The organism is Actinomyces oris (assembly GCF_001929375.1).
GTDB lineage: Bacteria > Actinomycetota > Actinomycetes > Actinomycetales > Actinomycetaceae > Actinomyces > Actinomyces oris_B.
Window position 1 is genome coordinate 1 of sequence record NZ_MSGO01000013.1, and the last position, 46,660, is coordinate 46,660.

Consider the following 46,660-nt stretch of genomic DNA (forward strand, 5'->3'; position numbering starts at 1 on the left):
GGTGGCGGCACCGCCGTCGTCAGATGCTGTTCAGCAGGCCATCGGCCCACTGATACGTGTCAGGCCTTGGGGGCGTTGACGTCCTCGGGGAGGGCCTTGCGGGCCACCTCCACAAGGGCCTTGAAGCCCGCGGGCTCGTTGACGGCCAGCTCGGCGAGCATGCGGCGGTCGATCTCCACGCCGGCCAGGCCAAGACCCTGGATGAAGCGGTTGTAGGTCAGGCCCTCGGCGCGGGCGGCAGCATTGATGCGCTGGATCCACAGGCGACGGAAGTCGCCCTTACGGGCGCGACGGTCACGGAACGCGTAGACGCCGGAGTGGGTGACCTGCTCCTTGGCCTTGCGGTAGAGGCGCGAGCGCTGGCCGCGGTAGCCCGAGGCCTTCTCGAGAACGGAACGACGCTTCTTCTGGGCGTTAACAGCCCGCTTCACACGTGCCATGGTGAGACTCCTTGGTGGGTTGGGCGGTCAGCGACCGAGCAGCTTCTTGACCTGGCGGACGTCGGCCGGGGCGACCGGCTGGTCCTGGGACAGCTTGCGCTTGCGGCGGGAGGACTTGACCTCCAGCAGGTGGCGCTTGTTGGCCTGCTCGCGCATGAGCTTGCCGCTGCCGGTGACCCGGAAGCGCTTCTTGGCACCGGAGTGCGTCTTGTTCTTCGGCATGGGTAATTTCCTCTTCTCGGTCCCTGGCAGACCAGTGGTCGCCGGGACTGCGGACCCCGCTCACGGTGGCGAGGGGGTGGGTCGGTGGTGTCAGGTGAGTGTCGAGTGCGCCCTCGGGCGCTCTCAGGCGTTCTCGCTGGCAGGTCCCCCGTCCGAGGGCTTGGCGCCCTTGGGTGCTCGGCCCGCGTGCTTCTCGGCACGGCGGGCGGCGCGGGCCTCCTCGCGACGGCGCCGCTGGTCGGACTTGACCTCGGCCTTCTTACGGACCGGAGCCAGGACCATGACCATGTTGCGGCCGTCCTGACGGGGGTGGGACTCGATGGTGCCCAGCTCGGCCATCTCCTCGGCCAGGCCCTGCAGGAGCCTGATCCCGAGCTCGGGCCGGGACTGCTCGCGGCCACGGAAGCGGACGATGCACTTGACCTTGTCCCCGCCCTTGAGGAATCGCTCGACGTGACCGCGCTTGGTGGCGTAGTCGTGCTCATCGATCTTGGGGCGGAACTGGATCTCCTTGAGCTGGGTGTTTGCCTGGTTGCGTCGCGCGTCGCGCGCCTTCATGGCCGACTCGTACTTGAACTTGCCGTAGTCCATGAGCTTGCACACCGGGGGGCGGGCGTCGGGGGCCACCTCGACCAGGTCGAGATCGGCCTCCTCAGCCAGACGCAGGGCGTCCTCCACGCGGACAACGCCGACCTGCTCTCCGCTGGGGCCGACGAGACGCACTTCGGGAACGCGGATCCGTTCGTTGATACGGGGCTCGCTGATGTCGGTTCCTCACTCTGAGTCACGGATGGTTGCGGAACGAGGAAAGGCCCCCGTTCCTGCCGCGCAGGTCGGAGGCCTCGTGATGAGCGCGTTCTCCGCGCGGCCGTGGCCGAGCAGGGACCGCGAAGGGCTTGTCACCCTCGCATGAACCCGATTCCCGAAAGGAACCCAGGTGGGATCGCTCCGCTTGCGCACCGGGGCGAACCCCGGGTGGTCAGTGAGAAATGCTACCAGCACACGGGCTCACTCTCCCACTGCACCCTCGCCCTATTGGCGTGAATCCTCCCACGTATGAGGCGGATTCTGAGGCGAGGCAGGCCGTCAGGAGGCCCGGCGGTTCGTGCGGGCTCCCCACACGACGGCGACGATGCCGGCGGCGGCCTGGATCCCGAGCAGCGCCGCCCCGGCCCAGGCCCAGCCGCTCACCAGGGCCAGGGCGACCACGATTGCCAGCCCCTTCCAGGCGGCCGCAGCCCCGAGGGCCGCCATGGCCGGGACCAGGCTCAGCAGGGACCACGTGCTCATGAGAACGGCCGGCACCAGCAGGTGCCCCATGCGCACTACCCAGGACGCCACCGGCCAGGAGGCGTCAGGACCGCCGTCGAACCAGGCCTGGCGCGCAGGCTCGGCAACGACCAGGGTCGCGATCCAGCCTCCGATGAGATAGCCGACGGCGCGCAGGGGGTCGCCGACGGCCCCGGACAGGAGCGGCAGCACCGCGACGGCCAGCCCGGCCCCCATCTGAAGCAGGCGCCGGCGCTGGCGGCGCAGCAGGAGCCAGTCCGCCTGAGCCACTCCTATCAGCACCCCGAGGGGGCGGGGCAGTCGGCTCCCGATCCACGCCGCCCACAGCGGTGAAGGTCTCACGGGCCGGGTGGGATCCGGGGAGAGCAGCCGTCCCAGGACCCTGGTGTCCAGCGACAGCAGTGAGACGTGCGCGCCGAAGGACCGCGCGACAACGGCCAGCAGTGCGGCATCATGCACCTGCCCCAGGCTGCCCCTGGCCCGCCTCCATTCCATGACGGCCAGGGCGGCCAGCACCCCGGCCAGGAGGGCGACCGCCGTGTTCCCGAGCAGGGAGCGCGGGAAGGGAAGCGCCGCACCGGCCAGGCATGCAGCGACCCCCGCCAGGATGAGACGGCGCCGCAGCGGATCGACACCGCGGCCAAGGATCTGGGCCTTGATGAGCTCGGTGAGCACCAGGCAGGTCCCGGCCGACATCAGGACCGGCCACGCCGCGGCGGCGCCCCACAGCCGCCTCCGGCCGCCAACGCCGGGAGCACGCCCGCCGTGGCTCCCACGGTGGCCGCGATGAGGTACTCGACGCGGGCCACCGGCGCCAGGAGACTGGCCCGGTCCCCGGGTATGGGCAGCCACCAGGCGGCCTCGTGAGGGCGCAGGAAGAGCGGGCCGAGCCGGCCGAGTGAACCGACGCCGACCGCCGCCAGCAGCATGAGCAGCGCCAGGACCTGCCACCCGAGATCGAGACCCGCTGTTGCGAAGCCGCCGAGCGCACCGGTCCCAACTGAGCCAGGCTGGGCCACGACCAGCCGGCGCAGGTAGGGGGCCAGGATCGTCCCGGCGATGATGATCGTCAGGAGCGTGGAGTAGACGTCCCCCACGAGCGCCCAGACACCGCGGCGGTGCCGTCGGGTACGGCGCCTCACCCAGCTGCGCAGCGCAGCCCCGTCAGGAAACACCGTCTTGTCCGGGGTCGTGGACAGGGGCTGCTCCTCCCGGCCGCCCGGCAGCATCACCTCAGCCCCTCCTCAATGGCGCGCACGCCGTCATCCACACTGAGCACTCGGGTGTCGCGTCCGACGAGGAGCACGTCGGTGGCCGCCTCCTCAACGATCTCCGGGTCGTGGGAGACCATGAGCACTCCCCCACCGGCCTCACGCTCCTCGACGAGCATGTCGGCCAGGAGCAGGCGGGTCACCCGGTCCAGGCGCTGCTCGGGCTCGTCGAGGACCAGCAGCCTGCGGGGCCGGACCAGGACCGATGCCAGTGCCAGTCGGCGCCGTTGTCCCGAGGAGAGCTCCTCGGGCAGGTGCCCCGCGAGCCGTCGCAGCTCCAGGTCCTCCAGCAGGTCCCTGACCCGGTCGTCGGCCTCGACGACGCCGTGCCCGAAGCAGACCATCCGCAGGTGCTCGGCGACGGTCAGGGTGGGGAAGAAGGACTCCTGCCCCAGGTCCGTGGCGAGGGCGGCGCGCTGGGCGCCTGAGCGGGGGTCCGGGACGTGTCCGGGTACGTGGACCCGCCCCGCCAGCGGGCGCAGCAGCCCGCAGCAGGTACGCAGGATCGTCGACTTGCCGGCCCCGTTGACTCCGACCAGGGCCAGCACCTGGCCGAAGCAGGTCGAAGGTCGCCGGGGCGCAGACCGGCTGGTCGCTGTATCCGACACTGAGGTCGCGGGCGCTCACCAGTGGCTCTCGGCTCGCCACCGGGGGCAGGGTGCCACCGGTGAAATCATGCCGGTTACCGGGCATTGGTTCAGGGCCCGACTGAGATGCGGCTGAGGTGGTCGACATCGCGCTCATCGGTACTATTCCAGCACACGTTTTCTCAGTGGCCTGGTCGAATCGGAGGGCTTACGCTCGGCAGTCATGGATTGGAACAGCGTGAGGACCCCGGACCCGAATGACGCATCCGACGGCGATTCCACTCTCTCCCGTGAGGCCGGAACCGACTGGAGCACCACGAGGGATCCGGGCCCCGGCCGGGTGACGGTCTCGACCCGGGATCTCGCCCAGATCCGTGCGATCACAGAGGCCTGCGCCCGGATCGCCCAGAGAGACGAACGCCCCCAGGACGCCCAGGCCCTGCGCGCGGTCGTTGCCCGCTTCGACCAGGTGGCCGGGCCGTTGGAGGACCACTACGGACAGGTCGGGCAGTGGGAGGCCCTGATCCTGGGGCGCCCCTGAGACCGGGTTCCGGCTGCTCGGATCAGGCGGGAAGCGGGCACAGCTCCACGGTGTCGATGAGGTCGCCCCAGGCCGGGTTGACCATGACGTGCTGGCAGCCCTCCAGGCTCCGGGCCACGGCGGCGCGACCGCCTGCGGCGTCGATGCGGATGAAGACCCGCAGCTCGGCTCCCTCACCGGGTCCGAAGGCCACGCCGGTGACGCCGTCGACCTCCTGGAGCTGGGCGCGCACCTCGGCCTGAACCGGCTCGTTGCGCCATGAGGGCACCCATGCCTCTCCCCCGCTCAGGGCCACGACGGCGGGGCGCGGCAGGCGCAGGTCCCGGCTACCGGGGTCGAGCACCCACAGATGGTCGGTGGTCAGGCAGGCGACCTGGGCCGCTCGCTGGGGCGAGACGGGCACGGGGCGCACGTCACTGCGCCACCGGCTCATCGCCTCGGCGCTGGTGAACACCGGCAGGGCGATGTGCCCGTCGGGCAGGCTCACCGCCAGGGTCGCCGCGTCCTGGCAGGCGTCGGCGGTATGCACCTCGTGAGCCGGAGCCTGCGGTGCACCATCGCCCGACGGGCCCTGCGGCAGGCTCACGGACTGCGCTCGGCTCCCCTCCGGGCGTCCGGGAAGGGCGTGGGCGGCCACGGGAACGATCAGCCGGCCACCGACGAGGACCGCCCACAGCTCATCGAGGTACTGATGACGCGGCAGGTCCACGGCCTCCAGCGCCTTGCGCACCTCCGGACTGATCGAGCCGTCGTCGTCGGCGAAGGGGGCCGGCGCTGCCAGAAGACGCTCCAGCTTGGCCCTCGCGGCCATGGCAGCAGCCACCTGGGGCGCCGCCTCGGGCCGCGGACTCGGCAGCGGGTGATCCGAAGACGTGCTCATAGCACTCACCGTAGCGCGTCCGAGTCCTGGGGATTACTCCCCAGAACCTTCCGGACCAATCACTCACCTTCGAGAACTCGGCTCGATAACCTGTTGCGGTGGTATCGCTCTACTCGTTGAAGTACTGGTACACCCGCCGGTTGGGGGTCATCATCCAGGCGTCAGTGCGCCGTGGCATCTCCCCGGACGTGTGGACCGCCGTCGGCGTCATCGCCGCCGCGCTGGGCTGCGGGGCACTGGTCATGGGCTGGTGGCTTCTGGCATTCATCCTGCTGGCCGCCCGGCTCGGGGGCGCGAACCTGGACGGTGCAGTGGCTAGGGCGCGAGGCGTATCGAGACCTTTCGGCTTCGTCCTCAACGAGATCGGGGACCGGCTCTCCGACCTGTTCATCATGGCCGGCCTGGTGGGCCTCGCCCTGCGCACCGGTTCATCGACCACCACGGTCTACCTGACCCTGATCGCTCTGGCGGCGGCAACGCTACCGACCTTCATCTCCCTGGCCGCCGCCGGTGCTGGCGCCGCGAGGCTCAACGGTGGTCCGTTCGGTAAGACCGAGCGGTGCCTGGCGGCGGTCGTGGCGGCTGCCCTCCCCCAGTACCTGGCGATCATCGCCTGGATCATCATCATGGGCTCTGCGGTGACGGCCTGCGTACGGCTGGCGCGCACCGCCACCGCGCTCGCCGGACGCACCGGCCCGGCCATGGCCGACACCATGGCCCCGCCGCCACCGCAGGACATCAGCCGTATAGGCCGCAGTGTCCGTGAGGACGAGGCCGCCCCGGGGGCCCAGTCGTGACCACCGGGATCAGCGCCTGGGCGGGTCATGAGGCGGACGGCGGAGTGATCGACTGGATCGTGGGCGGCAGCCGCTCGTGGACCGTGACCGTTCCCGGGCCGGGGTGGGTCCTCACGGGTCGAGCAGTGTTCCTCGCGGCCACGGCCGTGGCGATCCTGCTCCTGGCCGGTATCGGTGTGGCTCTGTCCCGTAAGGCGGAGCTGCACCGCCGCTGGACCACGTGGGCCATCATCATCCCGGCGGTCGGTATCCCTATCTGGGTCGGACGGGGGACGACGGCGCTGCTCGCCACCGCCCTCGGGCTGCAGTCGGTTCGTGAGCTCTCCCGGCTCACTCGGCTGCCCAGGGCGGAGACCCTGATGCTGGCGTCACTGGCGGTGATCTATCCGTTGGCCGCCTGGCTGCGACCGGACCTCATGGCGCTCGCTCCGCTCACGGTGCTCGTGTGCGCCGTGCCCGCCGTCCTGTCCGGCGACGTCGAGCACGGTCTGAGAAGGGCGACGATCGCCGGTTTCGCCTCGATCTGGATTCCCTGGTCCCTGGCGCACCTCGTGGTGCTGTGGCACGACGCGTTCCTCATCGCCTTCGCGGCCGCGGCCGCCGATGTGGCCGCGTGGGCCGGCGGGACCTTCCTGCGCCCAATGGCCTGGGCGCGACGTCCACTGTCCCCCTTGTCCCCGAACAAGACGCTCGGTGGACTGGCGGGGGCCGTCATCGGGGCCGCCCTCATTCTCACCCTGCTGGGCCACATCACGCCCGGTCTGGTGATCGCCGTCGGTCTGGGCGGCGTCCTGGGAGACCTGCTGGAGTCTCTCGTCAAGCGCACCGCCGGAGTCAAGGACGCCGGTGCCTGGCTGCCCGGGTTCGGGGGTCTCCTGGACCGCGTCGACTCCCTGCTCCTGGTCCTGCCTCTGGCCGCCGTCCTGGGGTGAGTGGGCCGGCTCTCCGACGTCCCGCCCCAGCGCCCCCGTCCCTCCGACTCCGAGTCGTCTCCTCCATCGCCTGCACAGCCCACGGAAAGGTAGCCCGATGCCCCTTCAGATCCCCTCGGTTCCAGGTCCGGCCGAGATCGCCTCGGCGGGACGCCGCCTGCGATCGATTGTGCGAACGCCCCAGAAGGTCACCTGGCGCGCGGTACTGCGTCAGCGTTTCTGGTCCGCCGTCATCGCTCCGTTCGGGGGCGTGCGGGTCGAGGGCGAGTTCGAGGCCGACGGCCCCTACGTCGTCGTCGCCAACCATGGCTCCCATGCGGACACGATCGCGATGATGAGCGCCTCCCCGACCCTCATGCGGGTGGTCACGGTCGCTGCCCAGGACTACTGGTTCACCCGTCGCTCTCGTCGCCTCGTGGCCAGGGGGCTGCTGGGTGCCTACCCGGTGCGGCGCGACGGCGAGGGCGCCTATGAGGAGCTGCGGGGAACGCTGGCCAACCGGGTGGCCGAGTCGATGAGCATTCTCATCTTCCCCGAGGGCACCCGCTCCACTGACGGCAGGATGAGCCGTTTCCACTCCGGGGCCGCCAGGCTCGCACGAGACTTCGGGATCCCCGTGCTACCGGTCGCGCTGGTGGGGACGCGAGAGATGATGCCGAAGAAGGGCGGCCTGCCCCGTTACTCCCCCGTCGAGGTCCGTGTCGGCGAGCCGATCGCCCCCAGCGACGACGTGGAGGGCGTCAGCGACCTGGCCCGCGAGCAGATCGAGGAGATGCTCCAGCGCCCCCGCAGACCCGCGCCGGTCTCAGACGTCTTCACCGTCCTGCACACCGCGATGGAGGGCGGCCGCGGAGACGCCGTGATGTTCGTCTGGGGCATGGCCGAGGCCATCTCCTTCCCGATCATGGCGGAGATGAGCCAGGTGTGGCTGGGGCTGACCCACCCTGAGCGGATGTGGCGTCGGGCGGCGATGGTCGTGGCGGGCTCGGTCACCGGAGTGGCGGTCACGCACCTGCTGACCCGGGGCGGACACCAGCCTCCCGCGCCGTGGACCACACCGCGGATGAGGACGGCGACATCCCGTTACCTGAGCCAGGGCCCCCGCGGGTACTGGAAGCAGGCACTGACCGGGATCCCGGTGAAGCTCTTCGCCGCCGAGTCCGGGCGCCGCGACCTGCCTCTGCCCTCAGTCGTCATTCACGCGGCCGGCGAGCGTGCCGCGCGCATGGCGGCCTCCACCGCCATCGTCAAGACACTGAGCAAGCCACTGGGACCGATCACCCGGCAGCACTACGGCCCTTACCTGGCGGCCACCGGCGTCGTCTTCGCCACCGCGCTTCGAGGCGTCATCAGGCACTGGCAGCGCCCGAAGCGTCCTGGACGTCCATAGTCACCCGCGTAGCAGCCGCCGAGCGGTCGGGCGACGTCGGGCAGAGGTCAGGAACGAGCCTGCGAGGGCTCGCGCCTCTCCTCGTCACCGGCCACGACCAGGGCATCCTGAAGAGTGAAGTTACCGTTGTAGAGCGCCTTGCCGACAATCGCGCCCTCCAGTCCCAACGGCACCAGACGGCGCAGCGCGACCAGGTCGTCGAGGTGGGCGATACCGCCGGAGGCGACCACCGGCGCCGCGGTGCGCTGACAGACCTCGGTGAGCAGAGCGGTGTTGGGGCCGCTCAGCGTGCCGTCCCGGGTCACGTCAGTGACGACGTAGCGCGCGCACCCTGCGGTATTGAGCCGCTCGAGGGTCTCCCACAGGTCTCCGCCCTCCTTGGTCCAGCCGCGGGCCGCCAAGGTGGAGCCGCGCACGTCGAGGCCAACGGCGATCTTCTCCCCGTGCTCGGCGATGACCCGTTCGGTCCACTCGGGATCCTCCAGAGCAGCCGTCCCCAGGTTGACCCGGGCGGCTCCGGCGGACAGGGCGCGGGCCAGTGAGGCGTCGTCACGGATGCCTCCGGAGAGCTCCACCTTGATGCCGACCTCGCCGACGATGCGCGCGAGCAGCTCATGGTTGGAGCCACGTCCGAAGGCGGCGTCGAGGTCCACCAGGTGGATCCACTCGGCCCCGGCACGCACCCAGTCCCGGGCGGCGTCGACGGGGCTGCCGTAGTCCGTCTCTGAGCCGACCTCTCCCTGAAGGAGCCGGACGGCCTTGCCATCGGCGACGTCGACGGCGGGAAGTAGAGTGAGCATGCGTTTCTCCTGCTGTGGTCGTGGGCTGGCTCGGGTGGGGTCAGAGGGTCGTCAACCAGTTGCGCAGCAGCTGAGCCCCTGCGTCACCGGACTTCTCAGGGTGGAACTGCGTGGCGCACAGGGAGCCGTTCTCGACGGCGGCGATGAAGTCGTGCCCGTGAGTCGCCCAGGTGGCCTGTGGCGGACGGGTGGGACCGGGGCCGAGCAGCTCGGCAGGGTCCTGGGTGGCCGCATAGGAGTGGACGAAGTAGAAGCGCTCGTCGGCAACGCCGTCGAACAGGACGGAGCCCGAGGGAGGACGGACCAGGCTCCACCCCATGTGCGGAACGACGTCGGCACTCAAGCGGGACACGGTGCCGGGCCACTGTCCCAGCCCTTCCTCAGCGGTCCCATGCTCCTGGGAGCGCTCGAACATGACCTGCATGCCCACGCAGATTCCCAGGACCGGCCGTCCACCGGCCAGGCGCTGCTCAATGAGACGAGGTGCGTCGACCGCCCGCAGCTGCTCCATGACCGCGCCGAAGGCGCCCACCCCGGGGACCACGAGCCCGTCGGCCTCGGCGACCTCGTGCGGGTCACTGGTGAGGGTCACCTGCGCTCCGACTCGTTCCAGAGCGCGCACCGCCGAGCGGACATTGCCGGATCCGTAGGACAGGACGGTGACGCGGGGCGCTTGCATGTGACACACCCTACCGTCCCTGCAGATCATTCTGAGTATCCTCCACACTCTGAAACGCCCTGTGACGTGCGCAGAACCGGAACCGGCAGCGCCGGCTCAACAGCCTTGGGGCGGCGGTTCGAGTGGTGCGTCGAGCTGGTCGCGGCCTTGCACAGGCACGGCGCGAAGACACGGGAGGAATGTGCGATCTGAATCCGGGTAGTCGCTTCCTTTCACGAATCCCCAAGATGGGCGAGTATTCGTCTGTGAGCATGCAGCCCCCCTCCGGCCAGGCCCCTCCACCGCCTTGGCCGGCGCCCCCGCCTCCACCGCCTTCGCAGGCCTCCTCGAGCCACTCCGCCGCAGCGGCCGGCACGGGGTCGGGCGGGTCCAACGGGTCGCGCAGCGCTGCACCCTTCTCCATTCCCGGAGTGCGGATCACCTCGGTGCTGGGACGCGGTGGCTTCGCCACGGTCTACGCCGGTGTGCAGGACTCCCTGGAGCGTCCGATCGCCGTCAAGGTGGACTCCCGTCCCTTGGATGATCCCCGCAATGAGCGGCGCTTCATGCGCGAGGTGCAGGCGGCCTCGAGGATCTCGGGGCATCCTCACGTGGTCTCGCTGGTCGACACGGGCAAGCTGCCCGACCTGCGCCCCTACCTGGTCATGGAGCTGTGCGCGGGCGGCAGCCTCTACGACCTCGTCTCACGCGGCCCGACTCCCGCCTCCGACGCCGTGGCCCTGGTGGAGGCCGCGGCCTCGGCCCTGGGGGCCGCCCATGCGGCCGGCGTCATGCACCGGGACGTCAAGCCCGCCAACATCCTTCTGGACTCCTACGGCTCTCCCCGACTGTCGGACTTCGGTATCGCCGCTGTCCAGCGCGAGGGTCAGGACCCCACCGTGACCCTGGAGTGCCTCACCCCCGACTTCGCCGCGCCGGAGGCCTTCATGCTGGCCGGCCCCGGCCCCGAGGGGGATGTGTGGTCCATGGGTGCGGTGCTCTTCGCCCTGCTGACGGGCCGAGGCCCCCGGCGTGGTCCCGACGGCGTGCAGCGCAGCCTGCCGGAGATCGTCCGGTCCCTCGACGCCCCCCTGAACCTCACCGACCCGAACGTCCCTGAGATCCTGCTACCGATCCTGAGCAAGGCGATGGCCCCGGATCCCAAGCACCGCTACCGCAACGGCACTGAGCTCACGGGGGCCCTGGGGCAGATCCGTGAGCATCTGGGGACGGGACACCTGGCCGTCGGCGGGCCGGTGACCTCACTGCGGCTGGTTGAGGCCGGACTGGCGCCGCCTCCGCCCGACGAAGAGGCGAGCTCACCCGACTCCTCCGCTCCCAGCAGTGCATCGCAGCGGGCATCATCGGACTCCGTCTTCCCGGTCCGCCCCACCGGCTCCTCGGGGCCCGCCGCCTCACCGTCCTCAATCGTCGCAGGTGGACCGGAGCGCTCCGAGAAGGCGCCCCTGAATGCCCCCGTCTCCGCCCAGCTGAGTCAGTCGATGAGACTCTCCGGCCGAGAACGCAGGCAGATCGGTCTGCGCTCCGCGGCGATCGGCGCGATTGTCGGACTGGTCGTCGGTCTGAGCGCAGGATGGGTCGCGGGCGCCCGGCTGGCTCCTGCGGCCAACGCCACCAGAGCATCGGGGGCCGTGTCCCAGCCCTCGTCGTCGAGTCAGGACAACGCCTCGACCCCGCCGCACCCAGTGGGGACCTGCCTGGCGGGCACCACCTCGATCTCGGGTCAGACCACGGCCAGGAAGGTCAGCTGCAACGATCCCCACTCCTGGGAGGTCTACCAGGTGGGGACCCTTGCGGAGAGCACCTCGGGATCCAGTGATGACGACCTGGCGGCCGATCCCAACGTACAGGCCACCTGCACCGTACAGGCCGCCCAGCAGTACGGGGCCGGCGATCCGAACACATCGGTGCTGGGCCCGGGGGAGGCCGGGTGGAACACCGGGAAGCGGGGCTTCTCCTGCATCGCCTCCGACAAGGGCGGGCAGCGGACGAGCTCCTACGCCGGCTAGAAGCCGCCGCCCACTGGCCGGCAGCGGGCGGCGCGTGCCGGTGAGGTCACTGCGGGGGACGGCGCAGGCCGCGTCCGAACCAGCGCATCGCCCGAGGCGCCTGGATCTCGGAGGACTTCACCGCTCCGGGGACGTCATCGGCGTCGATGACTCCCAGGAGGACGTCCTCGACGACCTGGTCCATGGAGGCCAGCAGGAGCCCCGCCGAGGCCTCCTCACCGGGCTGGCCGTTGGTGAAGTGACGGGCGGTGATCGTCCCGGACAGGCCGGACTCGATACCGACGTCGGTGGCCAGGTCGGCGGTCATGAGAACCGCCCCGGCCCGTGACAGGCGGGAGAGCTGGGCGGCCAGCTCCGCGGCCTCAGCGGGCTCGGAGTCAGAGCCGCCGAGCAGCTCGGCCACGTCCCAGTCCGAGTGGGCGGAGACGAACTGCTTGACCGCGAAGGCCCCGCTGGAGGAGGGCACCACGGTGCAGTCGAGGTCCAGCAGGGAGCACATTCCGGCCAAGCCGTCGGCCCGGTTCAGCGGCGTCATGACAACGGCGACCTTGACCGCCCGGGGAGCCTGGTCGTCGGACTGACCGGGCACGTAGGAGCTCAGGGAGTCGGCCGCGGCGGCGATCTGCGCCTCCTGGGCATCGGTGAGCCGGGACAGGCCCTCGGTGTCCTTCGCTCCGCCCTGTCCCCCGTCCAGGGGATGGTAGGTGTTGTGTGGGACGGCGTCGGGACTCACGTCCGCCGGACCATTCTCCCCCTGGGCGCCGGCCGATACGGAGCCGTCCTCCACCGGGGTCTGCCGGCCCGGTTCGCTGCCGGACTCCTGCACAGCCCCCAGGCCTTCGACCGAGAGGTCGTCGGGGATCTCCACGTCGCCCATGAGGGCGGCGAACTCTGCGTCCAGGTCGCGCTGGTGGTCCTGGTGGTCGTCGCGGCTCTCGTCGGGCCGGGGGGGCTGGTCCATCACAGGCTTCCCTTCGTGGATGGGATGGTCTCGACACGGGGGTCGTCCTCCACGGCTGCGCGCAGTGCGCGCGCCAGGGCCTTGAACTCGGCCTCGGCGATGTGGTGGGGATCGCGCCCGGCCAGGACCCGCACGTGCAGGCAGATGCCGGCGTGGTAGGCGATGGCCTCCAGCACGTGACGCACCATGGAACCGGTGAAGTGACCGCCGATGAGGTGGTGGACGAAGGCCTCTGACTCCCCCTCGTGCACCAGGTAGGGGCGCCCGGAGATGTCGACGACGGCATGAGCCAGGGCCTCGTCCAGTGGAACACTGGCCTCGCCGAAGCGGCGGATACCGCGTTTGTCCCCCAGGGCCACGCGCAGGGCCTCACCGATGCAGATGGCGGTGTCCTCCACGGTGTGGTGCACGTCGATCTCGGTGTCACCGGTGGCGCGCACTGTCAGATCGATGAGCGAGTGGCGCCCCAGCGCGGTGAGCATGTGGTCGTAGAAGGGAACGGTGGTGGAGATGTCGGTCTGGCCCGTGCCATCGAGGTTGATCTCGACGACGACGCTTGACTCGCTCGTGGCTCGCTCAATACGCGCAATACGACTCATGGGTGCTTCCTCAGCATCGGGTGTCGTGCTTTTTCAGCACAGTGGTTCATCGGTGACTCAATCGATAGCAACCCTACCGGTCCTAGGCGCCGATCGCTGCCGGCATCCTTGTCATCTGCCGATGGCTGCGGTCAGGGCGGTGCGCAGGCGCGCCATCTCGTCCGGTGTGCCGATGCTGGCACGCAGGAAGCCCTCGGGACCGACGACGCGGATGAGGACCCCGGCGTCGAGCAGAGCCCGCCAGACGGCCTCGCGGTCGGGGAACGGGCCGAACAGGACGAAGTTGGCGTCCGATTCGTGCGCGCTCAGTCCCTGGGCCCGCAGCCACTCCACGAAGGCGTCGCGCTCATCGCGCAGGGAGGCCACCTGAGCCATGAGCTCGGCGCGGTGGGACAGGGCGGCCAGGGCCGCGGCCTGGGTGACGGCGGAGAGGTGATAGGGCAGGCGCACGACGCGCAGGGCGTCTACCAGGGCGCGGTCGGCGGCCAGGTAGCCCAGGCGCAGACCGGCCGCACCGAAGGCCTTGGACATGGTGCGGGTGACGGCCAGGTGCGGGTGGGCCGGCCCCACCAGCTCCAGGGCGCTGGGCACGCCCGGACGGCGGAACTCGGCGTAGGCCTCATCGATGACGACGACGCAGTCGCTGACCCGGGCGGGCGATCCGATCTCGGCTTCGAGGACGGGACCGTGGCCGCGGGCCGCCTCAAGGATCCGCTTGATGTCCTCCAGCGGCAGGGCGGTTCCGGTCGGGTTGTTGGGGCTGGCCAGGACGACGACGGCCGGCCGAAGCTCGTTGATCGCGCTCACCGCGGCGTCGACGTCGAGGGTGAAGTCCTTGCGGCGCGGTCGCGTCTCGTAGTCGGTCAGGGTGTCGCGGGCGTACTCGGGGTACATCGAGTAGGTGGGGGTGAAGGTCAGGCAGGTGCGCCCGGGACCGCCGAAGGCCTGGAGCACGTGGAGCATGACCTCGTTGGAGCCGTTGGCCGCCCAGATCTGCTCAGGGGTCGCATGCGCACCGGACTCGGTCGCGAGATAGTCCGCGAGCGCGGCCCGCAGCCGGGGGAAGTCCCGCTCCGGGTAGCGGTTGAGCCCCTGGGCGGCCTGAGCCACGGCGGTGGCGATCGACTCGATGACCGCGGCCGAGGGCGGGTAGGGGTTCTCGTTGACGTTCAGCCGCACGGGGACGTCGATCTCGGGGGCCCCGTAGGGGCTCTCGCCCTCCAGGTCCGGTCTCAGGGGCAGGTTCGCGTTCACGCCAGGAGTCTACGGCTCAGTCCGCTCCAGCGGTTGGGCCGCCCATCCGGTGGTGCGCGCGGCGCCGAGGGCGGCGGTCGCGGTGTCCTGCTTGGGGTCGTTGTCAGTGCGGCTCGCTGGTGAGCATGATCTCCTGGAAGTCGAGGCGGTTCAGGGCGTGCTCCAGGGAGTCGGCCGAGTAGAGGCCCTCGTCGCCGGCGTCAAGAAGGGCCTCGCGCTGGGCTCGGATCATGTCCAGGGCTCGTTCTCGCACGGGGGCGAGGTCGTCGTGGCGCCAGGTGGGGTCGGCCCAGGCCTTGGCAACGGCTGCTGGCGAGACGACGATGTCGTTGCCCTGCCTGCGTACGAGGCCGTGCTGCTCAGCGGTCGGGCTGAGGCTCTCGTTGTTCTCGGGGTCTGCGGCACCGGTGGGTGCTGCGGGTGCGGCGTGCTGGGAGGCACCGTGAGTACCGACGCAGGCGACGTCGCGGGCGGCGTTGACCAGCAGCGAGATGACGGCGGCCTTCTCCTCGTCGTCGGCGGGGCCGGCCATGGCGGGTCTGACGACGCGGACCAGTGCGGACAGCGAAAGTCCTTGGATCGTCAGTGAGCCGGCGGCCACGAGCATGGCCACCAGGAGGAGGAAGGGGTGGTGAGGTGCTGTGGTCGGCAGGGTCTGGGCGGCTGCCAGGGTGATGGCGCCGCGCATGCCCGCCCAGACGATGACGGCGCCCTCGCGTGTGCCCAGGGGCTCGGCTGCGAAGTAGTCCAGGTCGGCGCCCCGGCGTCTGACTCGGCTGGAGAGGCTGCGTGCGCGCCGGGCGATGCTCTCGTGGTTGGTCTCCCGACGGAGTCTGCGCTGGACCTGTGCGAAGCGGCGCCGGTCCCAGGGAACCGGGGGCATCTCGGCCTCTCCGCGCACGATGGCCGAGCAGCGATTCTGGAACTGGTGGATGGCCTCCTCGTTCTCCTGCCAGTGGGTCGCCCAGCGCGCGGTCCGGTGGCTGAGGAGCTTGAGCATTGGTGCCACCACGAGTGCCCGGATGACGATGGTGAGGAAGCCTGCGACGACGGCGATCGCCAGCGCCCGTCGAGCCCCGAGGTCCGAGGCGTCCACCTTCTCCACGATGCCGAAGAACTCCAGCCCCATGACCAGGAAGATGAGTCCTTCCAGGGTGAGCTCGACGGTGTGCCAGTTGGTGCGCGAGGCCACTCGGTGGGCCGGCGGCAGCATGCGCGGGCCGCGGTGGCCGGTGATGAGCCCGGCGACGACGGCTGCCACGAGGCCTGAGCCGTGCATGTGCTCGGCCGGGATCGCCGCGAGGAAGGGGACGGTGAAGGACACGACCGTGTCCACGGTGGGGTCGGTGATGTGGGAGCGCACCCGCAGACTCGCCTCACCGACGAGCCAGCCCACCCCCAGGGCCACGAGGACCGCCAGGGCGAAGCCGCCCAGCACGCCGCCTACGCTGACGCCGCCCGATGTGGCGGCCGAGACGGCTGAGGACAGGACTACGAGTGCCGTGGCGTCGTTGAGCAGTCCCTCCCCCTCCAGGACGGTGATGATGCGTTGGGAGACTCCCAGCCGCCGGGCGATGGAGATGGCCACGGCGTCGGTGGGGCTGAGGATCGCCCCCATGGCGATGGCCCAGGCCAGGGAGAGTCCCGGTACCAGGAGGGTGAGGACCGCGCCGATCGCTGCGGCGGACAGGGCCACCAGCAGGATGGCCAGCACCGCCACCGGGGCGAGCTCACGGCGGAAGTTGATGGTGGAGATGCTCACCGCCGTGGAGAACAGCAGCGGGGGGAGGATTCCTTCCAGGACCACCTGGGGGTCCAGCTCGATCGCCGGGATGAAGGGCAGGAAGCCCACCGCCGTGCCACCCGCCAGGAGGATCAGCGCCGGGGCGACGCCGATGCGGTCGCTGAGCTGAGAGGCCGCAGCGATGGCCAGAGTGCCCAGCACGGCGATGATGAGGAGGTCCATGGGCCAAGGGTATCCAAGTGCATCGGCGGATAATGCTGGGGCTTCAGCAGTCGTGGCCGGTGACGTGGGGGAAGGCCATGCCGGCCCCAGGGGTGCGCTGTGCCCGACCTGCTCTGTACCTGCGGTCCCCGCGCTCGGGAAAGCCCTCTCCAGGTAGAGCGTCGCCGCCTTGACAGGGACGTCCTCCTCGGCGCGGACCACCGTGGCCCGCCCGCCTGCGTCGCCTGCCGCCGTCCTCTGACGGGTCGGCGTCGGCCGCCTCCGGGCCGGAACCGGGGCCGTAGCCCGGAGCGAAGACAGGGCCGGGGCCGAAGGGGCCGAAACCGTGCTCGCGCATGCGCATCATGGCCTCGAAGCGCTCCTCGCCCATGCGACGACGGGCGCCGGCGAAACGCGGCCCGCGCTCACCGTCCTCATCGGGCCCGAGCTGAGACTCCAGGGAGTCGATGATCTTGTCGAGAAGCCGAGCCAAGGTGGAGGTCTCCTCATCAGTCAGAGACTCGAGGTAGTCGGCTCTGGGCCCGCTCAGCGGCGTACTGCGGCCGGCCTCGGTGAGGTGGACGACCATGACTCGACGATCCTCCTGACTGGGCCTGCGCTCGATAAGACCGTCGGCCTGGAGCTTCTTGAGAAGCTCATTGAGGGACTGTTGGCGGATATCGAGGAGGAAAGCCAGGTCACGGGTGGGGATCGGGCTCTGCATGCGCAGGGCGGCCAGTACCCGGCCGCGGCCGCGCGTGATGTCGGCGAAGGGTCCGTCGTGATGCGCCGTCATGCGGCTGTGGCGCATGAGGTGCTGCAAGCGCCGGAATCGTTCGTGGAGGGAGGCTCGCTGCGGGTGCTGCGCCAAGGCCGCGCCGTCGGCGTCCTTGGAAACATGGGGGTGGGGGCTGTTCGTCATATCGGTTTCCGTCCCAGCGCCTTGATAGGCGCTGTGTTGAGTGTCGGGTGGGGTGGTGCTCGGATCGGTGTTCCTGATGCTCTCGGGATTCATGAGCTTCTCCTGACTCGTGAAGGCACCCGTGCGCTCTGCCTGCGTTCCCGTCGACACCGGTTCTCGCGGTCGTCGCGGACAGCTGCGGCACCGCACTTCAGAAGGTGCCTGTTGTATCTTGACGACGCCAAAACTACAGGCACCTTCCAATTTCGGTCAAGGAGTTACGACTGGTACCTGTATGTTGTGACTCACTCTTCACCCGGTGTCTGGCCGCACCGGTCCCGGAACCGGTATCAACGACCGCAGCCGCACAGACACGTCGATGGACGTCAGTGGATTCCGGTAGCCGGCGGTGGAAGTCAGCGGCCGGCGTTAGCGTTGCAGCATGTCTCAGACGACCATGACATCGGGCTCCCCAGGGACGGCCGGCCCTGTTCGTGAGCGCGCCGAGGCCGTCCTGCGCGAGCTCGTGGGTCGCAGCGACGTGCACCTGCGTGAGGACCAGTGGCGGGCGATCGAGGCGCTTGTCATCGCACGCCGCCGCGCGCTGGTGGTCCAGCGCACCGGGTGGGGCAAGTCGGCGGTGTACTTCGTGGCGACGGTCCTGCTGCGAGAGGGCTGGGGAGGCTGGCGGCCGGGAGTCCCGCCGCCCTCCCCCGGCGCGCGCGGCGGCGCCGGGGCCGGCGTCATCGTCTCGCCGCTGCTGGCCCTCATGCGTGACCAGGTCACCGCCGCAGGCCGCGCCGGGCTCCGGGCCGTGACCATGAACTCGGCCAATGTCACCCAGTGGGATGAGATTCAGGCCCAGGTGGCCGCCGGTGAGGTCGATGTCCTGCTGGTCTCCCCGGAGCGCCTCAACAACCCGGTCTTCCGCGATGAGGTGCTCCCCCATCTGGCCGCGAGCGCCGCGCTGGTCGTCATTGATGAGGCCCACTGCATCTCGGACTGGGGCCATGACTTCCGGCCCGACTACCGGCGCATCGGCACCCTGCTGGCGGGGCTGCCGCCGCGCACCCCGGTCCTGGCGACGACGGCGACCGCGAACCGCAGAGTCAGCGCCGACGTCGCTGAGCAGCTGGGGGCGTCCCTGGAGGAAGGCGGGGAGGGCGGCGAGCAGGTCCTGGTGCTGCGGGGGACCTTGGAGCGAGGCTCTCTCCATTTGGGGGTCAGGATGCTGCCGGATGCCGCTTCCCGCCTGGCCTGGCTGGCCGCCTACATCGGCCGTACTCCCGGCAGCGGCATCGTCTACTGCCTGACGGTCTCGGCGGCGCAGGAGATCGCCGAGTACCTGCGCTCAGCCGGCGTGGAGGTGGCCGCTTACACAGGGCAGACCGACGCCGCCGAGCGCGAGCGCCTGGAGGAGGACCTCAAGGCCAACCGGGTCAGGGCGCTGGTGGCCACCTCCGCTCTGGGAATGGGCTTCGACAAGCCGGACCTGGCCTTCGTGGTGCACGTGGGGGCTCCGTCCTCACCGGTGAGCTACTACCAGCAGGTGGGGCGCGCCGGTCGTGGTGTGGAGCGGGCCGAGGTGGTCCTGCTGCCCGGCTCGGAGGACCGGGCCATCTGGGAATGGTTCGGCTCGCAGGGCTTCCCGCCCGAGGAGCAGGTTCGCGTGGTCCTGGACGCCTTGGAGGAGCGCAGGGCCGCGGGCGGCGGGGCGGCGTCCACAGCGGTCCTGGAGACGGTGACCTCGTTGCGACGCAGCCGGCTGGAGTCCATGCTCAAGGTCCTTGACGTCGACGGCGCCGTGCGCCGGGTTCGTGGCGGCTGGGAGTCCACTGGCCAGCCCTGGTCCTATGACGCCCAGCGCTATGCGCGAGTTGATGCCGCGCGCCGGGCCGAGCAGGAGTCGATGGTCGCCTACGAGCGTCTCGGGACCGCTCCTGCCCCCGGGCAGGGATCGGTCCCCTGCCGGATGGCCTTTCTGAGGTCGGTGCTCGATGACCCTCTTCTTGAGAGGGGGTGGCGCTGCGGGGCCTGTGACCTGTGCGGGGGCCTGGACCTGCCTGACGCCCCCGACCAGGAGCAGGTCGGTGTCGCCCGAGCGGCGCTGGGGCGCGCAGGGGTTGAGCTGCGGGCACGCCGCCAGTGGCCCACCGGGATGGAGCGGCTGGGCCTGGGCCACCTCAAGGGCCGCATCGGAGCCGACCGTCAGGCGGCGACCGGGCTGGCCGTGGGAAGACTGGATGGGCTGGGGACCTCGGTGGCGCTGCGTGAGCTGGTGGCCTCCGCCACCGACGGCGAGGTCCCGGTGTCAGTCAGACCGCAGGTGCTTGAGACGGTGGACCGGCTCGCTGAGATCATCCGCGATGAGCAGGACACCGCCGGGGAGGGCCGTCCGAGCAGGCCACCGGCCGTCGTCGTCGTGGACTCCCGCACCCGCCCCCGCATGGTCCGCCAGCTGGGGCACGCCGTGGCCACACGGCTGGGCGCGCGGGCGTTGGGCGTCGTGGGCCTGGCCGGTCAGGATCCGCCGCAGCACGATGTGGGCTCTGCATTTCGCCTGGCACAAGTGGCCCGTAGCCTGACGCTCCAGGAATGGCCGACTCAGACCCTTGAAGAGCTGCGCGAGCGCGACGTGGTCCTCGTGGACGACTGGAGTGACTCCGGCTGGACGCTCACGACGGCGGCCTTCCTCCTGCGCGAGGCGGGGGCGGCGGCGGTCCACCCCTTCGTCCTGGCACAGAGGTAGGGGCCGGTGGGCACTGCCTCACCAGGCATCGCCCACCGGCCCCGGCGTTCTAGAGACCAGTGGCGACGGCGGCCAGCGACGGAGCCACCTGGCCCCCAGGGGTTCCGACCTGATCCTCGAGGTAATACCACCAGAAGGGGGCCCCCCAGGCGTCGGACCGCCCCAGCGCCGCGCCGGTGACGTGCTCGGCGACGGCGGTGCGGGCCACCACGGGGTCGGAGGCCGAGCCGAACCACCAGGGGCCGGCGTTGAGGTCCGCTCCCCCGTACCCGAGCTCGGTCACGGCGATCCGGGAGGAGGAGAAGACGGACTCCAGGGTGCTCAGGACCCGGTCAGCGGCTGTGCCCAGCGGATGGAGCTGGGGGTAGACGGACAGTCCCACGACGTCGACCAGCTCCCTGACCGACGCGGGGATCTCCCTGGCGGCATAGCTGAACAGGGAGTACGTCGGGTCCGCCTGCCCGAACTGGTAGTACAGGGTCAGCACGGTCGTCGCGCTGGTGCGCTCGCGCACCGCCTTAGCCGCTCGCTGGGCCTTGGCCACCGGCCCGGTGCCCAGCCAGTCCCCACCGATCTCGTTACCGACCTCCCAGGCATCGACGTTGGGAAGCGCCTTGATGAGGGCGTCGACCCGCGTGTCCCAGGCGGAGTCGGTCAGGGCTGCCAGGTCGTGGGAGTCGCAGATCTGAGCCAGGGCCTGACCGCCCTGCGCGTGCAGGGCCTCCATCGTGCTGCGCCAGCCGGCCATCTCCTCGGCGTCATCGGGGTCACCGATCACCAGACGGGCCGAAACCTTCCGCTTGCCGCCTCCGGGGCCGCTGGGGGCCAGTGCGGCGGCGACCTCCGCGGACGTGGGCACCCGGGTGAAGGTCACCCCGATGACGGCGTCCTTCGGCGCCTGAGCGGCCAGCGCCCGGTCCAGGGAGAGCTGAGCCCCGGCGGCCGCCTCCAGGGCGGAGTTCGCCAGGCGACCCCGCTCCGTCCAGGACTGGGCCTTGGAGCAGGCATCCAGGGACTGCTGGGCGGAGGCGTGCAGCTTTCCCGCCTCGTCAGCGCCCTTGAAGCCCTTCGCAGTGGCCTGCTGGAGGCGCTCGGGCTGCCTCTCGTGGAGGGTTCGGGCCGCCAGCTCCAGGAGATCGTGCTCGCCGGAGGCCGGCAGATCCGCCATGAGTGCCGAGTACCCGTGGCTGGTCGGCCACGACATGGTCAGAGTGCACTCACGCCCGGAAGGCACATCGATGCCGATGGCACCGCCCTCGTCCTGGTAGAGGGGGCCGACGGCGATGACCTCCAGGGTCTTGGCATCCAGCAGCGCGTCGTCATAGCCGACCTCGCCCTTGCCGTTGGACTGAATGCGTCGCAGCGCCTCGAGGTTGAGGGCGTTGCCCTGAGCATCACTGATGTGAAGACTCAGGTGGCTGGTCGCCCCGTCCCCCATGGCCGGCGGGGTCATGTTCGCGTGCCCGCAGGAGGACACTGACGCTCCCAGAATGCCAGTACCCAGAAGCGCCAGCATCCTCCTACGGTTGGTCTCGAATGTCATGGAAGCAGTATTCCAGTTTTCGGGGAGACATTCCGACCGAATGGTCCTCTTTTCGTGATTCCGGAGACGTTAAATCTCACAGTCGGCACTGTGGTCATCTCAGCTCCGAGGCCGGCACGAAGGTGTACCCCTCGGCCTTGATGCCGGCGACAATCTTCTTCAGCTCGGCCAGCGGGTAGTAGGGGTGGAAGAAGAAGCTGGCGGTGGCGTGAGTGTTGACCAGGTTGAGCTTGGCGGCGTCGATGATCTCCTGGGCCAGGCGCGGCGGGTGCTGGTTGATCTCGTTGGGCTCGAAGTTGCCCAGGTTCTCAGGCAGGACGTGGGTCCCGTAGGGGTCGTTGACCGCGTAGGGGAAGAACTGCCCGTAGTAGTCGAACGGACCGGCCTGAGTGCTGGTCAGGGTACCGGCGTAGAGGAGCTCGCGCTCGTAGCGCACCGAGTAGTGCTCGCCCATGCCGTAGTAGGCCTCACGGGTGGCCGAGTAGTGCGGGGTCTCGAAGATCTCCGGAGTCGGCAGACCGACCTCCCCGAAGATCTGGCGTCCCTGATCCACGCGGTCGGCTGCCCATGCCTGGGAGGTACCCGGCAGGGCTCCTCCGATCTGGACGAAGGACTTGTCCTGGCAGTCGACGGCCGGGGCCTTGGTGTCGTTGGTGGTCGAGCACCACGAGCGGATGAACTCGAAGTCGTCGGCGGAGACGGCGTTGTACGGGTTGTCCAGTTTGCCGAACTGGTGGGTGGTGCCGTGCTGGACGATCGTTCCGCCCTTCTTCACGGCGTCCTTGAGGACGGCCACCAGCTCCGGGGAGTCCTCAAGGGTGAGGTCCTTGCGCTGGCCGTTGTTCTCGGTGCCCTTGGGGTCGGTGTAAATGGGCACCACCGCCATCTGGAAGGGCACCTTCTGGCTGTAGAAGTAGTCGACGATCGCCTGCAGCTCCTCGGGGTCGCTGTCCGGGGTCACGTCCTCCAGGCGCACAGCGGCCTGACGGTACTGCTCAGCACTGGGCTGAAGCACGTCCAGGAGGATGTCGGCAGCAGCGATGTAGCGGTCCTGCTCACCCAGGTAGGTCAGGGGGATCTCGCCGATGAAAGTCAGTCCGGAGGAGCTGACCGCCCAGGGGAAGGAGCTGGTGCCGGACTGGGCGATGGAGGCGCAGGGGGTGGCCGCGCCGTCGGGCTTGGAGCACTCGGCGCGCCCCAGGACCTTGACGTCCTTCTCGCGGGTGATGTGCGGGGCGATGATCCCACCGGTGTTGAGCTCGTTGCGCTTCAGGGAGGCGCCGTTGTAGCTGATCTTGGTGACCCGGTCGGTGGAGTCGATGTAGGAGGTGGCGGCGTCCCAGCCGTAGCGCTGGGTGAAGGCGGCGCGGTCGGCGTCGGTCTTGGTCAGCTGCCAGATGTTGAAGCCGGACCACATGACCGGGATGTTGCCGGTGAGGGCGTCGTCGATGAAGGCCCGGGGCAACGGCTCGTCGTAGGTGGAGCCGATGTAGACCACGTTGGTGAAACGTCCGGCGAGGCCCGCCACGTAGTCCTTGACGGGAAGGGTGGTGACGGTTCCGGAGTGGCTGGCCAGGGTGCCCATGCTCAGGGCGTAGTACTCCCCCAGCTTGGCGTAGGCACCGGTGGTGTCGAACAGGACCAGGGTCGATGCAGGTCCCGCCTCCTGGTTGGAGAAGGTCACCGCGCCGGCAGGAACCTCGGGCGCGTTCTGCTTCAGGTCACGGATCTTGACCTGTCCTGCGGCGGGCGCGGGCTTGTTGAGGTCGACGTCGGCCTGCTTGTCCTCCTTGAGGGGGAGCTCCTTCTTGGCCGCTGCGGCAGGCTCGGGCGGAGCCGGAAGCGGCTTCTTGGCCGGGTCGGCGTCGTTGACCTGGGCTCCGTCGGCGGGCTTGGCCGCGGCGGCCTGGACCGCGACGGGAGGCTGCACGCCGGCGGTGGGCGCGGCCTGGGCGGGGCCGACTGCGGCGATGGAGCTGCCCAGGCACACCGCGATGGCGGCCAGTGCGCAGCGGCGTCGTCGTGCAGACACAAGGGTCGGAAGGTTCATGAACACTCCTTGGTTGAGGTGGGAACAGGTTCAAACTCGGGAAGGGGGGCACCGCGGCCGAACAGGGCGGCGGTGGCGGCCAGGATGCGCTTGCACGCATGTCCGTCGCCGTAGGGGTTGGCGGCCTGAGCCATGGCCGTGTAGGCCGCCTCGTCGGTCAGCAGGGTGGAGACCCTCTCGACGATGCGGTCCTCGTCGGTTCCGACCAGCTCGGCGACCCCGAAGGCGACGGCCTCGGGACGCTCGGTGTTGTCCCGCATGACCAGGACGGGCTTGGACAGCGCGGGGGCCTCCTCCTGCACGCCGCCGGAGTCGGTGAGCACGACGTCACAGCGGTCGATGAGCGCGCAGAAGGCGCCGTACTCCAGCGGGTCGCACCAGATGACGTTGGCGTGGCCCTCGATCTGCGGCAGAAGGTCCTCGCGAACCTTGGGATTGCGGTGGACCGGCAGCACGAAGAGCACCTCGGGGTGCTTGGCGGCCAGGCGCGCGACGGCGCGGCCGATGGCCTGCATCGGCTCGCCCCAGGACTCACGGCGGTGGGCGGTGACGAGCACGACTCGCCGGGAGGAGTCCTTCAGCGCTGCTGCCAGATCCTCATCCGGTGGCGGGACCCGACGGTCGACAGCGACCAGGAGCGCATCGATAACCGTGTTGCCCGTGACGCTGACGCACTGCGGGTCGGTGCTCTCGCGCAGCAGGTTGTCCCGGCTGGTGGTGGTGGGGCACAGGTGCAGCGTGGTCACCTGGCTGATGAGCCGCCGGTTGGCCTCCTCGGGGAAGGGTGAGGAGATGTCCCCGGTGCGCAGACCGGCCTCGACGTGGAGGACTGGCACCTCGTGGTAGAAGGCCGCCAGCGCGGCGGCGAAGGCGGAGGTGGTGTCCCCCTGGACGACGACGGCGTCGGGGCGATGGGCCTCGATCGCCTGCCCCACCCCTTGCAGGCAGCGGTTGGTGATCTGGGTGAGGGTCTGCCCCGGCGAGTGGATGTCGAGGTCGTCGTCGGGCACGATGCCGAAGAACTCGTGCACCTGGTCGAGCATCTCACGGTGCTGTCCGGTGACGACGACGATGGGGGCGAAGCGCTGGTCGTCGCGCATGGCGGCCACCAGGGGGGCGAGCTTGATCGCCTCCGGGCGGGTGCCGTAAACGAGCATGACCCTTAAGGGGCCGCCCGTTTGCGTGGAGTCGGTGGTCATGGGGTTCTCCTGGTCGTGTGTCGGGAGTGGGACGAGATGGGCCTCAGTGGTGGTCGAGTCCAGCGCCGTCGAGGAGGACAGGCCTTACTTGTCCTCGATGATCGGGGTGAAGGTGACGTCGGAGTCCTCGCAGTAGGCCGCCACCTTGCCGGAGCGGTAGGGGGACTGCTTGTCGGCGACGGTTCCGAGCCCCTGCCCGTCCACGGTGATGGTGAAGGTGGCCTCTGAGGGCTTGGTTGTATCAATGGTGACGGTGACGTCGTGGCTCTCCCCGGGTGGGTAGACGGGTGTATTGCCGGATGACAGGAATCGCTGGTACCCCGGGTAGGCGGTGTCCTGCTTGGAGACCTCCCAGCCGTTGGGCTTGAGGGCAAGGGCGTAGAAGTGGTTGTTGTCGGTGTAGTTCCACAGGAGCCAGGCGACCTCCCACGCATTGGGCTCGCCGTCCTCTCGCAGCTGCCTGACAGTGGTCATCGTGGTGTGGATGGTCTGAACGCCTCCGGCCTCGATCTCGACCGTGGTGGAGGTGGCCAGACCGGCGTGGGTCGTGTCATGGGAATTGGCCGACGTCGGCTTGAGGCGCAGCAGGCCATCGGAGCACGAGGCCTCGCCATAACCGTCGAAGATGATCTCCCACTGGGAGCAGTCCGGGGTCTCTGTCTCTGTCTCTGTCTCTCGGGCGTGGCAGTACACGGTGACTCCTAGGACCAGTGCCAGGACGCAGCCCGTCAGAAGGGCACGACGCAGAATCCTGCCGCGACGAGATCCGTCGATAACTCCTGCGTGCTGAGGCGCGTTGGCAACTGTCATCTCATCTCCTCATTGGTCAGGTTGCTGGCTGTGGGACGGGGACGGCGCACGATCACGGCAGTGGGGTTCAACAGGGGGCGGGCCGGGACGGCCGGAACAGCCGGGACAGCACTGCCTGGACCTGCGGCCCGGGGGGCGGCGAGGGGCTCCACCCTCGCCGGTCCGCTGGGCGGCCGCTGCTTGATCGGTACCGATGAGCCCACGGCTGCTGATCCGTTGGAGCCGGCAGTCGGCCTGCTGGGCGCGCCCTGCTGATCCGGCTCCGCCTCCCGAGCGGTCTTGGCCCACCCGGTGCGTCCGGTCAGCTCCCGAGCGACTGCTCGCCAGCCGTAGAGACTGGGAAGGAGGCCGTAGAGGACGAACAGGTGCGCGTAGCCCACGGCCTTGAGCAGGTTCAGACCCTCGCTGCGCTCGATGCGCCAGTAGATCCAGGCGTAGATGAGTGCCGGACCGAAGGCGATGACGTAGGCCCCCACGAGCCATGCCCATGACTGATCCCACCTCAGGACCACGGCCACACCGGCGGTCACCATGGTGATGAGGAAGGACAGGGTCAGCAGGGACCCGGTCAGGAGCAGATAGGGAGTGAGGATCTGCCAGAGCGTGTCGGCGCGCCCCAGGCCATGCTGCTCTCGGGCGACGGAGCGCAGCAGGTGCAGTGCCTGGAGGTTTCCCTGGAACCAGCGGGTGCGCTGACGCATGAGGCGGCGCATGTTGGTCACACCCTGCTGGTGAACGGAGGCCGCGGGCCAGAACTCGTTGGTCCAGCTGGTGGCGTTGAGCCGGATACCCAGGTCGAAGTCCTCGGTCAGCGACCGGGTCCAGGGCCGGGGCCCCAGGGCGTCGAGAGCGCTGAGGCGGACGAACTGGGCGTTGCCGCCCATGCCGACGCTGCGGACTCGGCGCCGTCCTCGCTGAAAGACCTCGGTGAAGATCACGAACTCCATGTCCTGCATACGGGCGAGCAGGGAGCCGAAGCGGTTGTTGATGCGCACCCCCATCTGGACGGCGCCGACCTCCTGCGGGGCGAATGCCTTGCGCACCTCCGCGATGGCGTGGGGGTCGAGCCTGCCGTCGGCGTCCATGACTCCCACGACGACTCGCGAGGAGGACACCGTGGTGCATCGGGAGCGCACGATTGACAGCGCGTCATTGAGGGCCTCCCCCTTGCCCAGGCGGGCGCGAGGCGGACGACGGCGAACCACCTCGACACGCTCATCGCCGGCCTGAGCGGCCATCTGGGCGGTGTCGTCGTCGGAGCCGTCGTCGATGACCATGATGCGCAGGCCCGGGTCCGGGATCGAGGTGAGCCGTCTGACACTGGCGCCAATGACCTCCGCCTCATTGAGGCAGGGCATGAGGATGACGACGAGCAGCGGCGCATCCGGGTGCGAGGGCCCGCTGTGCCGTGGGGCGCCGCGCGAAGCGATGAGCATGAAGAGGGTGTAGGCGAGAGCGACTGCGATCATCCCCAGGGCGCCCCACCAACCGATGCGGTCGAGGATTCCCAGGAGGCTCGAGGAATCGAAGCTCATAGGCAGGAACAGGGACTGCGTCCTCATCACGCTCGCAGACTCATCAGGCCGCTGCGCTGCTGGACGTGACGTCCAGCGGTGCGCCTGGGGTGCGGGAGCAGGGCGCGAGCCGCACCATAGAGATTGGTCAGCAGGAAGAAGACCAGGATGGCGACGAACACCAAGCCGGCGCAGTCAATGAGGAAACGAGCGACGAGAGCGGGAGGGGAACCTGCCGGGGCGACGTACCACACGACGAACAGTCCGGTTCCGGCAGCGAATGGGGAGTAGTGCATGAGGCCATCCATCTGGATCCAAGGGGTAGGGCCGGCTCCGACCGTCATCACCGCATGCGCGAGCAGTTCCAGTCGGCGCCAACGCCTCGGTGCGACGCGCCCGGGGATGACGGGATGTGGGAACTCAGCCCGTCGGGCACGGCGCACCGTGCGTCATCGCCAAATATAACAATAGAGTAACGCTTTGCAACACTGTGTCATTCGACCATGCAATGCGCACCCTCTTGGAGATGGCTCACAAGAGCTGAAGGCGGCGGGATTCCACCAATCGAACCGCCAATGAACCCGGGGGTCGCAGCACCCCATCCCCTGACGCATCAGGAGATGGTCACGAGCAGGTCACAGAACGGTCTCAACAGGTCTGTTCAGCAGCCTTTTCACCGCCTTCGGGCGCGGGCCGCCTCACCATGGGCGGGCAGATCCTCGCAGCTCGCCAGGACCTCCAGCGCAGGTGTCATGGCCTCCAGGGCGCTCGCACTGTACTCGATGAGCTGGACCGGTTTGAGGAAGGACATCACGCTCAGTCCGGCCGCGAACCTGGCGGTCCCACCGGTGGGCAGGACATGGTTGGAGCCGGCCAGGTAGTCCCCCAGGGGCACAGGACTGTAGGGCCCGACGAAGATGGCTCCGGCGTTACGGATCCGACGCGCGACCTGCGGGGCGTCGGAGGTGTGGATCTCCAGGTGCTCAGCCGCGTAGGCGTCGGCGACCTCGATGGCCTGCGTGAGGTCGCTCACCAGGACGGTTCCCGACTGCGGACCCCTCAATGCGGTCGATGCCCGCTCCCGGTGCCGGGTCGCGCTGAGTCTGCGCTCGAGCGCCGCATCGACGGCGTCGGCCAGCTCCGGGGAGTCGGTGATGAGGACACTGCCGGCATTGGGATCGTGCTCCGCCTGGGAGAGCAGGTCGGCGGCCACGTACTCGGGGTCGGCCCCGGCGTCGGCCAGGACGGCGATCTCGGTAGGACCCGCCTCGGCATCGATACCGACCGTCCCCATGACGGCTCGCTTGGCGGCCGCCACGTAGACGTTGCCGGGACCGGTGATGACGTCCACGCCCCGGCACAGGACCTCTCCCCCGGCATCCGCACGATCGGTGTCGTCCTGGGCGTCGGCGCCGTAGGCGAGCATCGCGATGGCCTGGGCGCCGCCGACGGCGTAGACCTCGGTGATCCCCAGCAGCGCGCACGCCGCCAGGATCGTGGGGTGGGGCAGACCGGCGAACTCGGCCTGAGGCGGGCTGGCCAGGGCGATCTGCTCGACGCCGGCGACCTGGGCGGCCACCGCGTTCATCACCACGCTGGAGGGGTAGACGGCCAGCCCTCCGGGAACGTAGAGCCCGACCCGTTCGACGGGGATCCAGCGCTGGGTGACGGTGCCTCCGGGGACCACCTCCGCGGTGCGCTCGGTGGGAACCTGGGCGGTGTGCCCGGCCCGGTTGTGGGCGATGGACATCTCGAGGGCCTCGCGCACCGAGGGGTCCAGGTCGTTGAGCGCCTGGGCGATGGCAGCAGCGGGAACACGCAGGTGAACGGGTCGCACGCCGTCGAAGCGCTCGGCGGCGTCGCGCAGTGCGGCCGCGCCACGGGATCGGACGTCCTCGATCAGTGGAGCCACTGCGGCCTGGGCGGAGGTGACGTCGAGGGCGGCCCGGGGCAGGGCCTGAGCCAGCTGGCGTGCAGAGAGTCGGGTGCGGCGCAGATCAGTGCGGGTGAGCATGCCCGTAAGCCTACCGGCCACGTGTGAGGCGGCCCAGGAGAGCTCGTCGTCCCCTGGGCCGCCTCACGCACCTGCGGATGGTCAGAGGCTCATCGGGCCTCGCGCACGGAGCGGGCGGCGCCGACCAGGCTGGTCAGGCTCGCCTCGGTCTCGGCGTAGGCGCGGGTCTTGAGACCGCAGTCGGGGTTGACCCAGACCTTCTCTGCGCCCAGGGCCTCGACGGCCCGCTGGAGCAGCTCGGTGCACTCGGCCTGGCTGGGCACGCGCGGGGAGTGGATGTCCCACACCCCCGGGCCGAGCTGGCGCTCGAAGCCGTGCTCGGCCACCGCGGGGAGGATATCCATGCGCGAACGGGAGGCCTCGATGGAGGTCACGTCGGCGTCGAGGTGGTCGACCGCGTCGATGACGACGTCGAACTCCGAGTAGCACAGGTGGGTGTGGATCTGGGTGGCGGGTGCGGCGCCCCCGGTGGCCAGGCGGAAGGAGCCGACGGACCACTCCAGATAGGCGGGGCGGTCGGCGCGCCGCAGTGGGAGGGTCTCGCGGATGGCGGGCTCATCGACCTGGATGACGCCGATGCCCGCGGCCTCGAGGTCCGCCACCTCCTCGCGCAGGGCCAGGCCCAGCTGGTCGGCGACCTGGGCGCGCGGGATGTCGTCGCGCACGAAGGACCAGGCCATGATCGTCACCGGGCCGGTGAGCATGCCCTTGAGGGGCTTGTCGGTCAGGGACTGGGCGTAGGCCGACCAGGCGACCGTCATGGGCTCGGGGCGGGCGACGTCACCCCACAGGATGGAGGGGCGGGTGCAGCGCGAGCCGTAGGACTGGACCCAGCCGTGCTCCGTGGTCACGAAGCCGTAGAGCAGCTCGGCGAAGTACTGGACCATGTCGTTGCGCTCGGCCTCGCCGTGAACCAGGACATCCAGGCCGAGGCGCTCCTGAAGGGCGACGACGCTGGCGATCTCGGCGCGCATGGCGGCGTCGTAGGCGGCGTCGTCGATCTCGCCCTTGCGCCAGGCGGCCCGGGCCTTACGGATCTCAGCGGTCTGGGGGAAGGAACCGATGGTGGTGGTGGGAAGCTCGGGAAGGCCGAGGCGCTCGTCCTGGGCCGCCTTGCGCTCGGCATAGGGGGCGCGGGTGCGGTCGGCGTCCGTGACGGCCTCGACGGCGGCGCGGACCTCGTCGCGGTGCACGCCCGGGTGGGCGGCACGCTGCTTGCGCAGGTCGGCGTCCTGGGCCAGTTCTGCGGCAATGGCGTCACGGCCCTGCTCCAGGCCCTTGGCCAGGGTGATGACCTCGCCGACCTTCTGATCGGCGAAGGCGAGCCAGGAGCGGATCTCCGGGTCGATGGCGGTCTCGCGCTCGACATCGTGCGGCACGTGCTGCAAGGAGGTGGAGGTCGCCACGGTGATGGGGGTGCCCTCGGGAAGGCGCTCGCGCAGCTGCTCGAGCACATCCATGGCCCGGTTCAGGTCGGTGCGCCAGATGTTGCGTCCTGAGACGACACCGGCGACGACGGTCTTGCCCTCCAGGGCGGCCAGGTCGCCGGCCTCGGGCAGGGCGCCGGCCACGAGGTCGAGGCCCACGGCCTCGATCGGGGCCTGAGCGAGCACGGGCAGGGCGTCGCCCAGGGAGCCGTAGGTTCCGGCCACCAGGATCTGGGGGCGCTCCACGATGGCCCCCAGCCAGGTATAGGCGTCGCGCACGGCGTCGAGGACCCGCTGACGCCCCACGTTCCAGGAGTCGGAGACCAGGGCGGGCTCGTCGAGCTGGACCCAGGTGGCACCGGCCTCGTACAGGTCCATGAGGAGGTGGCCATAGGCGTGCAGGACGTCGCTGAGACGGTCCAGGGGGTGGAAGTCCTCGGCCGCCTCGTCGGAGGGCTTGGCCATGAACAGGTAGCTCACCGGTCCCACGACGACCGGGCGCACCTCGGTCCCGGTGGCCTTGGCCTCGCGGACCTGGTCGGCGATGGCGGTGTCGACGTAGTCGATGGGGGTGGAGGCGTCGATCTCGGGGACCAGGTAGTGGTAGTTGGAGTCCAGCCACTTGGTCATCTCCATGGCCGGGCGGGCTCCCTCACCGCGGGCCAGCGTGAAGTAGCCCTCGACGTCGAGGGCGCCATCGGCGTTCAGCAGGTCGCGGAAGCGGGCGGGCGCGGCCCCCAGGGTGGCGGTCACCTGAAGAACCTGGTCGTAGAGAGTGAAGTCCGCCGGCACCGAGGCGGGCTGAGTCAGTCCCAGGTCCGTCAGGCGCGAGCGGGTCGCCCCGCGCAGCTCGGCAGCGGCGTGCCTGAGCTCATCGGCGCTCAGGTCCCCCTTCCAGAAGGACTCCACGGCGCGTTTGAGCTCGCGGTCCCTTCCGATTCGGGGGTACCCCAGAATGGTGGCCCCCGGCAGGGGGGTGGAGGGGACCTGCGACTCGGTCACGGCGATCTCAGCCGGTGAGGCGGGGGCGACGACCGACTCAGGGGTGGCGCTCATGCGTTCTCCTTGGTGATGGTGGTGTGGGGCTGGACGGGGTGGCGGGAAGACAGTGCTGCACCGGGAGATCCGCAGCGCAGGAAGGAGGGGCCTCGGCCGGGGGTGGCCTGGAGGTATCCGCGATCGACGGCGTCGCGCACCTCCCGGTCGGGCGCGGCTCCGGCCAGGATGCCACCCAGACGCAGGTGGCTGATGACGTCGAGGGCCGGACGGGTGCGGTTGAAGGTGTACAGGTGCAGTCCGGGGGCCCCGGCGCGCAGCAGCGCGGTGGCCAGGTCGAGTGTCGCACCGATGCCGCGTTCCACAAGGGTGGCGCCGCTGGCCGATCCCAGCGTGGAACGCAGGCCGGCGGGCACACGCACTCCGGTGAGCGCCTCAAGGCGGGTGAGCCGACGCAGGTCGGTCAGCGGGATCACCCCGGGAAGGATCGGGATGCTCACCCCCGCGTAGGAGGCCGCGTTGGTCAGCGCCACGTAGTCGGCCGCGTCGTAGAACACCTGGGTGATCGCCATATCGGCTCCGGCGGCCTGCTTGGCGGCCAGGACCTCGATGGCCTCGATGTGGTCGCTGGTGGCCGGGTAGGCGGCCACGGCGATCGTGACGTGGCGTCTGCTGTCACCGAAGAAGTCGGTCTCAACCTCCCGGATGACCCGGACGAGGTCGTCGGCGTGGCGCAGCTCTCCGGCGACGTCGTCGGCCCGGGTACCGGCCGGCGGGTCACCGCGTAGAGCGAGGAAGCGCCGTACTCCCATCCGAAGGAAGCGGGTGACGATGTCGACGGCCTCCTGCTTGCGGTAGCCGATGCAGGTCAGGTGCGCCATGAGGGGAATGGTGCTGGACTCCAGCACGTGGGCGAGCACGCACTCGGAGGGATTGGTCTGCTCCTGGACCGCCCGTACACGGGGCGCGATGCCGCACCGGTTCCCCTCATATTCATCGCCGCTGTCCCCGCCTGCGGGGTCGGTGACGAAGGTGGGCCGGTAGGTCACCGAGACGAAGTCCGGTCCGGTGGCCAGGAGCCTGTCAATGCGGCCCCAGGTGGCGGAGGCGGCCTTACCCGGACGCGGAGGGAAGAGCTCCAGGCTGACGGTGGGCAGTCGCCGGGCGCTTCCGGTCTCGGTGCTGCTCAAGGCGTCGCCGCGACTCCCTGCCGCAGCGGTGGGCTCATTGTCTCGCACATCGTCTCCATCGATCCTGGCTGAAGCACCCGTGTACCGGGTTGCTGCGGCGTCATGGAACCAGGTCTCTCGGCCGCTCTGGATGGTCGAGCGTATCAAACCACGACTGTTTCCCAGCCCCGCCGCCGTCCCACATAGCGAGAGCTGCTCCGTTCAGTCGTCGGCCTGGTTCCCACCCCATGCCGCCCAGCAGGCGAGCCGCTGCGGCGGGGCCCAGCTCGAGTCCCTGGTGCTGACCTCTCCGGTGGCTGACGAGACCACGAGGGAGGCCAGACTCGGTTCACCGCGAGCAGCGCAGTCGTGGCCGATCATGGAGAGCAACGGTCCCATATGACGCGGCAGCACGCTCCGTCCGATCGAGTCGCTGAGCTCGCCGTAGGTGATGACCTCACGGTGCTGAGCGACCTCTATCAGAACGGAGCGTGCTGCGTTGGTGGCCTGGGCCAGCCTCGGGGTGAGTCGGCGCATCCTGTCCCCCACTGGGAAGCGGTCACCGACGGTGATGGCGAGCGATTGAGACACGATGTGATGATCCGGGTTGTCCGGGCTCTTCACAAGCTCGTCCTCGCTGCGCCTCCGCCCCGAGGCCGGCGCTGATCAGTCGGCCAGGCGACGGCGCACCAGGATGAATCCGCCGCCTAGGGCGATGGCGGCCACCGCCAGGACGATGCCGGTCACGCTGGCACCGGTGAGCGGAAGACGGTTACCGCCGGTAGCCGCTGCAGCCGCAGCAGCCTGGCCCTGACCGTCCTGAGCCTTACCGCCGGGCTTGGCGATGCTGGAGTTCTTCTGTCCGGCCCCCGCCTTGGAGTCAGCGGGGCCGGCGCTCTGCGTCTTCTGAGCGTCGGTGCTGGCAGCCCCGTCAGCGACGGTGGAGCCGTTGTTGTTCGGGGAGCTGGTGGCGGAGGGCTGGTTGCCGGCCTTGCTGCCGTTGTTGGCGTTGCTACCGTTGCCAGTCTTGCCGCCGTTGCCAGTCTTACCGCCGTTGTCAGCGGGGGCGTCCCCGGCACCGGGGACGGCGCCGCCGCCCCAGGCGACGTTGACCAGCGCACCGCGATCCACGGCGACGTTGGCGCTGACACCGAGGGTCTTGGCGATGTCCTCGGGCAGGGCGTGGCCGTTACCGGAGGCGGGGCTTCCCTCCTTGAGGTGGAAGTCCGAGGTCTTGTCCATCGGGTTGGCGGACTCCTTGACGAAGAACGGGTTGTTCTCCGGGGAGCCGTGCAGGTCCAGACCGTTGGTCTCCTTACCGTTGGTCTGGACACTCGAGCTGGCGGTGAAGTCGGCGAGCTTCTCAGCGTTGACCGACTGGTTCATACGGTCGGCGCCCCAGTTCCACAGGACCGTGGTCGACAGGGTCTGGGGGTTCTCGTGGCGGTAGTAGACGTCGTAGTCGATGCTGGTGACCATCTCATTGGCGTAGACCGCACCGGAACCGTCATCGTTGGCCGCACCGAGGACCTGGACCATGGCCGAGTAGCGCCACGGGTCATCGGGCATGGGGGTGGTCTGCTCGGAGGAGAAGATGTTGTTCATCACCTGGGTGTTGGTGGTGTCCCAGCTCAGTCCGTGCTCGGCGCTCCACTTCTGCACCTGGGTGCACACACCCTGGGCGTTGCGGGCGTTGCAGCCGTTGGAACGGGTGTCCTCCTGGATCCACAGGCTGGTGAGCGCGTGGGAGACGGTGTTGTTCCACACGCGGGTGTCGTTGGACCCGGAGACGTGGATGCCGACACCGGCTCCGGCCACGATGTTGGAGGCGATGAGGTTGTTGGAGGAGACCTCGTTGAAGATCGCCACCGGGACGTTGACGAAGTAGTTGCCAACGATCTCGGAGTCCATCACGCCCTCGTCGAACCAGACGCCCACGGCCCGGTTCTGGTCATAGGCCGCGGGGTCGGAGATGTCCGTGCCGGTGGCCGAGTAGTCCACGGTGTTGTTGGCGAAGCGGATGTTCTTGGCGTGGGTGATCTTGGTGTCGGCCAGGGTGCAGTAGGCGCCGCAGTCCTTCGTGATGAAGCCGGAGGTGTTGTTGTTCCTCCACAGGTTGTTCTCCACCTTGGCACCGCTGGAGTCATTGATGCCGAAGGCGTTGGAGCCGTTGTTCTCGAACAGGTTGTTCGACACGACCGCGTTGGTCGAGTCGATGACCTGCAGCGCACCGGCCGTCGAGGAGTAGCGGAAGGTGGAGTTCTCGATGCGAGGAGCACCGTGAGCGGCCACGACCATTCCGCCACCGGAGATGGTGCCGATCTCGGGGTCCGGGTAGTCCCAGCGCTGCACCGCGGAGTACTTCTCCACCGTCAGCCCCGACAGGGTGATGTTGTCGGTGTTGAAGGACAGGGCGCGGGAGTGCTGGACCACCTCGACCTGGTGCTGGTTGGGGTCGACGCCGATGACGTAGGAGGTGCCCCGGTGCGGCTTGACGTTGTAGCCGGCCTGGTTGTTGTTCGGGTTCTTCAGGGTGACCGGGTCGGGGTCATCGACGAAGAAGGTGGACTCGGTGACCTCGGCACGGCTGAGTACCTGGGTCAGGGGCTTGCCGTCGACGAACACCTGCTCGGGGTGGGCGGCGATCCCTTCCTTGGCGGGGTCGGCGTTGATGGTGCAGACCGTGCAGAAGCGGACCATGTCCTTGCCCGTGGACCACTTCCCGTCGCCACCGGCGTTCCAGCTCGTGGGGACCTCGGCGCCGGTGAGGACCGGCTTGGCGCCCTCGGCCGCCTTGATGGTCACGCCCTTGTCGACGGCGAGCTCACCTTCACGGTAGGTGCCGTTGGCCAGCTCGATGGTGTCTCCGTTGCCGGCCTTCTTCAGGGCTGCTCCAAGGGTCTGGAGGGGCTTGGCAGCGGTTCCGTCTCCCGCGTCCGAGCCACCCTCGGCCGAGACATGAATGATGTTGCCGTCAGCTGCGGCGGCTTCTGGTGCATGAGTCACAGCCAGAACAGGCGCCGACAGCGATAGAGCGAGTATCGCCATCTGGGCGACAATTCGACGCTTCATGGTGTCTCCGTCTCCGTAGTGTGATCAGAACGCCGTTACCCTACCGTGATAAATTTTGTTTGGCATCCGTTATATCCGCATAGTTCTGAGAGATGCTTCTCTCACTCACGGTGCTGCCGGCCGCTCTAGCGGGGTGCTACCTGCTCCAACGTGCGCAACTCGCGCCCCGTCTGCAAGGATCCGGCTATGACACACGCAACATCTCAGCAGGGCTCCCAGTACCCGGTCGTCTCAGTGTCCGGAAGCATCAGGCTCGGGCAGTTCCTCAAGCTGGCGGGCCTGGTGGAGGACGGCGCGCAGGCGCGCATCGCCATCCAGTCCGGAGACGTCTCTGTCGACGGCGCCGTTGAGACCCGTCGCGGGCACCACCTGACTGGTGGTGAGGTCGTTGTCGTTGATCACCCCGCAGGCCAGGTGGGCGCCGTCGTCGAGCAGCTGGGGCCCGGCCAATGAGCCCGACCCCCCGGGATCAAGAGCAGCCGACCGGCCTAGCCCTCCTGCCTCTGGTCGGATCCTGCCGGTGAGTCATCCGCGTCGTCGACGGCGCGGACGTCGACCCTCAGTCCTTGGCGATCTCGTCGATAGCGTCCTCGGCACCCTCACCGTCTCCTTCGTCACCGTCGGTGATCGACGACAGGGTCGACGACAGCCTGGTGTGCAGCTCGATGGTCTCGACCTCGTGCGGTTCGTTGGCGGTCGTGACCGCGGTGGTGACTGAGTCGACCAGGACCTGGTTGGCCAACGAGTGCCGCAGCAGCATGGGGTCGTTGTTCAGATCCTTGTAGAGCGAGACGCACAGCAGCAGCATGACGAAGACGAAGGGCAGGGCCGAGACGATCGTGATGTCCCGCAGACCGGTGAGGACCTCGCGCGGATCGTCCCCTCCGGCGAGCAGCATGGCTGAGGCCACTCCGCCGGTGGACACGCCCCAGAAGACGACTGTGAAACGGCTCGGATCGGTCGCGCCGTTCTCCGAGAGCCCTCCCATGACGATGGAGGCCGAGTCAGCACCGGTGACGAAGAAGATCGCCACCAGGACGACTGCCAGCGCCATGAGGACGATGAGGACCACCTTGTGGACGGGCATGGCGTTGAGCAGGTCGAACAGGATGGTGTCGAAGTTCAGGTCGGGTGTGCCATCGGCCTTGAGATGGACGAGGGCATCCGCTGCATGGCCGGCGCGCTCGGCGCGTTCCTGAAGCCCGATGGCGCCACCGCCGAAGATGGCGAACCAGATGAGGGAGACGACTGAGGGGACGAGCATGACCCCGGTGACGAACTGCCGGATGGTACGACCGCGCGAGATGCGGGCGATGAACATTCCCACGAAGGGCGTCCAGGAGATCCACCAGGCCCAGTAGAAGATCGTCCAGGAGGACAGCCACTGGGCCATGTCCTGATTCCCCACGGCCGCCGTGCGCGAGGCCATGGCGGGCAGCTCGTCGACGAAGTTGCCGATCGCCGAGGGGATGATGTTGAGGATGAACAGGGTGGGTCCACCGATGAAGACGATGATCGCCAGCAGCACAGCCAGCACCATGTTGATGTTCGACAGCCACTGGATGCCCTTCTCGATGCCGGAGATGGCGGAGGCCACGAAGCAGGCCGTCAGGATCGCGATGATCCCGACCATCATCGCGGGTGTGGACTTGGTGACGAGATTGGTCGACACCATGCCTCCACCGATCTGCAGGGCCCCCAGCCCCAGTGAGCAGGCCGATCCGAACAGGGTGGCGACGATCGCCAGGATGTTGATGATGCGCCCGCCGATCCCGTCGATGGCCTGGCGCCCGAACAGGGAGGTGAACATGGCCGAGAAGAGCTGGGAGCGTCCCAGGCGGTAGGTTCCGTAGGCCATTCCGAGCCCAACCAGGGCGTACATCGCCCACGGGTAGATGGTCCAGTGGAACATGGCCGTGCCCAGGGCTGTGCTGGCGGCCCGGGCCGTCTGAGGGTCGACGGTGTCCGGCGGGGGCGACACGTAGAAGTAGAGAGGTTCACCGACACCGTAAAAAATCAGTCCGATGCCCATTCCCGTGGCGAACATCATGGAGACCCAGGAACCGGTGGAGTACTCGGGCTCCTCGGCGTCCCCGCCCAAGGGGATCTTGCCGAACCGGGAGGCCGCCACGAAGATGACGAAGACGACGAACAGGGTCGAGGACAGGACGAACAGCCAGCCGAAGTTGCTGATCGTTCCCCCCAGGGCCCACTTGGAGACCCGCCCCAACCCGTGCGGGGAGATGAAGCCCCACGCCACGAACGCGATGGTCGCGGTCGCGGCGACACCGAAGACCACCCTGTCCATTCCCTCACCGACGTCGTGGGGCTGGCGGGAGACCGATCTCCTCAGACGGTCGAGCAGATGGCGCTGCCGCCGTTTCACGGTTGCCGGGGAGGTCTGGAAGGCCGGCGTGGCGGCCGCCGCACTCTGGAGGGCCTCCCCCGCCTGCTCCGTCTGCAAGCCGGCGTCTGACTCCTCTTGCTGCGTCATCGTTGGAGGGTTCAGGTCCTCGTCACTCATCAAATATCCTCATAGACAATACAGTCACCGCCTGCTTGCGGACATGACGAGAGTATCAAGATGACGACGGGGCTCCGTCTGAGAGCGAGCCGTCACGGAACTGGTGGGGTCGGGTGAATGTCACTCATCCGGAGACGGCCTGCTAGTGGCGCAGGCACCCCGGGCCGAGGAGGGCCTTGATGTCGGAGTAGAAGGCGGGCGAGGCCTCCACCCGTAGCGAGGCGTCCAGCTGGGTACGCACCTCGCGCCCCGGGCTGGTCAGTGTCAGACGGACCGTGGATCCGCCCGGGTGCTTGGTGAGCACGTCCTTGAACTGCTCCACCAGCGGCCCGGTGCACCGGTTGGTGGGCAGGGTGATGAGAACCGCCTCGTGGGCGGCGCTGGAGATGTCCGGGATCGTCATCTCCTGGGCGTACAGGGCGACCTGCCCGTCACGCCGGTTGAGACGTCCCCGCACTGTGACCACCGTGTCCGGGGCCAGCATGGTGGAGACGGTCTGATAGGTCTGGGGGAAGAAGAGCACCTCGATGCTTCCGGCCAGGTCCTCGACCTGGGCGATGGCCCACAGGTTGCCCTGCTTGGTGGTCTTGCGGGTCAGCGAGGTGATGAGCCCGGCGATGGTGACCATGGCGCCGTCGGGCAGCTCGTCATTCTCGTGGAGCTCGGAGATCTCCTTGTCCGCGAGCTTGCCGAGCAGTCCCTCCAGTCCCATGAGGGGGTGATCGGAGACGTAGAGCCCCAGCATGTCGCGCTCGTAGGCGAGCTTGTCCTTCTTGTCCCACTCGGGCAGGTTGGGAACGTCGGAGGAGAAGACCGGGCCGTTGCCGAAGGGCGAGTCGTCGACGTCGTCGGGCCCGCCCATGAGGGAGGCGAACAGGTCGAACTGGCCGGCGGCCTCGTTGCGCTTGACACCGATGATCTCGTCGACGAAGTCCTCGTGACAGGCCTGCAGGGAACGACGGGTGTGCCCCAGGGAGTCGAAGGCTCCGGCCTTGATGAGCGAGTCGATGGTGCGCTTGTTGCACACGACCGCGGGAACCTTGTCGAGGAAGTCCTCGAAGGAGGTGAACTCGCCCTTGTCCTCCCTGGCGGCCACGATCGCGTCGACGACGTTGATGCCGACGTTGCGCACCGCGGACAGCCCGAAGCGCACGTCCTCGCCGACCGCGGAGAACTGGGCCCGCGAGGCGTTGACGTCCGGGGGCAGCACCGTGATGCCCATGTGGCGGCACTCCCCCAGGTAGACGGCCAGCTTGTCCTTGTTGTCCTTCTGACTGGTGAGCAGGGCGGCCATGTACTCGGTGGGGTAGTGCGCCTTGAGGTAGGCCGTCCAGTAGGACACGACGCCGTAGGCGGCCGAGTGGGCCTTGTTGAAGGCGTACTTGGCGAAGGGGACGACGACGTCCCACAGGGTCTTGACGCTCTCCTTGGAGAAACCGGCCTGGACCATCCCGGCCTCGAACTCGACGAACATCTTGGCCAGGATGTCCATCTTCTTCTTACCCATGGCCTTGCGCAGCGCGTCGGCCTTGCCCATGGAGAATCCCGCCAGGTCGGTGGCGATCTTCATGACCTGCTCCTGGTACACGATGAGACCGTGCGTGGTCCCCAGGATCGGGTCGAGGGCCTCCTTGAGCTCGGGGTGGATCGGGATGACCTCCTGCAGGCCGTTCTTGCGCAGCGCGTAGTTGGTGTGGGACTCCGCCCCCATGGGGCCGGGCCGGTAGAGGGCGCCGACGGCGGAGATGTCCTCGAAGTTGTCGGGCTTCATCAGGCGCAGCAGTGTGCGCATCCCCCCGCCGTCGAGCTGGAAGACGCCCAGGGTCTCACCGCGTGAGAGCAGCTCGTAGGTGGCGCGGTCGTCGAGCTCGACGTGGTCGATGTCCAGGGCCGGTTTGCCGTTGGCGACGATGTTCTCCAGGGCGTCGGAGATGACCGTGAGGTTGCGCAGTCCCAGGAAGTCCATCTTGAGCAGGCCCAGGTGCTCGCAGGTGGGGTAGTCGAACTGGGTGATGACGGCGCCGTCCTGCAGGCGCTGCATCATGGGGATGATGTCGGTCAGGGTGGCCGAGGACATGATGACGGCGCAGGCGTGGACGCCCCACTGCCGGGTCATGCCCTCCAGCCCCTTGGCCAGCTCGACGATCCTCTGGGCGTCGGGGTCCTCGGCGTGCAGCTTGCGGAACTCCTCGGCCTCGCTATAGCGCTCGTCGTCGGGGTTGAAGATGCCCTTGATGGAGATGTCCTTGCCCTGGACGGAGGGGGGCATGGCCTTGGTGAGGCGGTCGCCGACGGCGTAGGGGTAGCCCATGACGCGGCTGGAGTCCTTCAGGGACTGCTTGGCCTTGATGACACCGTAGGTGACCACCTGGCTGATGCGGTCGGCGCCGTACTTCTCACGCACGTACTCGATGACCTCGTCGCGCCGGCGCTCGTCGAAGTCGACGTCGATATCGGGCATGGAGATGCGCTCGGGGTTGAGGAAGCGCTCGAAGATGAGTCCGTGGCGCAGCGGGTTGAGCTCGGTGATGCCCATGGCGTAGGCGACCATGGAGCCGGCTCCCGATCCACGCCCCGGCCCGACCCGGATGCCGTGGGACTTGGCCCAGTTGATGTAGTCGGCCACGACGAGGAAGTAGCCGGGGAACCCCATCTGGGTGATGACGTTGATCTCGTACTCGGCCTGCTTGCGGCAGTCCTCGGGGATGTCGCCGTTGAACCGGCGGTCCATGCCGCGCCAGCACTCCTTGACGAACCAGGACTCGTCGGTCTCCCCCTCGGGGACGGGGAAGGCCGGCATGTATGAGGCGCCCTCGTCCACGGTGCGGAAGTGCACGTCGCACTGCTCGGCCACGAGCAGGGTGTTGTCGCAGGCCTGAGGCATCTCAGAGAAGAGGCGGCGCATCTCGGCGCCGGGACGCAGGTAGTAGGTGTCGCCGTCGAACTTGAAGCGGTCGGGATCGGAGAGCACGGATCCGGAGTTGATGCACAGCATCGCGTCCTGGATGGTGCGGTCCTCGGGGCGCACGTAGTGGGAGTCGTTGGTGGCCAGCAGCGGGGCCCCGAGCTCCTGGGCGATGCGCAGCAGGTCCTTGGTGACGCGCCGTTCGATCTCCAGGCCGTGGTCCATGAGCTCGACGTAGAAGAACTCCTTGCCGAAGATGTCCTGCAGCTCCCCGGCAGCGCGCAGGGCCTCGTCCCACTGGCCCAGGCGCAGGCGGGTCTGGACCTCCGAGGAGGGGCAGCCGGTGGAGCCGATGAGGCCGCCCGAGTAGCGCGAGAGCAGCTCGCGGTCGATGCGGGGGGCCTTGCCCCACTGGCCCTCCAGGGAGGCGAAGGAGTCCATGCGCATGAGGTTGTGCAGGCCCTCGTTGTTGTGTGAGAGCAGCGTCATGTGCGTGTAGGAGCCGCGGGCCGAGACGTCGTCGCTCCTCTGGGACTCATCGCCCCAGAAGACACGGGTCTTGTCAAAGCGGGAGGTGCCCGGCGTCATGTACGCCTCGACCCCGATGATCGGCTTGATGCCGGCGGCCTTGGCGGCCGCGTAGAACTCGTAGGCGCCGAACATGTAGCCGTGGTCGGTGATCGCCAGGGCGGGCTGGCCCAGCCGCTTGGCCTCGGCCACGTAGTCCTTGATCTTCCCGGCGCCGTCCAGCATGGAGTAGTCGGTGTGGACGTGGAGGTGGACGAAGTCGTCCCTGGGGGCTGCATCTTCCTGACTGCTCTTCTCCGCCATGGCCCCATCCTAGGCCCGCCCGGCGCCCTGTCTCCTGGAGGGGCCGAGCGCGCCGTGCAGTGGGAAGCCGGCTCCTCCCCAGCCATGACGGGCCATGCCCGAGGTGGCGGGTCAGCCGGGCGAGAAATCCGCCGTCGGGCGGCGGAGCGCTTCCCGCCGCGTCCGTAAGGCGTTGTGGGCTCAGGCGCGCGCCCGGGCGATTGCCTCTCGCGGAGCCAGGACGCTGTGCGCGAGGTCGAGCACGGGGGTGGGTACACCCGCCTCGTCGCCGGCGCGGCACAGGGCGCCGAGCTGGGCGTCGAGCTCGCTGGGCAGGCCTGAGGCGATGTCCCGCTGCATCGATGTGGTGGCGTCGGCCATGCGCAGGGCCGCGGCGACCGGGTCGGGGGCGTCGTCGGTGGCCAGGTCGTGCCCCAGTGCCGTGGCCACGGCGACGACCTCGCTCACGGCCCGGGTGAAGGCGTCTCTCAGGTCCGTGCGCAGGACGCCGATGGGGGCGTCGGTGGCGGCGCCGAGGGAACCCTGGACGACGACGAAGGAGACCTTGCGCCACAGCTCGGCCCAGATGGAGCCTGGGACCCAGGCTCGGATTCCGGCTGCCTCGAGGGCCTGGACGGCGGCGCGGCTGCGAGCGGTGGCGCTGCCGTCCCACTCCCCCAGGGCCAGGGAGCCGGCGCTGCCAATGGTGCGGACCTCCCCGGGTGAGGCGATGGCGGAGTAGACGCGGGCGACTCCGGGCAGGACATGCGCCTTGCCGACGGCATCGGCGAGCAGTCCGGGCGCGCTGATCCCGTTCTGGGTCGAGACGACACCGGTGTCGGGGCCGGTCAGGCGCCTGAGCGCAGGGGCCAGCGGCGGCAGCGCATCGACCTTCGTGGTGACCAGGACCAGATCCGGCCGGCCTCCCAGGGCGTCGGTGAGAGCCTGCGGGTCATCACTGGCCAGTGGAGTCTCGATGCGGGCGGTCACGGTACCGGGCTCGCCACCGGAGCAGTCGCGCAGCATCAGCCCGCCCGAGCGCAGGGCCTCCAGGGTGCGGCCGTGAACGAGGAACCCGACCTGCTGGCCGCTCGCGGCCAGGCGGGCGCCGAGCCATCCTCCGATGCCCCCGGCGCCGATGACAACAATCCTCACGAGTGTCTCCTCTCAGTCCCGCTGCTGTCCGCACGAGCACGTACGCCCAGATGTCAGTGACCGGCCCTAGATGATTGATTCCAGGGGGTGTGGGTCGGTGTGGGGGCTTGGGGTAGGGGCGAGGATCTCGCAGGATCGGTGCTGCTAGAACCGTTTCCTCGCGCTGGGAGCTTGAGAAAGTGGACACCGACCTGGAGACCCTCGCCACCGCACTGTACGTCACTGCTGATGACCTGCTGAAGACCCACCGTGATGCGCTCAGCCCTGGCGGGATGGGCCGGCTACGGGTGACCAGCGCCTCGCACTCACGCTTCTTCTGAGGCCTGCGCCTGCACCTGGTGTGCACCGTTCACGGTCTTGCGGTGGCCTGGGCAGTCACCAGTCCCAGCCAGGACGAGCGCGAGGTCCTGCGCAGCATGCTCGAGCACCTGGCGCCCACCAGCGCCCACACGATCATCGCCGACAAGGGCTACCGCTCCAAGGACCTGGAGGACGACCCGAACCAGGCAGGGCTGACCCTGCTGCGCCCAGCCGCACGCAACCAGACCCCACGGCCCGGCGCCGGTCTCCTGCGCCCGTTACGCCAGAGGATCGAGTCCGTCTTCGACACCCTCACCGACCAGCTCGGGCTCGAGCGGCACAACGGGCGCACCCCCACCGCAGTCACCGCACGCGTCGCTCAACGCATCCTGGCCCTGACGGCCGCCATCTGGCACAACGACAAAACCGGCAACCCCCACCTACGCTCCCTGACCCCCTACGACCACTAACCACCCACACCCCCTTGGAATCAATCATCTAGGCGGTACGGCCGGAACTGTCCTCGACGCTGACGCTGTTGACGATGCGGGCCATGTCCTGGTGCCAGATACCGGCGTCGAGGTAGCGGTGTCCGTCCAGAACCCAGTATCCGCAGCGCTTGTAGAAGCCCATGGCCTGCTCCTGAGCTGAGAGAACCACCTCCACGCGGGGCCGGCCGGAGTGGCTCAGTGCAGTCTGCTCGAGGGCAGCGACGATGCGGGCACCAAGCCCCGTACCGCGCACGATGCTCCGTACAGCCAAGCGGCCCAGATGGACCCGACCGGGGTGTTCGGGCTCCATCAGGAGACGTCCGGCGCCCAGGGGTGTTCCGTCAGCTCCACTGGCCAGGAGATGGATCGTGGTCGGCTCATCGTCGCGGGCGTCGATCTCCTGGACGAGGGGAACCGCCTGCTCAACAACGAAGACCTCAAGACGAACATCGGCAACGGACCTGCGGAGCCGGTCGGCCTCGGGGCCAGTCTCATCGCCACAGGCGGTTGCGAAGCCAATGGGTTCGTGGACGGCGGTGGCCGGGCGGATCTCGAGGGTGGGAGTCTCCGAGACCGCCTCGTCAGCGCTCGGCCTCGTCGTCGGGGCCATGGTCGAGCGACGCAGGCGATCAGTCACTGTTCTCATTCACCTCCACGGAGAGCCTGTTCACGGCAGGCGCAGGACATTGAGGGCGTGGACGAGGTCGGCGGGGTAGTCGGAGGTGAAGACCATGTGCTCGCCGGTGACGGGGTGGGCGATACCGAGCTCGCGGGCGTGGAGCCACTGGCGGATCAGACCGGTGCGCGCACTCATGGCCGGGTCGGCGCCGTAGGTGGCGTCTCCGACGCAGGGGTGGCCGACGGCCGCCATGTGGACACGGATCTGGTGGGTGCGCCCGGTCTCCAGGTGGATCTCGGCCAGGCAGGCCCCGGGCATCGCCTCGATGACGTCGTAGTGGGTGATGGACTCGCGCCCGCCCTCGATGATGGCCATCCTCCACTCCCGGCCGGGGTGGCGGCCGACGGGGGCGTCGATGGTGCCGCTGGAGGGATCGAGGTGGCCCTGCACCAGGGCGTGGTACACCTTGTCCACCGTGTGCTCCCGGAAGGCGCGTTTGAGCACCGAGTAGGCCCGCTCCCCCTTGGCCACGATCATGACGCCCGAGGTGCCCACGTCCAGGCGCGAGACGATGCCCTGACGCTCGGCGGCACCGGAGGTGGCCACCCGCACGTGCATGGCCTTGAGAGCGCCGAGGACGTCGGGGCCGTCCCACCCCATGGAGGGGTGCGCGGCCACGCCTGCGGGCTTGTCGACGACGACGATGTCCTCGTCCTCGTAGAGCAGCTCCATCCCGTCCACGGGAGTGGCGACCGGCTCGGTGGGACGCGGGTCGGGCAGGTAGACCTCGAGGAGCTCGCCCGCGCGCAGACGAGCGGACTTGGCCAGCACCTCGCCGTTGCGGCGCACCTCACCGGCCTCGCACAGGTCCTCGACCCGACTGCGGGACAGGCCCGTCATCCGGGCCAGCGCGGCATCGACCCGTTCGCCGTCGAAACCGTCGGGGACGGGCAGCAGGCGCACGCTCATTGCGGCTCCCCGGAGGCCGTCCGCGCTGATGCCTCGGAGGACTCCTCCGGCTCTGAGGGCTCCTCAGCGCGATCCTTCCGGCGAGCTCGGGCTCCTCGGCGGGTTGAGGAGGGCGATCCGTCTGATCCTTCCGCCTCGGGCTTGTCTGGGGCGCCGGCGCGCGTGCCGTCGATCTCCCAGCCTCCCAGGGACAGGATGATGATGCCCACGGCGGCCGCCACGATGGCGATGTCGGCGACATTTCCCACGAAGTAGCCGCCGTAGTCGATGAAGTCGATGACGTGGCCGCGCAGGAAACCGGGCTCGCGCAGAAGGCGGTCGATGAGGTTGCCGACCGCACCACCGAGGACCAGGCCGAGGGCCACCGCCCAGGAACGGGACGCCAGGTTCCGGGAGACACGGATGATGACGGCCACGACGAAGGAGGCGATGAGCGCGAAGATCCACGTCTGCCCGGTGGCGAAGGAGAAGGCGGCGCCCGGGTTGCGCACCAGGACCAGTCCCAGCGCTCGACCGAGCAGCGCCGTGTGCCGGCCGTCGGACAGCGCTGAGAGCGCCCACTGCTTGGTGGCCTGGTCCACGACGATGACGATGACCGCCACCAGCCACAGCACGATCACCGGGAGGCGTTTGGATCGGCTCCCACCCGCCGCCTGCGACGTCATGGCTTCGTCCATGGCGCTGAAGGGATTGTCTGTGGGCAGTGGGACAACGTTGTCGGCGTTGCCAGCGGTCTCCTCCACGGAGGAGGCGGGATCGACGTGGTCAGGCATGGGGCTTTCTCGCATTGCACTCAGAGGAGAACGGGTGACGATGGGCTGTGTACCCGACGAAGGGCGGCGACCC

At 69.1% G+C, this 46,660-nt stretch carries 40 protein-coding genes and 1 riboswitch; of the genes, 9 read left to right on the plus strand and 31 right to left on the minus strand.

Annotated elements, in window-relative coordinates:
- Positions 1–59: 59 nt before the first annotated feature.
- The 6 genes from rplT to BKH32_RS03675 form a co-directional block, all read right to left on the minus strand.
- On the minus strand, positions 60–440 hold the full coding sequence (gene rplT / locus BKH32_RS03655) for a 50S ribosomal protein L20 (protein WP_003786223.1): 381 nt from the start codon (positions 438–440) through the stop codon (positions 60–62).
- A 27-nt stretch (positions 441–467) separates the two neighbouring features.
- Positions 468–662, minus strand: coding sequence for a 50S ribosomal protein L35 (rpmI, locus tag BKH32_RS03660; RefSeq protein ID WP_003780493.1), 195 nt, complete (start codon positions 660–662; stop codon positions 468–470).
- Between the two features lie 123 nt (positions 663–785).
- A complete protein-coding gene (gene infC, locus BKH32_RS03665; protein ID WP_430383783.1) occupies positions 786–1,385 on the minus strand; it encodes a translation initiation factor IF-3 in 600 nt (199 codons plus the stop codon).
- A gap of 363 nt (positions 1,386–1,748) precedes the next feature.
- Positions 1,749–2,648, minus strand: coding sequence for a hypothetical protein (locus BKH32_RS14275; protein ID WP_256690727.1), 900 nt, complete (start codon positions 2,646–2,648; stop codon positions 1,749–1,751).
- Entirely contained in the window at positions 2,648–3,184 is a 537-nt protein-coding gene (locus BKH32_RS14280; protein ID WP_256690729.1) for a hypothetical protein, read from the minus strand. The genes BKH32_RS14275 and BKH32_RS14280 overlap by 1 nt, the downstream gene beginning before the upstream one ends.
- Entirely contained in the window at positions 3,181–3,771 is a 591-nt protein-coding gene (locus BKH32_RS03675; RefSeq protein ID WP_256690731.1) for an ABC transporter ATP-binding protein, read from the minus strand. Before BKH32_RS03675 ends, BKH32_RS14280 begins: the two co-directional genes overlap by 4 nt.
- Before the next feature lie 262 nt (positions 3,772–4,033).
- Here BKH32_RS03675 and BKH32_RS14615 point away from each other — a divergent pair, with 262 nt between their 5' ends.
- Positions 4,034–4,351 carry a hypothetical protein gene (locus BKH32_RS14615; RefSeq protein ID WP_075248680.1) on the plus strand — a complete coding sequence of 106 codons (318 nt, stop codon included), beginning with the start codon at positions 4,034–4,036 and terminating at the stop codon, positions 4,349–4,351.
- 22 nt (positions 4,352–4,373) lie between these two features.
- Here BKH32_RS14615 and BKH32_RS03685 read toward each other — a convergent pair whose 3' ends face one another.
- Entirely contained in the window at positions 4,374–5,231 is an 858-nt protein-coding gene (locus BKH32_RS03685) for an SseB family protein (RefSeq protein ID WP_256690732.1), read from the minus strand.
- Positions 5,232–5,329: 98 nt separating this feature from the next.
- Here BKH32_RS03685 and BKH32_RS03690 point away from each other — a divergent pair, with 98 nt between their 5' ends.
- The 3 genes from BKH32_RS03690 to BKH32_RS03700 all read left to right on the plus strand — a co-directional run bounded on the left by BKH32_RS03690 (position 5,330) and on the right by BKH32_RS03700 (position 8,350).
- Complete coding sequence (locus tag BKH32_RS03690) at positions 5,330–6,028, plus strand: CDP-alcohol phosphatidyltransferase family protein (RefSeq protein WP_075248681.1); 699 nt, start codon at positions 5,330–5,332, stop codon at positions 6,026–6,028.
- A complete protein-coding gene (locus BKH32_RS03695) occupies positions 6,025–6,960 on the plus strand; it encodes a phosphatidate cytidylyltransferase (RefSeq protein ID WP_075248682.1) in 936 nt (311 codons plus the stop codon). Before BKH32_RS03690 ends, BKH32_RS03695 begins: the two co-directional genes overlap by 4 nt.
- A 97-nt stretch (positions 6,961–7,057) precedes the next feature.
- Positions 7,058–8,350: a lysophospholipid acyltransferase family protein gene (locus BKH32_RS03700; RefSeq protein WP_075248683.1), complete on the plus strand. Its 1,293-nt coding sequence runs from the start codon at positions 7,058–7,060 to the stop codon at positions 8,348–8,350.
- A gap of 47 nt (positions 8,351–8,397) precedes the next feature.
- Here BKH32_RS03700 and priA read toward each other — a convergent pair whose 3' ends face one another.
- Together priA and hisH are read right to left on the minus strand one after the other, a co-directional pair.
- A complete protein-coding gene (priA, locus tag BKH32_RS03705; RefSeq protein ID WP_075248684.1) occupies positions 8,398–9,150 on the minus strand; it encodes a bifunctional 1-(5-phosphoribosyl)-5-((5-phosphoribosylamino)methylideneamino)imidazole-4-carboxamide isomerase/phosphoribosylanthranilate isomerase PriA in 753 nt (250 codons plus the stop codon).
- 40 nt (positions 9,151–9,190) lie between these two features.
- Positions 9,191–9,829 (minus strand): imidazole glycerol phosphate synthase subunit HisH, encoded by a 639-nt coding sequence (gene hisH / locus BKH32_RS03710; RefSeq protein ID WP_075248685.1) that lies wholly within the window; start codon positions 9,827–9,829, stop codon positions 9,191–9,193.
- A gap of 425 nt (positions 9,830–10,254) precedes the next feature.
- On the opposite strand from hisH, the gene BKH32_RS03715 reads away from it, so the two are divergent.
- Positions 10,255–11,838, plus strand: coding sequence for a serine/threonine-protein kinase (locus tag BKH32_RS03715; protein WP_075248731.1), 1,584 nt, complete (start codon positions 10,255–10,257; stop codon positions 11,836–11,838).
- Positions 11,839–11,884: 46 nt separating this feature from the next.
- Here BKH32_RS03715 and BKH32_RS03720 read toward each other — a convergent pair whose 3' ends face one another.
- From BKH32_RS03720 to BKH32_RS03740, 5 genes are all read right to left on the minus strand, one after another.
- Positions 11,885–12,799: a hypothetical protein gene (locus BKH32_RS03720; RefSeq protein ID WP_178384546.1), complete on the minus strand. Its 915-nt coding sequence runs from the start codon at positions 12,797–12,799 to the stop codon at positions 11,885–11,887.
- The gene (gene hisB, locus BKH32_RS03725) at positions 12,799–13,398 is read right to left on the minus strand and encodes an imidazoleglycerol-phosphate dehydratase HisB (RefSeq protein WP_075248687.1); all 600 of its coding nucleotides are present in this window, start codon (positions 13,396–13,398) and stop codon (positions 12,799–12,801) included. The genes BKH32_RS03720 and hisB overlap by 1 nt, the downstream gene beginning before the upstream one ends.
- A 111-nt stretch (positions 13,399–13,509) precedes the next feature.
- The gene (locus tag BKH32_RS03730) at positions 13,510–14,652 is read right to left on the minus strand and encodes a histidinol-phosphate transaminase (protein WP_075248688.1); all 1,143 of its coding nucleotides are present in this window, start codon (positions 14,650–14,652) and stop codon (positions 13,510–13,512) included.
- Positions 14,653–14,755: 103 nt separating this feature from the next.
- A complete protein-coding gene (locus BKH32_RS03735) occupies positions 14,756–16,618 on the minus strand; it encodes a cation:proton antiporter (RefSeq protein ID WP_075248689.1) in 1,863 nt (620 codons plus the stop codon).
- 43 nt (positions 16,619–16,661) lie between these two features.
- Positions 16,662–17,519: a MarR family winged helix-turn-helix transcriptional regulator gene (locus tag BKH32_RS03740; RefSeq protein WP_081376680.1), complete on the minus strand. Its 858-nt coding sequence runs from the start codon at positions 17,517–17,519 to the stop codon at positions 16,662–16,664.
- A 421-nt stretch (positions 17,520–17,940) separates the two neighbouring features.
- Here BKH32_RS03740 and BKH32_RS03745 point away from each other — a divergent pair, with 421 nt between their 5' ends.
- The gene (locus BKH32_RS03745) at positions 17,941–20,247 is read left to right on the plus strand and encodes a RecQ family ATP-dependent DNA helicase (RefSeq protein WP_256690738.1); all 2,307 of its coding nucleotides are present in this window, start codon (positions 17,941–17,943) and stop codon (positions 20,245–20,247) included.
- Between the two features lie 49 nt (positions 20,248–20,296).
- Here BKH32_RS03745 and BKH32_RS03750 read toward each other — a convergent pair whose 3' ends face one another.
- From BKH32_RS03750 to BKH32_RS03800, 11 genes are all read right to left on the minus strand, one after another.
- Positions 20,297–21,790, minus strand: coding sequence for a Tat pathway signal sequence (locus BKH32_RS03750; protein ID WP_075248690.1), 1,494 nt, complete (start codon positions 21,788–21,790; stop codon positions 20,297–20,299).
- A gap of 94 nt (positions 21,791–21,884) precedes the next feature.
- Entirely contained in the window at positions 21,885–23,840 is a 1,956-nt protein-coding gene (locus BKH32_RS03755) for a DUF2334 domain-containing protein (protein WP_075248691.1), read from the minus strand.
- Positions 23,837–25,039: a non-hydrolyzing UDP-N-acetylglucosamine 2-epimerase gene (wecB, locus tag BKH32_RS03760; protein ID WP_075248692.1), complete on the minus strand. Its 1,203-nt coding sequence runs from the start codon at positions 25,037–25,039 to the stop codon at positions 23,837–23,839. Before wecB ends, BKH32_RS03755 begins: the two co-directional genes overlap by 4 nt.
- An 84-nt stretch (positions 25,040–25,123) precedes the next feature.
- Positions 25,124–25,849: a hypothetical protein gene (locus BKH32_RS03765; RefSeq protein ID WP_081376681.1), complete on the minus strand. Its 726-nt coding sequence runs from the start codon at positions 25,847–25,849 to the stop codon at positions 25,124–25,126.
- Positions 25,846–27,411, minus strand: a complete 1,566-nt coding sequence (locus tag BKH32_RS03770) for a glycosyltransferase family 2 protein (protein ID WP_075248693.1) — start codon at positions 27,409–27,411, stop codon at positions 25,846–25,848. The genes BKH32_RS03765 and BKH32_RS03770 overlap by 4 nt, the downstream gene beginning before the upstream one ends.
- Positions 27,411–27,659 carry a hypothetical protein gene (locus BKH32_RS03775; protein WP_256690739.1) on the minus strand — a complete coding sequence of 83 codons (249 nt, stop codon included), beginning with the start codon at positions 27,657–27,659 and terminating at the stop codon, positions 27,411–27,413. The genes BKH32_RS03770 and BKH32_RS03775 overlap by 1 nt, the downstream gene beginning before the upstream one ends.
- Positions 27,660–28,036: 377 nt before the next feature.
- A complete protein-coding gene (hisD, locus tag BKH32_RS03780) occupies positions 28,037–29,377 on the minus strand; it encodes a histidinol dehydrogenase (RefSeq protein ID WP_075248695.1) in 1,341 nt (446 codons plus the stop codon).
- An 89-nt stretch (positions 29,378–29,466) separates the two neighbouring features.
- The gene (metE, locus tag BKH32_RS03785; RefSeq protein ID WP_081376682.1) at positions 29,467–31,860 is read right to left on the minus strand and encodes a 5-methyltetrahydropteroyltriglutamate--homocysteine S-methyltransferase; all 2,394 of its coding nucleotides are present in this window, start codon (positions 31,858–31,860) and stop codon (positions 29,467–29,469) included.
- Positions 31,857–33,038, minus strand: a complete 1,182-nt coding sequence (locus BKH32_RS03790) for a methylenetetrahydrofolate reductase (protein WP_075248696.1) — start codon at positions 33,036–33,038, stop codon at positions 31,857–31,859. The genes metE and BKH32_RS03790 overlap by 4 nt, the downstream gene beginning before the upstream one ends.
- Positions 33,034–33,127, minus strand: a riboswitch (SAM riboswitch). (Overlaps the previous gene by 5 nt.)
- A 64-nt stretch (positions 33,128–33,191) precedes the next feature.
- Positions 33,192–33,560 carry a hypothetical protein gene (locus BKH32_RS03795; RefSeq protein WP_075248736.1) on the minus strand — a complete coding sequence of 123 codons (369 nt, stop codon included), beginning with the start codon at positions 33,558–33,560 and terminating at the stop codon, positions 33,192–33,194.
- A gap of 75 nt (positions 33,561–33,635) precedes the next feature.
- Complete coding sequence (locus tag BKH32_RS03800) at positions 33,636–36,041, minus strand: right-handed parallel beta-helix repeat-containing protein (protein WP_075248697.1); 2,406 nt, start codon at positions 36,039–36,041, stop codon at positions 33,636–33,638.
- Positions 36,042–36,227: 186 nt separating this feature from the next.
- Between BKH32_RS03800 and BKH32_RS03805 the strand changes: the two genes are divergently transcribed.
- On the plus strand, positions 36,228–36,494 hold the full coding sequence (locus BKH32_RS03805; RefSeq protein WP_075248698.1) for an RNA-binding S4 domain-containing protein: 267 nt from the start codon (positions 36,228–36,230) through the stop codon (positions 36,492–36,494).
- A gap of 106 nt (positions 36,495–36,600) precedes the next feature.
- Here BKH32_RS03805 and BKH32_RS03810 read toward each other — a convergent pair whose 3' ends face one another.
- From BKH32_RS03810 to BKH32_RS03820, 3 genes are all read right to left on the minus strand, one after another.
- Complete coding sequence (locus BKH32_RS03810) at positions 36,601–38,535, minus strand: BCCT family transporter (RefSeq protein ID WP_256690742.1); 1,935 nt, start codon at positions 38,533–38,535, stop codon at positions 36,601–36,603.
- A gap of 172 nt (positions 38,536–38,707) precedes the next feature.
- Positions 38,708–42,301, minus strand: a complete 3,594-nt coding sequence (gene dnaE / locus BKH32_RS03815; protein WP_075248700.1) for a DNA polymerase III subunit alpha — start codon at positions 42,299–42,301, stop codon at positions 38,708–38,710.
- 180 nt (positions 42,302–42,481) lie between these two features.
- Positions 42,482–43,435, minus strand: a complete 954-nt coding sequence (locus tag BKH32_RS03820) for a ketopantoate reductase family protein (RefSeq protein WP_075248701.1) — start codon at positions 43,433–43,435, stop codon at positions 42,482–42,484.
- Positions 43,436–43,614: 179 nt separating this feature from the next.
- Between BKH32_RS03820 and BKH32_RS14065 the strand changes: the two genes are divergently transcribed.
- Positions 43,615–43,755, plus strand: coding sequence for a hypothetical protein (locus BKH32_RS14065; protein WP_218638455.1), 141 nt, complete (start codon positions 43,615–43,617; stop codon positions 43,753–43,755).
- 42 nt (positions 43,756–43,797) lie between these two features.
- A complete protein-coding gene (locus BKH32_RS14070) occupies positions 43,798–44,205 on the plus strand; it encodes a transposase (protein ID WP_218638456.1) in 408 nt (135 codons plus the stop codon).
- A 28-nt stretch (positions 44,206–44,233) separates the two neighbouring features.
- On the opposite strand, the gene BKH32_RS03830 is transcribed toward BKH32_RS14070, so the two are convergent.
- From BKH32_RS03830 to lspA, 3 genes are read right to left on the minus strand one after another with little or no spacing between them, the layout of a single operon-like run.
- Entirely contained in the window at positions 44,234–44,836 is a 603-nt protein-coding gene (locus BKH32_RS03830; protein ID WP_075248737.1) for a GNAT family N-acetyltransferase, read from the minus strand.
- A gap of 57 nt (positions 44,837–44,893) precedes the next feature.
- On the minus strand, positions 44,894–45,814 hold the full coding sequence (locus BKH32_RS03835) for an RluA family pseudouridine synthase (RefSeq protein ID WP_075248703.1): 921 nt from the start codon (positions 45,812–45,814) through the stop codon (positions 44,894–44,896).
- On the minus strand, positions 45,811–46,587 hold the full coding sequence (gene lspA / locus BKH32_RS03840; protein WP_075248704.1) for a signal peptidase II: 777 nt from the start codon (positions 46,585–46,587) through the stop codon (positions 45,811–45,813). The genes BKH32_RS03835 and lspA overlap by 4 nt, the downstream gene beginning before the upstream one ends.
- Between the last annotated feature and the right edge of the window lie 73 nt (positions 46,588–46,660).

What these genes read in the sequence shown, in the direction of transcription:
- rplT (WP_003786223.1), bottom strand. Translation starts at nt 440, where the DNA reads ATGGCACGTGTGAAGCGGGCTGTTAACGCCCAGAAGAAGCGTCGTTCC.
- rpmI (WP_003780493.1), bottom strand. Translation starts at nt 662, where the DNA reads ATGCCGAAGAACAAGACGCACTCCGGTGCCAAGAAGCGCTTCCGGGTC.
- BKH32_RS14275 (WP_256690727.1), bottom strand. Translation starts at nt 2,648, where the DNA reads ATGTCGGCCGGGACCTGCCTGGTGCTCACCGAGCTCATCAAGGCCCAG.
- BKH32_RS14615 (WP_075248680.1), top strand. Translation starts at nt 4,034, where the DNA reads ATGGATTGGAACAGCGTGAGGACCCCGGACCCGAATGACGCATCCGAC.
- BKH32_RS03685 (WP_256690732.1), bottom strand. Translation starts at nt 5,231, where the DNA reads ATGAGCACGTCTTCGGATCACCCGCTGCCGAGTCCGCGGCCCGAGGCG.
- BKH32_RS03700 (WP_075248683.1), top strand. Translation starts at nt 7,058, where the DNA reads ATGCCCCTTCAGATCCCCTCGGTTCCAGGTCCGGCCGAGATCGCCTCG.
- priA (WP_075248684.1), bottom strand. Translation starts at nt 9,150, where the DNA reads ATGCTCACTCTACTTCCCGCCGTCGACGTCGCCGATGGCAAGGCCGTC.
- hisH (WP_075248685.1), bottom strand. Translation starts at nt 9,829, where the DNA reads ATGCAAGCGCCCCGCGTCACCGTCCTGTCCTACGGATCCGGCAATGTC.
- BKH32_RS03720 (WP_178384546.1), bottom strand. Translation starts at nt 12,799, where the DNA reads ATGGACCAGCCCCCCCGGCCCGACGAGAGCCGCGACGACCACCAGGAC.
- hisB (WP_075248687.1), bottom strand. Translation starts at nt 13,398, where the DNA reads ATGAGTCGTATTGCGCGTATTGAGCGAGCCACGAGCGAGTCAAGCGTC.
- BKH32_RS03735 (WP_075248689.1), bottom strand. Translation starts at nt 16,618, where the DNA reads ATGGACCTCCTCATCATCGCCGTGCTGGGCACTCTGGCCATCGCTGCG.
- BKH32_RS03740 (WP_081376680.1), bottom strand. Translation starts at nt 17,519, where the DNA reads ATGACGAACAGCCCCCACCCCCATGTTTCCAAGGACGCCGACGGCGCG.
- BKH32_RS03745 (WP_256690738.1), top strand. Translation starts at nt 17,941, where the DNA reads ATGTCTCAGACGACCATGACATCGGGCTCCCCAGGGACGGCCGGCCCT.
- BKH32_RS03750 (WP_075248690.1), bottom strand. Translation starts at nt 21,790, where the DNA reads ATGACATTCGAGACCAACCGTAGGAGGATGCTGGCGCTTCTGGGTACT.
- BKH32_RS03755 (WP_075248691.1), bottom strand. Translation starts at nt 23,840, where the DNA reads ATGAACCTTCCGACCCTTGTGTCTGCACGACGACGCCGCTGCGCACTG.
- wecB (WP_075248692.1), bottom strand. Translation starts at nt 25,039, where the DNA reads ATGACCACCGACTCCACGCAAACGGGCGGCCCCTTAAGGGTCATGCTC.
- BKH32_RS03765 (WP_081376681.1), bottom strand. Translation starts at nt 25,849, where the DNA reads ATGACAGTTGCCAACGCGCCTCAGCACGCAGGAGTTATCGACGGATCT.
- BKH32_RS03770 (WP_075248693.1), bottom strand. Translation starts at nt 27,411, where the DNA reads ATGAGGACGCAGTCCCTGTTCCTGCCTATGAGCTTCGATTCCTCGAGC.
- BKH32_RS03775 (WP_256690739.1), bottom strand. Translation starts at nt 27,659, where the DNA reads ATGCACTACTCCCCATTCGCTGCCGGAACCGGACTGTTCGTCGTGTGG.
- hisD (WP_075248695.1), bottom strand. Translation starts at nt 29,377, where the DNA reads ATGCTCACCCGCACTGATCTGCGCCGCACCCGACTCTCTGCACGCCAG.
- metE (WP_081376682.1), bottom strand. Translation starts at nt 31,860, where the DNA reads ATGAGCGCCACCCCTGAGTCGGTCGTCGCCCCCGCCTCACCGGCTGAG.
- BKH32_RS03800 (WP_075248697.1), bottom strand. Translation starts at nt 36,041, where the DNA reads ATGAAGCGTCGAATTGTCGCCCAGATGGCGATACTCGCTCTATCGCTG.
- BKH32_RS03805 (WP_075248698.1), top strand. Translation starts at nt 36,228, where the DNA reads ATGACACACGCAACATCTCAGCAGGGCTCCCAGTACCCGGTCGTCTCA.
- BKH32_RS03810 (WP_256690742.1), bottom strand. Translation starts at nt 38,535, where the DNA reads ATGACGCAGCAAGAGGAGTCAGACGCCGGCTTGCAGACGGAGCAGGCG.
- dnaE (WP_075248700.1), bottom strand. Translation starts at nt 42,301, where the DNA reads ATGGCGGAGAAGAGCAGTCAGGAAGATGCAGCCCCCAGGGACGACTTC.
- BKH32_RS03830 (WP_075248737.1), bottom strand. Translation starts at nt 44,836, where the DNA reads ATGGCCCCGACGACGAGGCCGAGCGCTGACGAGGCGGTCTCGGAGACT.
- BKH32_RS03835 (WP_075248703.1), bottom strand. Translation starts at nt 45,814, where the DNA reads ATGAGCGTGCGCCTGCTGCCCGTCCCCGACGGTTTCGACGGCGAACGG.
- lspA (WP_075248704.1), bottom strand. Translation starts at nt 46,587, where the DNA reads ATGCCTGACCACGTCGATCCCGCCTCCTCCGTGGAGGAGACCGCTGGC.